52 protein-coding genes and 6 tRNA genes (1 of these 58 only partly in view) are annotated in these 55443 nt (G+C 61.3%); 33 read left to right on the top strand and 25 right to left on the bottom strand.

Annotated elements, in window-relative coordinates:
• Positions 1-459, top strand: partial view of a LysR family transcriptional regulator gene (locus tag HWW83_RS10805; protein WP_025303805.1) — the end only. 483 nt of this gene lie to the left of the window's left edge; only the last 459 of its 942 coding nucleotides appear in the window; the start codon falls outside the window, past its left edge; the stop codon is at positions 457-459.
• Between the two features lie 85 nt (positions 460-544).
• On the opposite strand, the gene chiB is transcribed toward HWW83_RS10805, so the two are convergent.
• Positions 545-2044, bottom strand: coding sequence for a chitinase ChiB (gene chiB / locus HWW83_RS10800; RefSeq protein ID WP_033643983.1), 1500 nt, complete (start codon positions 2042-2044; stop codon positions 545-547).
• A 293-nt stretch (positions 2045-2337) separates the two neighbouring features.
• On the opposite strand from chiB, the gene HWW83_RS10795 reads away from it, so the two are divergent.
• The 5 genes from HWW83_RS10795 (at position 2338) to maeB (ending at position 6081) form a co-directional block, all read left to right on the top strand.
• A complete protein-coding gene (locus tag HWW83_RS10795; RefSeq protein WP_033643982.1) occupies positions 2338-2664 on the top strand; it encodes a phage holin, lambda family in 327 nt (108 codons plus the stop codon).
• A 10-nt stretch (positions 2665-2674) separates the two neighbouring features.
• On the top strand, positions 2675-3055 hold the full coding sequence (gene chiX / locus HWW83_RS10790; RefSeq protein WP_459076040.1) for an L-Ala D-Glu endopeptidase ChiX: 381 nt from the start codon (positions 2675-2677) through the stop codon (positions 3053-3055).
• Positions 3052-3432 carry a DUF2570 family protein gene (locus tag HWW83_RS10785; RefSeq protein WP_170852935.1) on the top strand — a complete coding sequence of 127 codons (381 nt, stop codon included), beginning with the start codon at positions 3052-3054 and terminating at the stop codon, positions 3430-3432. Before chiX ends, HWW83_RS10785 begins: the two co-directional genes overlap by 4 nt.
• A complete protein-coding gene (gene lysC, locus HWW83_RS10780) occupies positions 3413-3586 on the top strand; it encodes an Rz1-like lysis system protein LysC (protein ID WP_004936544.1) in 174 nt (57 codons plus the stop codon). Before HWW83_RS10785 ends, lysC begins: the two co-directional genes overlap by 20 nt.
• Before the next feature lie 215 nt (positions 3587-3801).
• The gene (maeB, locus tag HWW83_RS10775; protein WP_016926766.1) at positions 3802-6081 is read left to right on the top strand and encodes an NADP-dependent oxaloacetate-decarboxylating malate dehydrogenase; all 2280 of its coding nucleotides are present in this window, start codon (positions 3802-3804) and stop codon (positions 6079-6081) included.
• Positions 6082-6129: 48 nt separating this feature from the next.
• Here the strand turns inward: maeB and mmuM are convergent, their stop codons facing one another.
• Positions 6130-7068, bottom strand: coding sequence for a homocysteine S-methyltransferase (gene mmuM / locus HWW83_RS10770; protein WP_176589286.1), 939 nt, complete (start codon positions 7066-7068; stop codon positions 6130-6132).
• Positions 7058-8467 carry an S-methylmethionine permease gene (gene mmuP / locus HWW83_RS10765; protein WP_176589285.1) on the bottom strand — a complete coding sequence of 470 codons (1410 nt, stop codon included), beginning with the start codon at positions 8465-8467 and terminating at the stop codon, positions 7058-7060. Before mmuP ends, mmuM begins: the two co-directional genes overlap by 11 nt.
• Positions 8468-8644: 177 nt before the next feature.
• Between mmuP and HWW83_RS10760 the strand changes: the two genes are divergently transcribed.
• From HWW83_RS10760 to HWW83_RS10745, 4 genes are all read left to right on the top strand, one after another.
• On the top strand, positions 8645-9484 hold the full coding sequence (locus tag HWW83_RS10760; protein ID WP_176589324.1) for a ChaN family lipoprotein: 840 nt from the start codon (positions 8645-8647) through the stop codon (positions 9482-9484).
• A 102-nt stretch (positions 9485-9586) separates the two neighbouring features.
• Positions 9587-10384, top strand: coding sequence for an energy transducer TonB family protein (locus HWW83_RS10755; protein ID WP_176589284.1), 798 nt, complete (start codon positions 9587-9589; stop codon positions 10382-10384).
• 54 nt (positions 10385-10438) lie between these two features.
• A complete protein-coding gene (locus tag HWW83_RS10750; protein ID WP_176589283.1) occupies positions 10439-12565 on the top strand; it encodes a S9 family peptidase in 2127 nt (708 codons plus the stop codon).
• A gap of 121 nt (positions 12566-12686) precedes the next feature.
• Positions 12687-14927 (top strand): TonB-dependent receptor domain-containing protein, encoded by a 2241-nt coding sequence (locus HWW83_RS10745; RefSeq protein ID WP_033643973.1) that lies wholly within the window; start codon positions 12687-12689, stop codon positions 14925-14927.
• Positions 14928-14949: 22 nt separating this feature from the next.
• Here the strand turns inward: HWW83_RS10745 and HWW83_RS10740 are convergent, their stop codons facing one another.
• From HWW83_RS10740 to amiA, 3 genes are all read right to left on the bottom strand, one after another.
• Positions 14950-15405, bottom strand: coding sequence for a YaiI/YqxD family protein (locus HWW83_RS10740; RefSeq protein ID WP_004936514.1), 456 nt, complete (start codon positions 15403-15405; stop codon positions 14950-14952).
• Entirely contained in the window at positions 15405-16325 is a 921-nt protein-coding gene (hemF, locus tag HWW83_RS10735) for an oxygen-dependent coproporphyrinogen oxidase (protein WP_069100654.1), read from the bottom strand. The genes HWW83_RS10740 and hemF overlap by 1 nt, the downstream gene beginning before the upstream one ends.
• Before the next feature lie 65 nt (positions 16326-16390).
• Positions 16391-17272: an N-acetylmuramoyl-L-alanine amidase AmiA gene (amiA, locus tag HWW83_RS10730; RefSeq protein WP_033652564.1), complete on the bottom strand. Its 882-nt coding sequence runs from the start codon at positions 17270-17272 to the stop codon at positions 16391-16393.
• Between the two features lie 204 nt (positions 17273-17476).
• On the opposite strand from amiA, the gene HWW83_RS10725 reads away from it, so the two are divergent.
• Entirely contained in the window at positions 17477-17902 is a 426-nt protein-coding gene (locus HWW83_RS10725; protein ID WP_004936504.1) for a GNAT family acetyltransferase, read from the top strand.
• A 42-nt stretch (positions 17903-17944) separates the two neighbouring features.
• Here the strand turns inward: HWW83_RS10725 and HWW83_RS10720 are convergent, their stop codons facing one another.
• Positions 17945-18343, bottom strand: a complete 399-nt coding sequence (locus tag HWW83_RS10720; protein ID WP_016926776.1) for a YgiW/YdeI family stress tolerance OB fold protein — start codon at positions 18341-18343, stop codon at positions 17945-17947.
• 181 nt (positions 18344-18524) lie between these two features.
• On the opposite strand from HWW83_RS10720, the gene HWW83_RS10715 reads away from it, so the two are divergent.
• From HWW83_RS10715 to HWW83_RS10670, 10 genes are all read left to right on the top strand, one after another.
• Positions 18525-18989 (top strand): DUF2919 domain-containing protein, encoded by a 465-nt coding sequence (locus tag HWW83_RS10715; RefSeq protein ID WP_176589282.1) that lies wholly within the window; start codon positions 18525-18527, stop codon positions 18987-18989.
• Between the two features lie 157 nt (positions 18990-19146).
• Positions 19147-19734 carry an RpoE-regulated lipoprotein gene (locus HWW83_RS10710; RefSeq protein ID WP_004936494.1) on the top strand — a complete coding sequence of 196 codons (588 nt, stop codon included), beginning with the start codon at positions 19147-19149 and terminating at the stop codon, positions 19732-19734.
• A gap of 182 nt (positions 19735-19916) precedes the next feature.
• The gene (locus tag HWW83_RS10705) at positions 19917-20816 is read left to right on the top strand and encodes a Dyp-type peroxidase (protein WP_004936493.1); all 900 of its coding nucleotides are present in this window, start codon (positions 19917-19919) and stop codon (positions 20814-20816) included.
• Positions 20817-21016: 200 nt separating this feature from the next.
• Positions 21017-22039 carry a sulfate ABC transporter substrate-binding protein gene (locus HWW83_RS10700; RefSeq protein ID WP_046687591.1) on the top strand — a complete coding sequence of 341 codons (1023 nt, stop codon included), beginning with the start codon at positions 21017-21019 and terminating at the stop codon, positions 22037-22039.
• Positions 22040-22879 carry a sulfate/thiosulfate ABC transporter permease CysT gene (gene cysT / locus HWW83_RS10695; protein ID WP_033652561.1) on the top strand — a complete coding sequence of 280 codons (840 nt, stop codon included), beginning with the start codon at positions 22040-22042 and terminating at the stop codon, positions 22877-22879. It begins immediately after the preceding gene.
• Positions 22879-23754 (top strand): sulfate/thiosulfate ABC transporter permease CysW, encoded by an 876-nt coding sequence (cysW, locus tag HWW83_RS10690; protein ID WP_079450335.1) that lies wholly within the window; start codon positions 22879-22881, stop codon positions 23752-23754. Before cysT ends, cysW begins: the two co-directional genes overlap by 1 nt.
• Entirely contained in the window at positions 23744-24832 is a 1089-nt protein-coding gene (cysA, locus tag HWW83_RS10685; protein ID WP_069100651.1) for a sulfate/thiosulfate ABC transporter ATP-binding protein CysA, read from the top strand. The genes cysW and cysA overlap by 11 nt, the downstream gene beginning before the upstream one ends.
• Before the next feature lie 78 nt (positions 24833-24910).
• Positions 24911-25792: a cysteine synthase CysM gene (gene cysM, locus HWW83_RS10680; RefSeq protein ID WP_176589281.1), complete on the top strand. Its 882-nt coding sequence runs from the start codon at positions 24911-24913 to the stop codon at positions 25790-25792.
• 250 nt (positions 25793-26042) lie between these two features.
• Positions 26043-26723 carry a response regulator transcription factor gene (locus HWW83_RS10675; RefSeq protein WP_089195041.1) on the top strand — a complete coding sequence of 227 codons (681 nt, stop codon included), beginning with the start codon at positions 26043-26045 and terminating at the stop codon, positions 26721-26723.
• A gap of 6 nt (positions 26724-26729) precedes the next feature.
• Complete coding sequence (locus tag HWW83_RS10670) at positions 26730-28055, top strand: ATP-binding protein (protein ID WP_042785155.1); 1326 nt, start codon at positions 26730-26732, stop codon at positions 28053-28055.
• 76 nt (positions 28056-28131) lie between these two features.
• Here HWW83_RS10670 and crr read toward each other — a convergent pair whose 3' ends face one another.
• The 5 genes from crr to cysZ form a co-directional block, all read right to left on the bottom strand.
• Positions 28132-28641, bottom strand: a complete 510-nt coding sequence (crr, locus tag HWW83_RS10665; RefSeq protein ID WP_004936467.1) for a PTS glucose transporter subunit IIA — start codon at positions 28639-28641, stop codon at positions 28132-28134.
• A gap of 49 nt (positions 28642-28690) precedes the next feature.
• Positions 28691-30418: a phosphoenolpyruvate-protein phosphotransferase PtsI gene (ptsI, locus tag HWW83_RS10660; protein ID WP_004936461.1), complete on the bottom strand. Its 1728-nt coding sequence runs from the start codon at positions 30416-30418 to the stop codon at positions 28691-28693.
• 46 nt (positions 30419-30464) lie between these two features.
• Positions 30465-30722, bottom strand: coding sequence for a phosphocarrier protein Hpr (gene ptsH, locus HWW83_RS10655; RefSeq protein WP_004936458.1), 258 nt, complete (start codon positions 30720-30722; stop codon positions 30465-30467).
• A gap of 399 nt (positions 30723-31121) precedes the next feature.
• Positions 31122-32090: a cysteine synthase A gene (cysK, locus tag HWW83_RS10650; protein WP_016926786.1), complete on the bottom strand. Its 969-nt coding sequence runs from the start codon at positions 32088-32090 to the stop codon at positions 31122-31124.
• 185 nt (positions 32091-32275) lie between these two features.
• Positions 32276-33034: a sulfate transporter CysZ gene (cysZ, locus tag HWW83_RS10645; RefSeq protein WP_033643961.1), complete on the bottom strand. Its 759-nt coding sequence runs from the start codon at positions 33032-33034 to the stop codon at positions 32276-32278.
• Between the two features lie 221 nt (positions 33035-33255).
• On the opposite strand from cysZ, the gene zipA reads away from it, so the two are divergent.
• The 3 genes from zipA to HWW83_RS10630 all read left to right on the top strand — a co-directional run bounded on the left by zipA (position 33256) and on the right by HWW83_RS10630 (position 36597).
• Entirely contained in the window at positions 33256-34281 is a 1026-nt protein-coding gene (gene zipA, locus HWW83_RS10640) for a cell division protein ZipA (protein WP_176589280.1), read from the top strand.
• A 79-nt stretch (positions 34282-34360) separates the two neighbouring features.
• On the top strand, positions 34361-36382 hold the full coding sequence (ligA, locus tag HWW83_RS10635; protein WP_033643959.1) for an NAD-dependent DNA ligase LigA: 2022 nt from the start codon (positions 34361-34363) through the stop codon (positions 36380-36382).
• Positions 36382-36597: a DUF3820 family protein gene (locus tag HWW83_RS10630; protein WP_047574156.1), complete on the top strand. Its 216-nt coding sequence runs from the start codon at positions 36382-36384 to the stop codon at positions 36595-36597. Before ligA ends, HWW83_RS10630 begins: the two co-directional genes overlap by 1 nt.
• Before the next feature lie 29 nt (positions 36598-36626).
• Here HWW83_RS10630 and HWW83_RS10625 read toward each other — a convergent pair whose 3' ends face one another.
• A complete protein-coding gene (locus HWW83_RS10625) occupies positions 36627-37619 on the bottom strand; it encodes a bile acid:sodium symporter family protein (protein ID WP_060660397.1) in 993 nt (330 codons plus the stop codon).
• A gap of 97 nt (positions 37620-37716) precedes the next feature.
• On the opposite strand from HWW83_RS10625, the gene HWW83_RS10620 reads away from it, so the two are divergent.
• Positions 37717-38637, top strand: a complete 921-nt coding sequence (locus HWW83_RS10620; RefSeq protein ID WP_069100648.1) for a LysR family transcriptional regulator — start codon at positions 37717-37719, stop codon at positions 38635-38637.
• Position 38638: 1 nt separating this feature from the next.
• Here HWW83_RS10620 and HWW83_RS10615 read toward each other — a convergent pair whose 3' ends face one another.
• The gene (locus HWW83_RS10615; RefSeq protein WP_021505617.1) at positions 38639-39106 is read right to left on the bottom strand and encodes a FlxA-like family protein; all 468 of its coding nucleotides are present in this window, start codon (positions 39104-39106) and stop codon (positions 38639-38641) included.
• Between the two features lie 52 nt (positions 39107-39158).
• Complete coding sequence (locus HWW83_RS10610) at positions 39159-39707, bottom strand: nucleotidyltransferase family protein (RefSeq protein WP_069100647.1); 549 nt, start codon at positions 39705-39707, stop codon at positions 39159-39161.
• A gap of 160 nt (positions 39708-39867) precedes the next feature.
• On the opposite strand from HWW83_RS10610, the gene HWW83_RS10605 reads away from it, so the two are divergent.
• On the top strand, positions 39868-41253 hold the full coding sequence (locus HWW83_RS10605; protein WP_060660400.1) for an ethanolamine ammonia-lyase subunit EutB: 1386 nt from the start codon (positions 39868-39870) through the stop codon (positions 41251-41253).
• Complete coding sequence (eutC, locus tag HWW83_RS10600; protein ID WP_047025269.1) at positions 41250-42041, top strand: ethanolamine ammonia-lyase subunit EutC; 792 nt, start codon at positions 41250-41252, stop codon at positions 42039-42041. Before HWW83_RS10605 ends, eutC begins: the two co-directional genes overlap by 4 nt.
• Here the strand turns inward: eutC and HWW83_RS10595 are convergent.
• The gene (locus HWW83_RS10595; RefSeq protein ID WP_033652550.1) at positions 42020-42922 is read right to left on the bottom strand and encodes a LysR family transcriptional regulator; all 903 of its coding nucleotides are present in this window, start codon (positions 42920-42922) and stop codon (positions 42020-42022) included. The two genes, eutC and HWW83_RS10595, sit on opposite strands and share 22 nt — an antisense overlap.
• A gap of 449 nt (positions 42923-43371) precedes the next feature.
• Between HWW83_RS10595 and budA the strand changes: the two genes are divergently transcribed.
• From budA to HWW83_RS10580, 3 genes are all read left to right on the top strand, one after another.
• The gene (gene budA, locus HWW83_RS10590; protein WP_033643951.1) at positions 43372-44151 is read left to right on the top strand and encodes an acetolactate decarboxylase; all 780 of its coding nucleotides are present in this window, start codon (positions 43372-43374) and stop codon (positions 44149-44151) included.
• Positions 44152-44183: 32 nt separating this feature from the next.
• Positions 44184-45869, top strand: coding sequence for an acetolactate synthase AlsS (gene alsS / locus HWW83_RS10585; RefSeq protein ID WP_033643950.1), 1686 nt, complete (start codon positions 44184-44186; stop codon positions 45867-45869).
• Between the two features lie 143 nt (positions 45870-46012).
• Positions 46013-47599, top strand: a complete 1587-nt coding sequence (locus HWW83_RS10580; protein ID WP_060660402.1) for an ABC transporter substrate-binding protein — start codon at positions 46013-46015, stop codon at positions 47597-47599.
• Between the two features lie 28 nt (positions 47600-47627).
• On the opposite strand, the gene HWW83_RS10575 is transcribed toward HWW83_RS10580, so the two are convergent.
• The 8 genes from HWW83_RS10575 to HWW83_RS10540 form a co-directional block, all read right to left on the bottom strand.
• Positions 47628-48434 carry an ABC transporter ATP-binding protein gene (locus tag HWW83_RS10575; RefSeq protein WP_176589323.1) on the bottom strand — a complete coding sequence of 269 codons (807 nt, stop codon included), beginning with the start codon at positions 48432-48434 and terminating at the stop codon, positions 47628-47630.
• 21 nt (positions 48435-48455) lie between these two features.
• On the bottom strand, positions 48456-49493 hold the full coding sequence (fepG, locus tag HWW83_RS10570) for an iron-enterobactin ABC transporter permease (RefSeq protein ID WP_033652548.1): 1038 nt from the start codon (positions 49491-49493) through the stop codon (positions 48456-48458).
• A complete protein-coding gene (fepD, locus tag HWW83_RS10565) occupies positions 49493-50548 on the bottom strand; it encodes a Fe(3+)-siderophore ABC transporter permease (protein WP_042785147.1) in 1056 nt (351 codons plus the stop codon). Before fepD ends, fepG begins: the two co-directional genes overlap by 1 nt.
• Positions 50549-50763: 215 nt before the next feature.
• Positions 50764-51771 (bottom strand): Fe2+-enterobactin ABC transporter substrate-binding protein, encoded by a 1008-nt coding sequence (gene fepB, locus HWW83_RS10560; RefSeq protein WP_142002754.1) that lies wholly within the window; start codon positions 51769-51771, stop codon positions 50764-50766.
• 194 nt (positions 51772-51965) lie between these two features.
• Positions 51966-52041 (bottom strand) — tRNA-Lys (locus HWW83_RS10555).
• Positions 52042-52048: 7 nt separating this feature from the next.
• Positions 52049-52124 (bottom strand) — tRNA-Val (locus HWW83_RS10550).
• A 38-nt stretch (positions 52125-52162) separates the two neighbouring features.
• Positions 52163-52238 (bottom strand) — tRNA-Val (locus tag HWW83_RS10545).
• A 28-nt stretch (positions 52239-52266) separates the two neighbouring features.
• A tRNA-Val gene (locus HWW83_RS10540) sits at positions 52267-52342 on the bottom strand.
• A 294-nt stretch (positions 52343-52636) separates the two neighbouring features.
• Between HWW83_RS10540 and gltX the strand changes: the two genes are divergently transcribed.
• Positions 52637-54052, top strand: a complete 1416-nt coding sequence (gene gltX, locus HWW83_RS10535; protein ID WP_033643946.1) for a glutamate--tRNA ligase — start codon at positions 52637-52639, stop codon at positions 54050-54052.
• Positions 54053-54118: 66 nt separating this feature from the next.
• Here gltX and HWW83_RS10530 read toward each other — a convergent pair whose 3' ends face one another.
• Positions 54119-54904: a formate/nitrite transporter family protein gene (locus HWW83_RS10530; RefSeq protein ID WP_042785144.1), complete on the bottom strand. Its 786-nt coding sequence runs from the start codon at positions 54902-54904 to the stop codon at positions 54119-54121.
• A gap of 308 nt (positions 54905-55212) precedes the next feature.
• On the opposite strand from HWW83_RS10530, the gene HWW83_RS10525 reads away from it, so the two are divergent.
• Together HWW83_RS10525 and HWW83_RS10520 are read left to right on the top strand one after the other, a co-directional pair.
• A tRNA-Ala gene (locus tag HWW83_RS10525) sits at positions 55213-55288 on the top strand.
• Between the two features lie 60 nt (positions 55289-55348).
• Positions 55349-55424, top strand: a tRNA-Ala gene (locus HWW83_RS10520).
• Positions 55425-55443 lie beyond the last annotated feature (19 nt).

Here is a 55443-nt window from a genome sequence, read left to right as displayed (position 1 = left end):
ATGCTCGGCAAGCTCAACTTTGTGCTGTGCGTGTCGCCTTCGCACCCGTTCGCGGCGCAGAGAAAGCCGGTGTGCAAGAAACAGCGGTTGAACGACATCGTGGTGGTGATCGCCGACAGCAGCCATGAGCTGCCCAAGCGTAATCACGGCACGCTGCCCTTGCAGCGTCAGTTGGTGGTATGCGACGTGGAAAGCAACCTGGCGCTGCTCAAACGCGGCATCGGCCACGCTTTTCTGCCGCCTGCTTTGATCGAAAAGGAATTGGCCAGCGGCGAACTGGTGACGGTGCCGGTAGAGATGCAAAAGGGCGACGAAATGATTTGGCTGGCGTGGCACCCGGCCAGCAAGGGCGCCGGGTTTAACTGGTGGCATGAGCGGCTGACGCGCAAAAGCGATGTCTACAGCCTGATGGGCCGCGAAGTGGTGCGGGATGGCGGTTATCCTTGGTGCCACAACTGAAGGAATAGAGACGAAGGGACGCGAAAATCAAACGGTTAACTCAATGAAAACCCCGCAGCATTCGGCTACGGGGTTTTTTTACGGCTTACGCCACGCGGCCCACCTTCAGCCAGGCGCCGTCAGAACCGGGCGCCGAGGTGATGTAACCCCATTTGGTCTGCCAGACGTAACCCTGGTAGGACACCAGCGCGCCCTGCGCGTAAGTGGTGCCCGGCACATAAGCCGGCGCGGTCATGATCGGCAGGTTGCCGGGGCCGACGCCGGTGTAGCGCAGCCCGGTGCCCATATCCAGCTGGCTGTCGTCGTAGTCCGCGGCGTTGAAATAGCGATCCAGCGAGGCCAGCAGATCGCCGTTGCGGTTGTCTTGCCCCAGATGCCAGAACATCACGCCGCCCAACTGCTGCTGCTTGATGTATTTCGCTTTGTATTTGAAGCTCTCGGCATCGTCATAGGTGACGAACAGCCCTTTCTGCGCATGATACAGGTAAGGCGTTTTGGTCTTGTCGTTCCACAGCCGCTGATAGCCGTAGTTGCCCAGCAGCATCTGCTCCAGTTGGCGATAGGAGGCGATGCGCGGATCCTTGTCGCGCACGCACTCTTCGCAGCCCACCAGCCAGTAATCGGTGTTCGGGTACGGATCTTCGCCCGGCGTGCTGTGGCTGCTGTATTGCCCGCCGTTGCCGCCGCTGACGCCCTTGAAGGCGCGGCCGTAGAAGGGCACGCCCATCACGATTTTGGCGCTCGGCACGCCTTCCATCATCAGGTGTTGCTGCACCGCGGCGTCGACCGTCAGGCTGAACGGGCTGGGGAAGGCGCGGGTCAGCTCTTCCCAGCTCCAGCCCAGGTTGGCTTCGCGCAGCGCATTGTAGAAGGTCGGCCCGGCCGCATCGCCGAACAGCGCCGCCTGGTGGTTGGTTACCTTCTCCCAGGGGCCGGCCAGATCGTAGGTCATGAGGTTGATGTAATCGAGCGGCGCGACGATCTGCGCCAGCTTGCTGTAATAGCGCGACAGGAAGAAGGCGCCGCCGGCGCCGGCGATGGTCAACTGGTACGGCAACGCCTGGCGGCCGTCGGCGACGGTTTGCTGGTTCAGCAGGGTGCGGATCTCCTGCAGCGCGGCGATGAAACCGTCCACTTCCGAGGCTTGCGGGTACTCCCAGTCGATGTCCACGCCGTCGAAGCCGTAATCCTTCATGATGCGCACGCAGGATTGGGCGAACTTGGCGCGCGACGCCGGGGTTTTCACCGCGTTGACGTAGTTGGCGTGCGACACCCCCAGATCGTTGGAGTAGTACCAGCCGCCGATGGAGAACATGATGCGCAGGCTGGGGTTGTGCGCTTTGAGCGCGGTCAGGCGGTTGACCACATCGCGCGCCTTGGCGTCGTTGGTGGCCGGATCCCAGGCGCATTCCAGATTGTCGTTGATATCCAGGAACGAGAAGTTAATGTGCGTCAGCTGTTTGGCTTTGGCCGGCGTGATGTTGGAAACCGGGAACGGCACGACAGACGTATCGGTCTCGGTGTAATTATTGATTTGGTTGGTCGGAATAAAATAATACCCAATAACGGCTTTACGTGTGGACATGGCATTTCTCCAGAGTGGATGTTTTTGGATGGGAAAATATTTCCCGTTGCCATTAATGTTTATTTTTCTCGGAAATAACAGTCGAAACAAATCACGATAAGAATGAATTTTTTATTCACTGCCGCCTGCCTTGGCGTTTATGTGTTGTGCCAGCATTCAGCATGAATGAATTCGACCATAGGGCCTGTATTTATTCATTTGCTTTGTAATAGCATCCTTAACTAGATTCTGAGTATCCGATGTCCCACCGGCCGTGATTGGCATTTAATTAAAAATAAAAAAGGAGATGAGCTATGTCCAGCATAGAGCCTGACGCTGTTGGCTTAATAGTCCAGCGAGTATGTGAATATCTTCAGCCGGTATTGAACGCCATTCTGGCCGGCGTGATGGCGCTATTACACGGTGCCTATCGCAACGTGGGTATTCGGCGACGTTTATTGAATGCGGCGATGTGCGCGTTATTGGCCTGGACGGTGCGCGATGCGCTGGCGTTGATGGGCCTGGAATTAAACTGGGCGAATTTGGCCAGCGTATTGATTGGCTTTATGGGGGCGGATTACATCAACGCCTTAATTAAAAAATTCATCGGCAAAAAAACGGGGTTTAAAAATGTTAAATGACATCGAAGAGATTCGCTTTACCGCCCGCAGCGAAGAGAACCTGCGCGGCGTGCATCCGGATCTGGTGCGCGTTATTCGTCTGGCGCTGCGCTATTCCCTGGTGCCGTTTTCCGTCAGCGAGGGGCTGCGCAGCATGGCGCGCCAGCGGGAAATGGTGCGCGCCGGCAACAGCCAAACGCTGCGCAGCCGCCATCTGACCGGACACGCGGTGGACGTGGTGGCGATGCCGGCGGGCGTGGTCTCCTGGGAGTGGGATTACTACGCGCAAATTGCGGTGGCGGTGCGGCGCGCGGCGCGTGAATGCGGCATCAACGTCGAATGGGGCGGCGAATGGAAGACCCTCAAGGACGGCCCGCACTTCCAGCTGCCGTTTCGGGACTATCCGGCATGAGCGGTTGGCTGCAAAAACTGATGCAGGGCGGGTTGCTGCTGCTGTTGCTGGCGGCTATCTGCCTCGGCGGCTACAGCTCGCTGTTGTCGCACCAGTTGGCGTCTGCGCGGCAACAGGCGGCGGAACTGCAAAAAAGCCTGGCGCAGCAGGCGGGGCTGATCGCCACCCTGCAGACCCAGGATGCGCAAAATCGTGCGCTGATGGCGGCGCAGCAGCGGCAGGAACAGCAGCTGCGCCAACAACACGAGGCTTATCAGAGGAAATACCGTGAAGCGATTAAAAACGATCCCTGCGCCGCTCAGCCTCTGCCTGGCGCTGTGCTTGAGCTCCTGCGCCCGGCCGCCGGCGCCGCAGGCCGTGCCGCTGTTGCCCCCTGAGTCGGTATTTGCTCCCTGTGAGCAGCCGCAGTTGCAGGGGGAGACCTGGGGCGATGCGGTAAGCTATGCACTGGCGTTACAAACCTCGTTACACATTTGCGCCGGCCAGGTGGAGACGCTCAACGCCTGGCGCGCCACGCTGCCGCCGCGCTGACGGCGGCGCTTGTCTGACTTGTCCCGCAGGCCTTCTTTTTTTACTTTTAAAACGGTCTTTCGACCAAGGTTATGGCGCGCTTCAAAGTTTGTGATGTTTCTCTCACTATACTTCAAGGCTGTGCCCTGTCATTGTACCTGGGCGCCATGGCCCACGGCAGGGCGCAGCCTCAAAGCCTTACCTCAACATAAAAGCAAAAAACAAAGGAATCCATAATGGACGAACAGCTCAAACAGAGTGCCCTTGATTTCCATCAGTTTCCTGTCCCAGGGAAGATCCAGGTTTCCCCAACCAAACCGTTGGCGACCCAGCGCGATCTGGCGCTGGCCTATTCGCCGGGCGTCGCCGCGCCTTGCCTCGAGATCGCCGAAGATCCGCTGGCGGCCTACAAATACACCGCGCGCGGCAACCTGGTGGCGGTGATTTCCAACGGCACGGCGGTACTGGGTCTGGGCAATATCGGCGCGTTGGCCGGTAAGCCGGTGATGGAAGGCAAGGGCGTTTTGTTCAAGAAGTTTTCCGGTATCGATGTATTTGATATCGAAGTGGATGAGCATAACCCTGACAAATTAATCGACATTATCGCCGCGCTGGAACCGACCTTCGGCGGCATCAACCTGGAAGACATCAAGGCGCCGGAGTGTTTCTACATCGAACAGAAACTGCGTGAGCGCATGAAGATCCCGGTGTTCCACGACGACCAGCACGGCACGGCGATCATTACCACTGCCGCGGTGCTCAACGGCCTGCGCGTGGTGAAGAAGAACATCTCCGATGTGCGGCTGGTGGTGTCCGGCGCCGGCGCGGCGTCCATCGCCTGCCTGAACTTGCTGGTGGCGCTGGGGCTGCGTCAACAGAACATCACCGTCTGCGATTCCAAGGGCGTCATCTATAAAGGCCGCGACGCCAATATGGAACAGACCAAAGCCGCCTACGCCATCGAGGATAACGGCCAGCGCACGCTGGGCGACGCCATCCCGAACGCCGACATCTTCCTCGGCTGCTCCGGCCCGGGTGTGCTGACGCAGGATATGGTGAAAACCATGGCGCGCGATCCGCTGATCATGGCGCTGGCCAACCCGGAACCGGAAATTCTGCCGCCGCTGGCCAAAGCGGTGCGCCCGGACGCCATCATCTGCACCGGCCGTTCCGACTACCCGAACCAGGTGAACAACGTCCTGTGCTTCCCGTTCATTTTCCGCGGCGCGCTGGACGTGGGCGCCACCACCATCAACGAAGAGATGAAGCTGGCCTGCGTGCATGCCATCGCCGATCTGGCGCTGGCGGAACAGAGCGACGTGGTGGCCTCCGCGTATGACGATCAGGATCTCTCCTTCGGGCCGGAATACATCATTCCGAAACCGTTCGATCCGCGTCTGATCGTCAAGATCGCACCGGCGGTGGCCAAGGCGGCGATGGACTCCGGCGTGGCGACGCGTCCGATCGAAGACTTCGACGCCTACGTGGAGAAGCTGGCGGAGTTCGTCTACAAAACCAATCTGTTCATGAAACCGATCTTCTCGCAGGCGCGCAAAGAGGTGAAGCGGGTGGTGCTGGCGGAAGGTGAGGAAGAGCGCGTGCTGCACGCCACGCAAGAGCTGGTGTCGCAGGGGCTGGCTTTCCCGATCCTTGTCGGCCGTCCGAGCGTGATCGAGATGCGCCTGAAAAAACTGGGCCTGCAACTGACGCCGGGCAAAGATTTCGAAGTGGTGAACAACGAGTCGGATCCGCGCTTCAACGAATACTGGGGAGAGTACTACCAGATCATGAAACGTCGTGGCGTTTCGCAAGAGCAGGCGCGCCGCGCGGTGATTGGCAACCCGACGCTGATCGCCGCCATCATGCTGCACCGCGGCGAAGCGGACGCGATGATCTGCGGCACCATCGGCAGCTACCACGAGCATTACGACGTGGTGAAGAACGTGTTCGGCTTCCGTGAAGGCGCGCACGTTGCCGGCGCGATGAACGCGCTGCTGCTGCCGAGCGGCAACACCTTCATCGCCGACACCTACGTCAACGACGATCCGACGCCGGAACAGCTGGCGGAGATCACCCTGATGGCGGCGGAAACCGTGCGCCGTTTCGGCATCGAGCCGAAGGTGGCGCTGCTGTCTCACTCCAGCTTCGGCTCGTCTGATTGCCCGGCGGCGCGCAAGATGCGTAAAACGCTGGAGCTGGTGAACGAGCTGGCGCCGGAGCTGGAGATCGACGGCGAAATGCACGGCGACGCCGCGCTGGTGGAAAGCATCCGTCACGATTTGATGCCGGACAGCCCGCTGAAAGGCTCGGCCAACCTGCTGATCATGCCGAACATGGAAGCGGCGCGCATCAGCTACAACCTGCTGCGCGTCTCCTGCTCGGAAGGGGTGACCGTCGGGCCGGTGCTGATGGGGGTGGCCAAACCGGTGCACATCCTGACGCCGATCGCCTCGGTGCGCCGCATCGTCAACATGGTGGCGCTGGCGGTGGTGGAAGCCCAGACCGAACCGCTGTAAGCCCGGGTTAATGACTGGCCCCCTGTGCCGTTGGCGCCGGGGGCTTTTTTATGCCTTGCAGCGCGCGACGATGGCGCGAATATCCTGCGGCGTAGTGCGGCAACAGCCGCCGATCAATTGTGCGCCGAGCGCGCGCCACGCCGTCGCCTGATCGGCCAGGCTGCCGTGCTCGCCGCCGCAGGCGCGCCAGGTTTTGCTCACCGCATCGTAGTGCTCGCCGGAGTTGGGGTAGACCAGCAGCGGTTTGTCGGCCAGCGCGCTCAGCTGACGCAGCGCCGGGGCGACCTTGTCCAGCGCGATGCAGTTGATGCCGATGGCCAGCACCTGCGGGTTACCGCGCAGCGCGGACAGGACCTCCGTCAGCGGCGTGCCGTCGCTGAGGTGTTGGCTGTCGCGCAGGGTGAAGGCGAACCAGGCGCCGAGCGTCGGGAACTCCTGCAGCAGCGTCAGCAGCGCCTGCAGTTCAGCAAACGACGGCAGCGTTTCGCAGGCCAGCAGATCGACGCCGGCGGCGGCCAGGGCTGCGAGGCGCGGGCGGTGGAAGGCAATGAAGTCATCCTGCGCCAGCCGGTAGTCGCCGCGGTATTCCGAGCCGTCGGCCAGATAGGCGCCGTACGGGCCCACCGAACCGGCGATCAACAGCGGCGCCGCCTGCGGGTGCGCGGTCAGATAATCGCGGCGTGCGCGCTGCGCCAGCTGCACGCTTTTGGCGATCAGCGCCAGCGACTGAGCCTGATCCAGGCCGCGGCGCAAGAAGCCCTGCGGCGTGGCCTGATAGCTGGCGGTGATAGCGCACTGGGCGCCGGCGTTGAAATAATCGAGGTGTACCTGATAGATAAGCTCGGGATTTTCAATCAGCACCTTGGCCGACCACAGCGGATCGGTCAGATCGCAGCCGCGCGCTTCCAGTTCGGTAGCCAGCGCACCGTCCAGGATCAGCGTGGGGTGTTCGGCCAGCAGGCGGGCGACGGGGTTATTAACCGACATGTTGTTCTCCCAAAGCGGTTTTTTGCCCGGCGCGCCGGGTCAGGAAATAGGTGAGGTAGCACAAGGCGACGAACGGCAGGCCGCAGTAGAGCGCAATGCGCTGCTCCGGATCGAACGCCAGCCCGATGCAGGCCAGCAGGCACAGCGCAAAGCCGAGGATCGGCGTCAATGGATAGCCGGGCGCACGGTATTTCAGGCCGCTTATCGGCTGGCCGCTGTGCAGATAGGCGCGGCGGAAAGCATAGTGGGCGGCGCAGATGCTCAGCCACACCGCCACTACCGCAAAACCGGAGATTGCCGACAGGGCGACAAACACCGTGTCCGGCGCGATCACGCTGGTCAGCAGCGCCAGCACGCCGCCGAGCATGCTGAAGGTCAGGGCGTTGATCGGAATGCCGCGCGCATTAACGCGCGCAAAGTAGGCCGGCAGGGTGCGCTGGTGGGCCAGCGACCACAGCATGCGCCCCGAAGCGTACAGGCCGGAGTTGGCCGCCGACAGGATGGCGGTCAGGATCACGAAGTTGAAAATATCGGCGGCGTAAGGCACACCGATGCGTTCAAACACCAGCACGAACGGGCTTTTGACGATCCCCGCCTGATCCATCGGGATCAACGCCGCCAGCACGAAGACCGTGCCGATAAAGAACAGCATCAGGCGGATCACCGTGGTGCGGATCGCCAGCGGCACGACTTTTTCCGGGTTCTCGGTTTCACCAGCGGCGATGCCGATCAGCTCCGTGCCGGAGAAGGCGAAGTTCACCGCCACCATGGTCATCAGGATCGGCAGCGTGCCGTGCGGCAGCCAGCCGGAAGCGGTCAGGTTATGCAGGAAAGGCGCCGGCGTGCCGTCTTTCATCGGCAGCAGGCCGAACATGGCGGCGCCGCCCAGAATGATAAACGCCAGAATGGTCACCACTTTGATCAGCGAAAACCAGAATTCGCTTTCGGCGAAAAAACGGGTGGTCACGACGTTGAGCAGGAAAATGGCCGCGCAGAAGATCAGGCACCACAGCCACACCGGCGACTGCGGGAACCAGTACTGCATGCAGAATCCGGCCGCGGTCAGGCTGGAGCCCAGCGCCACCGTCCAGGTGAGCCAATACAGCCAGGCGACGGCATAGCCGGTGGCCGGCCCCAGATAGCGCGAAGCATAGACGTGAAAGGCGCCGGTTTCCGGCATCGCCACCGACAGCTCGCCCAGGCACAGCATCACCAGATACACCACCAGCGCGCCGATCAGGTAGGCCAGCAGCGTGCCGAGCGCCCCGGTGGTGGAGATGATGTAGCCGGTATTGAAAAACAGCCCGGTGCCGATCACGCCGCCCAGCGACAGCATCACCAGATGCCGGGCCTTCATGCTGCGTTTGAACTGCCCTGCGGCGGGCGCCGATGAGTGCATAATAATCTATCCGTATAGACGTCTAAATATCTGAATGGCTATTGGTTATACCCGCAATGCCGTTTCAACGCAATGCGTCACCGGCGATCGCCGCGTAAAAAAATCGTCAGGCCAGATCTATATGCAAATGATAATTATTATCTATAATGTCGCCATTTTCGCTAATGGGGCAACATGATGAGATATCTGATTTTATTGGCGGCGTTGGCGCTCGGCGCCTGCAGCCAAACGCCGGTGAAGACGCCGGCCAGCGACGTCGCGAGCCTGGGGAATATCACCGATCTGCACAGCGGCGCGACCCTGACGCCCGAGCAGCTGTTGACGCGGTTGGCGCAGCAGCCGCGGGTGATCGTCGGGGAAAAGCATGACAATCCTTACCACCATCAGATTGAGCAATGGCTGGTGCAGCAGCTGCCGCAATTGCGGCCGCAGGGTAGCGTGCTGATGGAGATGATCAACCCGAACCAGCAGGCGCAGGTCGACAAGGTGAAGCAGTGGCTGCAGAGCGATCCCACGGTGCGTGATGGCCGCGTGGCGGAGCTGATCGCCTGGCAGCCGGGCTGGAAATGGGCGCTGTATGGCGGGGTGACGATGGCGGCGATGCGCGCGCCTTACCCGCTGTGGTCGGCCAACCTGGATCGCAGCGAGATCGCGGCGTTCTATCAGCAGCCGCAGTTCCCGGCGGGGCAGCTCTCGTCGCAGCCGGCGGTGCGCAAGGCGCTGGAAGAGACTATCCGCACTTCGCACGGCGGCCAGATTGAGGCCGCGCAGCTGCATGCGATGCTGGCGATCCAGCAGCAGCGCGATAGGCGCATGGCGGAGCGCCTGCTGGCGGCGCCGACGCCCGCGCTATTGATCGCCGGCGGTTATCACGCCGCCAAATCGGTGGGCGTGCCGCTGCACGTGCGGGATCTGCAACCGGCGGCGGCGCCGACGGTGCTGATGCTGGCGGAGCCGGGCGTACAGGTTGACGCGCACACGGCGGACTACCTGTGGATTACACCATCAGTGAAATGAATACGTTAAGGCAGTGAAAAGGGGTGTTAATTATAGTTGCAAATGATTATCATTAGTAAATGTGATCTGCAATCATTCGCAATTAAGTAAGCTAATGCCCCTATGTTAAGTCAGTCTTATCCCCCTCCGGCCTTTGCGCTGCCGCAGCCGCGCTGGGCGCGCGGCTTGCTGCTCGCCCTGGCGGCGCACGCGGCGTTAGCGTTGCTGTTTTACTGGCCGCAGACGGCGCTCGAGCCGGTCGAGCTGCCGCCGCCGGCGGTGATGATGAGCTGGGCGGCGCAGATTGAAGCGCCGGAAAGTAAGCCGCTGCCGCTGGGCGTGCAGCAGGCTGAATCTGCCGCGGCGCAGCCGGCGGAGCAGCAGCAACAGCCAGATCTGCCCAAGCTGGCGCGTGCCGATAAAGCAAAAATCGTGACGGCGCAGAAGAAGCGCGCCGAACACCGTCCCCCGCAAAAAGCGCAGCCGAAACCGCAGGAGCAGGCCAAAGAGACGCGCAACGCCGCCGCGTCCAGCGCTGCTGCGCCGCAGGCGCAGACGCTCTCCCACCAAACCGCCGCACCGATCAACAGCGACGCCAACAGCAACGCGCAGGCCAAACTGTCGTGGGAGAGCCTGGTGAAGGGCAAACTGAATCGCATCAAGGATTACCCTTTGGATGCCCGCAGCCGCCGGCGCAGCGGCATGCCGCAGGTCAGTTTCAGCGTTGACGCGCAGGGACGGGTCTCGAATGTCATGCTGCAGGTGCGTTCCGGCACCGCGTCGCTGGATCGGGAAGCGGTGGCGGTGGTGTCGCGCGCCCAGCCGTTGCCGCCGCCGCCGCCGGAGATGCTGCAGCAGGGAGCCGTCAGGGTAAGGATGCCGATCGATTTCAATCTGGCGGAGCTGAATGCCCGCCGTTAATGCTCGCAGGCGCCGCATCGCCGTCGTGCACCTCTTCAAACTTCGTGAGGGATTATGAATCCGCTGTTATTCACCCCGCGCCGTCGCATCGCGGCCGCGCTCTGGCTTTCTTTAGGCGTCGCCGGCGTCGCGCTGGCGCAACCGCAGCCGCCGTTGGCGGAACGCGCGCCGAAAGCGCTGACGGCGCACGGCGAGACGCGCACCGACGATTACTACTGGCTGCGCGACGATAGCCGAAAAGAGCCGAAGGTGCTGGACTACCTGAAGGCGGAGAACCGCTACACCGAGCAGATGATGGCGCCGTACCAGAAGCTGCGCGCCACGCTGTATCAGGAGATGCTGGGTCGCGTGAACCCTGACGATCGTTCGGTGCCGTATCAGCTCAACGGTTATCGCTATCAGGAAAGCTACGCTGCCGGTAAAGATTTCGCGCGGTATCAGCGCCAGGCGCTCACCGCCGACGCGCCGTGGCAAACCTTGCTGGACGCCAATCAGCGCGCGGCCGGCCATGCGTATTATCGTCTGGGGGCGATGGACGTCAGCCTGGACAACCGCCGCCTGGCAGTGGCCGAGGATCTGCAGGGCCGCCGCCAATACCGCATCTCCCTGCGCGAGATAGACAGCGAACGCTGGTCGCCGGAAACGCTGGAAAACACCTCCGGCAACATGGTGTGGGCCAACGACAACCAAACCCTGTTCTACGTGCGCAACCACCCGCAAACGCTGTTGCCATATCAGGTCTACCGCCATCGGTACGGTACGCCGACCGCGGAAGATAAGCTGGTGTACCAGGAAAACGATCCGGCGTTCTACCTCAGCCTCGGCCGCTCGTCCTCGCGCGATTACCTGATTCTGACCATCAGCGGCAACACCACCTCCGAAGTGCGCCTGATCGACGCCAACCAGCCGCAGCGCGAGCCGCAGCTGTTCGCCGCCCGGCAGAACGGCCGCGAGTATTACCTCGATCACTACCGGGGCGAGTTCTACCTGCGCTCCAACCATCAGGATCCGAACTTTGGCCTGTACCACACGGCGGCGGCGGGCAAACCGTGGCAGACGCTGATCGCACCGCAGGCGCAGCACGAGGTGGAAAGCTTCAGCCTGTTCCGCGATTGGCTGGTGGTGCAGGAGCGCGCCAACGGGCTGGTGCAGCTGCGGCAAATCAGCTGGGACGGCAAAACCGAGCGCGCCATCCCGTTCGATGATGCCAGCTACATGGCCTGGCTGGGCTATAACCCCGAGCCGGACAGCGATCGCTTGCGCTACGGCTATTCGGCGATGACCACGCCGACCCGCACCTATGAGTGGGACCTGAACAAGGGCGAGCGCACCCTGCTGAAACAGCAGGAGGTGAAAGGCGTCGATCCCAGCTTGTATCACAGCGAGCGCATCTGGGTCACGGCGCGCGACGGCGTGAAGGTGCCGGTCTCGCTGGTGTACCGCACATCGCTGTTCAAAAACGGGCATAACCCGCTGCTGGTATATGGCTATGGCGCTTACGGCATGAGCATGGATCCGGCGTTCAGCGCCAACCGCATCAGCCTGCTGGATCGCGGCTTCGTCTATGCGCTGATCCACGTGCGCGGCGGCGGCGAGCTGGGGCAGAGCTGGTACAAACAGGGCAAGCTGACGCACAAACCGAACAGCTTCAACGACTTCATCGACGCCACCCAGGCGCTGATCAAAGACGGCTACGGCCAACCGGGGCGCATCTACGCCATGGGCGGCAGCGCCGGCGGCTTGCTGATGGGGGCGGTGATCAATCAGGCGCCGCAGCTGTACAACGCGGTGGTGGCGCAGGTGCCGTTCGTCGACGTGGTGACCACCATGCTGGACGACAGCATTCCGCTCACCACCGGGGAATACGAGGAGTGGGGCAACCCGCACCAGCCGGCCGCCTATGCGCTGATGAAGTCCTACAGCCCGTACGACAACGTGCGTAAGCAACGTTACCCGAACCTGTTGGTCACCAGCGGTCTGTACGACTCGCAGGTGCAGTATTGGGAACCGGCCAAATGGGTGGCGAAGCTGCGGCGCTTCAAGCAGGGCGATTCGTTGCTGCTGCTCTCCACCGACATGACCGCCGGCCACGGCGGCAAATCGGGTCGCCTGGCGCGGCTGGAAAACGGCGCGCTGGAGTACGCCTTTATTTTGGCGGCGGACCGGCAGGCGCAGAAATAATCTTTAGCGCCGCAGCACGCTGCGGCGCAATAAAACAATAACAACCTTTTACCGCGCTTTCGGCGGGCTTTTTGCTGGGCATTGTCGGCCATCAAACCTTATTGGCTATTTCTGGGGATATATGAAAATCAAAATGATAGCGAGCCTGATCGGCGCGGGACTGGCGCTGTACGGGCAGGCTGCGGCCGCGCAGGAACAGGCGGAAAATAATAAAGGCAGCGTGGCGTTCAGCCCGCTCAACGTCTCGGCGGCCGACAGCGGCAAGAGCAGCGAAAAAGACGCGTTGGCGAGGCCAGGCGCGTTCAGCTCGCGCGATGAAAACAAGAATCTGGAGTCGGTGGACAGCATTCTGCGCAGCATGCCGGGCACCTATACCCAGATCGATCCCGGCCAGGGATCGGTCAGCGTCAATATCCGTGGCCTGAGCGGCTTTGGCCGGGTCAACACCATGGTCGACGGCATCACGCAAAACTACTACGGCAACTCGCCGAGCGACGCAGCGCACGGGGGATTGCCCACCAGCCAGTTCGGGGCGCTGATCGATCCTAACTTTATCGTCGGCGTCGACGTGGCGCGCGGCAACGCCACCGGATCCGCTGGGGTGAACGCCTTGGCGGGCAGCGCCAACTTCCGCACCATCGGCGTGGATGACGTGGTATTTTCCGACAACCCGTTCGGCGTGCGCACCAAATTCTCGGTGGGCAATAACGGCATCGGCCGCAGCGGCATGATCGCCGTGGGCGCCAAAACCGCCGCCTTTGCCGACGGCGGCAGCCTGGGGGCGATGGCGGCGATCAGCGGCAGTTCCATCACCTCCAACTACAAAAACGGCGCCGGTTTCGACAGCGAGATGTTCAACGTCGATAAGACCTACCGCCAGAATCCGAAATCCCAGCTGTTCAAGGTGGACATCAAGCCGGATGCCTTCAACAGCATCGAACTGTCGGCGCGCAGCTACCAGAATAAAATCACCCGCCGCCACATCGACAGCGACGATTTCTACCTTAAATACCACTATGCGCCGTTCTCGGAGCTGATCGATTTCAACCTGACCGCCAGCACCAGCCGCGGCAAGCAGCAGTTCATGTCCGACAACATGGCGGGATTCAGCGACAGCACGGCGAAAAACATCTCCGATGCGCTGGATATCAACAACACCAGCCGTTTCAGCCTGCAGGACGTCGATTTCGCTTTCAGCTACGGCGGCAAGCTGGTGCGCAACGAGTATAAGAAAAAGGCCTCTGGCTTGGTGACGGATGACAATCAGGCGGAAAGCATGCCGGTGGGAATGTCGGGCAAGCAGGATATCTCCAGCCTGTACAGCGGGTTGCAGGCCAACTACGGCATCTGGCAGGGGAATTTCGATCTGAACTACACCGCCTATCGCCTCTCCGGCTATAAGCCGGCCTGTGACGAGCGAGTAGAGTGCTTCCCGCAGGGCGCTGGCACTATTAGCCGTAACGAACACGGCTTCAACCCGTCGGTCATGCTGTCGGCGCAGGTGACGCCGTGGCTGCAGCCGTTCGTCAGCTACAGCAAGTCGATGCGCGGGCCGAATATCCAGGAGGTGTTCTTCGCCAACAGCGGCGGCCAGTCGATGAACCCGTTCCTCAAGGGCGAAAAAGCGGAGACCTGGCAGGGCGGGTTCAACGCCAATGCTCACGATCTGTTGTTCAAGCAGGACAGCTTCCAACTGAAAGCGGTCTATTTTGAAACCAGGATCAAAAACTACATTTCCAGCCAATCCTACCTGGTGTGTAAAAATCGCCAGAAGTGCAACCGTTCGCAGGCGACGCAGGAAGAGTGGGATGACGCGGACGTCAACGTCAGCATGACCATGTACAGCAACGCCCCCGAACCGGTCAAAATGCGCGGGGTGGAGCTTGAAGCGCTGTACGACGCCGGTTTCGCCTTCACCAAGCTGTCGTTAAGCAAGGAGCATACCTCCCAGCCGACCAACCAGGCCAGCAACGTATTCGGCGCGGGCGATATCAGCGAGCTGCCGGAGTTCTACTTCACGCTGGACAGCGGGGTGCGCCTGCTGGACGAGAAACTGACGCTGGGCGGGGTGGTGAAATATACCGGCAAATCGGTGCGCCTGTCGCCGGACTCTGATTACGATGAGAATGAGCAGTTGCTGAAAGAGCCGGCGCCGCATATTCCGACCATTATCGATCTGTACGGCACCTATCAGGTGAATCGCAATCTGCTGCTGAAGCTCAGCGTGCAAAACCTGATGGACAAGGACTACTCGGACGCGCTGAACAAGATGAACTCGCTGCCGTCTCAGTCGCAGTATGAGACGCCGACCAACACTGCCCGTGGACGCACCTATATCTTCGGCGGGGAGGTGCGCTTCTAAACCGCAGCGGAGCAGGGCGCAGTCACTGCGCCCGTTTCGCCTGCAGCAGCCATTTATCCAGCTCGTTGGCGAACTGCTGGCGGTCGCGCTGGTTCAGGGCGTTCGGGCCGCCGGTCTGAATGCCGCTGGCGCGCAGGGTATCCATAAAATCGCGCATGTTGAGGCGCTCGCGGATGGTGTCCGGCGTATAGCGTTCGCCGCGCGGGTTCAGCGCCACCGCGCCTTTCTCAATCACCTCCGCTGCCAGCGGAATGTCGGCGGTGATCACCAGATCGCCCGCTTCGCAGCGGCGCACGATCTCGTTATCGGCCACGTCGAAGCCGGCCGCCACCTGCAGCGAACGGATGTACTTCGACGGCGGCGTGCGCAGCGGTTGGTTCGCCACCAGCGTCACGGTGATGGCGGTGCGATCGGCGGCGCGGAACAGCACTTCCTTGATCACGTTCGGACAGGCGTCCGCATCGACCCAAATCTGCATCATTTCGTCTCCCGCAGCCAGTCGCGCACCGGCAGGAAATCGCGCGCCAGCGCCGCTTCCGGGCTGTCGGCGTCCGGCTGGTAGTTATATTCCCAACGCACCAACGGCGGCATCGACATCAGGATGGACTCGGTGCGCCCGCCGGTTTGTAGCCCGAACAGCGTGCCGCGATCCCACACCAGGTTGAACTCCACATAGCGGCCGCGGCGATACAGCTGGAACTGGCGCTCGCGCTCGCCCCAGGTCAAGGCCTTGCGTTTTTCGACGATCGGCAGGTAGGCGTCGAGGAAGCCCTGGCCCACCGCGCGGGTGAAGGCGAAACAATGGTCGAAATCCGGGGTGTTAAGATCGTCGTAGAACAGGCCGCCGATGCCGCGCGCTTCGTTGCGATGCTTGATGAAAAAGTAATCGTCGCACCACTGTTTATATTTGGGGTAGACCTCGTCGCCGAACGGCGCGCACAGCTCGGCCGCGGTGCGGTGCCAGTGCACGGCATCCTCTGCGAAACCGTAGAACGGCGTCAGGTCAAAACCGCCGCCGAACCACCACACCGGCGCTTCGCCCGGCTTTTCAGCGATGAAAAAGCGTACGTTGGCGTGGCTGGTGGGCACGTAGGGGCTGAGCGGATGGATAACCAGGGAGACGCCCATCGCCTGGAAGCTGCGCCCGGCCAGTTCCGGACGGTGCGCGGTCGCCGAGGCCGGCAGGGTGGCGCCGGAGACGTGCGAGAAGTTGACCCCCGCCTGTTCGAACACCGCGCCGTTGGTCAGCACGCGGCTGCGGCCACCGCCGCCTTCTTCACGCGTCCATTGGTCTTCGGTGAACACGGCGCCGCCATCGGCCTGGGCGAGCTGCGCGCAGATATGATCCTGCAGCGCCAGCAGGAAGGATTTTACTTCAGCGATGTTAGGTAAACTCATGCGGGGTCTTTATAGCGTCTGGCTGAACAAGGCGCTGAGTATACTCTTATTCGCCGCCCGCGGCATCAGCGGGGTTTGCGTTGGTGTGCGTCGAAGTAGTCGAAGAAGTTGACGATGCCGTCCGCGATGGCGCGGGCGATTTTCTCGCGAAACGCGGTGGTGCCCAGCAGCCGTTCTTCGTTCGGGTTGGTGATGAACGAGGTTTCTACCAGCACCGAGGGAATGGACGGGGATTTCAACACCGCGAACGCCGCCTGTTCGGTGCTGTCGCTGTGCAGATGGTGTACCGGACGAATTTGGCCGAGCACGTGGCGGCCGAGCGTCAGGCTGTTGTTGATGGTGTCGGTTTGCACCAGATCGAACAGCACCTGCTGCAGGTAGTTGTCCTGATCCTTGTATTTGCCACCCGCTACGTCGTCGGCGGCGTTTTCACGGTTGGACAGGTAGCGCGCCATGGCGCTGCTGGCGCCGCGGTTGGAGAGGGCGAATACCGAAGCGCCGGAGGCCGACGGGCTGGTAAAACCGTCGGCGTGAATGGAAATGAACAGATCGGCCTGGTGCTGGTGGGCGATCTCCACCCGCTGGAACAGCGGAATGAATTCGTCTTCTTCGCGCGTCAGGCGCGCCTCGATGTGATCGTGCTCATGCAGGAAACGGCGCACGTGGTTGGCGATTTCCAGCACGATGTGTTTTTCCTGCGAACCTTCGTGGCCGACCGCGCCGGAGTCGATGCCGCCGTGGCCGGGATCGATCATCACCCGCTTTTTGCCGCCGGCCGGTTTCGCCGCCGGTTTGCTGTGCTGATTGCGCAGCATGCCTTCCGCCTTGGCGCTTGGGTTTTTCACGCCGAACAGTGCTACTGCCAGGCCGGAAAGCAACAGTTGGCGTCGCGTCGGGGAAACGGCAAGCGGCTTAAAATTGAGGAATTGTTTACCCTGCTTTTTCATTACGCAACGCTCCATCGACGATTCTATTTCGCGACGTTATATCGTATTGATAATCATTAATCGACCCGATAACTATTTCCATTTATTACGCCTGTTACCGGCGATTTCGGGGCAAATAGCGCGGTAAATCGCAGTTTGATATTGCGTAAGTGAATAATCACGCGATAATCAGATAAACACCTTAATTAACAGCGGCCAACATCGATGGAAATTCGCGTATTTCGACAAGACGACTTTGAAGAAGTCATTACCCTGTGGGAGCGCTGCGATCTGCTGCGGCCCTGGAACGATCCGGAAATGGACATCGAGCGCAAGCTGAACCACGATCCTGAGCTGTTCCTGGTGGCGGAAGTCGGCGGCGAAGTGGTCGGTTCGGTGATGGGCGGCTATGACGGCCACCGCGGCTCGGCGTATTACCTCGGGGTGCATCCCGACTATCGTGGGCGCGGCATCGCCAATGCGTTGATCAACCGTCTGGAGAAGAAGCTGATCGCTCGCGGCTGCCCGAAGATCCAGATTATGGTGCGCGAAGACAACGACACGGTGGTCGAGATGTACGAGAAGCTCGGCTACGAGATCCAGGGCATCACCAGCCTGGGCAAGCGGCTGATCGAAGATCAGGAATATTGATCGAGCGGCGGGCGGCGGCGTTGCCCCGCCCGCCGCAACGCATTACGGCAGCTTTTTGACGGTTTTCACGTCCACTTCGACGCTGCTCCAGTCTTTATCCACTTTGCCTTCCAGCTGCACCTTGTCTTTCGGCGTGACGGTTTGGCCGTTCCAGCGTTTGCGATCGATCTCGACCGTCAGCGTGCCGGTGGCGTCGCGGAAGGTGTAGGTATCGTCGCCGATGCGCTGCTCGATGTTGCCTTGCAGCATCACCCAGGTGTCGTCGCTCAGCGATTTCACCTTGTCCACGGTGGTCAGCGCCGCGCTGGGGCCGGAGAAACCACCTTGTGCGGTGGTTTGCGTTTGAGCCTGCGGCGCGGCCGGATCGAGGAACCCGCCTTGTTGCGCCAGTACCGGTGCGCTGCACAGCGCGATCAGAGCGGCCAGAGTCAGTTTTTTCATGTTGCGCTTCCTTATCGTTATCGAAAATCACATCCCGCTGATATCGGGTGCTTGCTAAGTGATAAGGATTAAAACACACCGATCTTAAGAGCTTCTTAAGCCGACGCATTGAAATTCCCATCGCCGGCGCCCATCTGTAGCCATAGTCTTTAGTCTTTATTCTGTTGGCAAGGAACGAGCGTTGAAGCCATTCTCACCCCGGTTTTCCCCGGACGATTACGATCAGCACGGCGCGCTGCGGCTGCCGCTGGGATTTTGGGCCGTGCTGATTTTGCAGGCGCGCACCTGGCTGTTGTTCGTGATGGCCGGCGCTTCGCGCGAGCAGGGCGAAAGCTTGTTGGCGTTGTTTTATCCGGATACCCAACGCTTTTGGTACGGCATGCTGCTCGGTCTGCCGGCGGCGCTGGCGTTTTTGCTGAGCGGCCGTCGCCACCAATGGCCGCGGCTGTGGCGCGGTTGGCGCTGGGGGCTGGCTGTCTCGCTGCTGGCGTCGTTCGGCGGCTCGCTGTTCAGCCTGTGGCGCCAGGACGGCGATGCGCCGGGGCTGGAGCTGACGTTGGCGCTGCTCGACGCGCTGGCGCTGAGCTATCTGCTGCTGAACACGCGTCTGAAAGCCTGTTTCGCGCCGGCGGAGCGCGTCGACTAATTGCCGAGAAGTGCGGCACTTTTCGCATTTTCCGCACTCCAAGCTGGCAACCGTTGGCGTAGTGCGGGCCGTTGTGAGAGGCTGGCACGCAGCAAAACGCCGAGTGCGGCAGGAGCGGGTGACCCGCCCCGTGCCATTGATGTCTAAGGAGCTAGAGATGAATATTCGCCCCCTGTTGTTAGGGCTTCCGCTGTTACTGACCGGCTGTTCGAGCATGTCCAATTTCTCCTGGTCCAGCCTGTCGCCGTTCAACTGGTTCGGCAGCAGCCTGGAAGTCGGCGCCAAGGGCGTCGGCAAGCTCAACGCCGGCACGCCGATGTCGGAAAGCGCCATCAACGACGGGCTGGACGGCAACTACCGCCTGCGTGGCGGCATGGCGACCAACAACGGCCAGATCGTCTCTTATTATCAGGCGCTGTCCGGCGACGAGGTGAAGCTGGTGATCACCGGCGAACCGAAAGGGCGCCTGCAGCGGGTGGACGTGCTGGATCCGAAAGTGGCGACGGAGTGGGGCAACAAGCTCGGCACGCCGTTCGGCGACATGTACAGCAAGGCGTTCGGCTCCTGTAAGCCGGGCAGCGGCGAAGACGCCGGTAAAGTGGAGTGCGTGGCGGAGCAGAGCAAATACGTCACCTACATCTTCAGCGGCAAGTGGGCCGGCGCGCAGGATATCATCCCGCCGGACGACACCCTGAAAAGCTGGACGGTCAGCAAAATCATTTGGCACGCCAAGCCGCAGCAGTAACGCGTTCAACGGGCGCCGGTTCCCGGCGCCTGCTTGTCCAAATCATTACCCCTATTTTCTTTGCGCTGCTGCAAGGCAATCGCCTGTGCTTGCGGTATGATAGCGCGCGTTTGTAACAGGGACCCCGCGCGTCAACCGCCATACCTTACCTGTTGCCGGATTCTGGTATTGAGGATAACAACATGACACAGGTTCAGAGCGGCATTCTGCTGGAGCACTGCCGTTTCGCCATTTTTATGGAAGCCAGCGTACAGGGCGAATTCGCCGATTTGCGCCAGGGCTGCAAACAGTTTTGTCAGACGCTGAGCGAGCTGCAGCAGCAGTTCCCCGATGCGCGCCTCGGCGCGGTGATCGCTTTCGGTTACGACGTCTGGCACGATCTCTCCAGCGGCCAGGGCGCGAAAGAGCTGAAGCCGTTCACGCCGCTCGGCAAAGGGCTGGCGCCGGCCACCCAGCGCGATATGCTGATCCACATCCAGTCGCTGCGCCACGACGTCAACTTCACGCTGGCGCAGGCCGCGCTGGCGGCGTTCGGCAACGTCATCAAGATTGAGGAAGAAACCCACGGTTTCCGTTGGGTGGAAGAGCGCGATCTGAGCGGCTTCATCGACGGCACCGAAAACCCGCAGGGCGACCAACGCCCGGCAGTGGCGACGATCGCCGAAGGTGAAGAGGACGCTGGCGGCAGCTACGTGCTGGTGCAACGCTACGAGCACAACCTGCGCCAGTGGCAGCGCTTTACCACCGAGCAACAGGAGCAGATCATCGGCCGCACCAAGCACGACAGCGAAGAGCTGCCGGCGGATCAGCGCCCGGATACCTCTCACGTCAGCCGCGTCGATCTGAAAGAGAACGGCAAAGGCCTGAAAATTCTGCGCCAGAGCCTGCCTTACGGCACCGCCAGCGGCAAGCACGGCCTGTTCTTCATCGCCTATTGCGCGCGCCTGCACAATATCGAGCAGCAACTGTTGAGCATGTTCGGCGATCTGGACGGCAAACGCGACGCGATGCTGCGTTTCAGCCGTGCGGTCACCGGCAGCTACTACTTTGCGCCATCGCTGACGCGCTTGCTGTCACTTTGACGCCGTTGCCGAAGCCGGCGCGTCCGGCTTCGGTCTGTTTTCCCGCCCCAAAACGCCTCGCATTTCCTGCCTTATAGCGTTTGATGCTTGTAAATCACTAAACGGTATATAAAAGCGTTACAGCTCCGCACCGAGTTATAAATACACTGGTCGTCAATAAGGCGAAAGCCTGAAGGAATGACTCAGTGATAAGGTGCAGAATGAAACAAAACCGGGTTAAAAATCTCGTGCTGAAAGGTTGGCTGGCGGCTGCGCTGTTGGCGAGCGGCGCCGTGTCGGCGGCGGAATTGCTGAACAGCTCTTATGACGTTTCCCGTGAATTGTTCGTCGCGCTGAATCCCGGCTTTGAACAGCAGTGGAACCAGCAGCATCCGAATGACAAGCTGACCATCAAACAATCGCACGCCGGCTCGTCGAAGCAGGCGTTGGCGATCCTGCAGGGCCTGCGCGCCGACGTGGTGACCTACAACCAGGTCACCGACGTACAGATCCTGCACGATCGCGGGCAGCTGATCCCGGCGGACTGGCAGTCGCGTCTGCCGAACAACAGCTCGCCGTTCTATTCCACCATGGCGTTTCTGGTGCGCAAGGACAACCCGAAGGGTATCCACACCTGGAACGATCTGGTGCGTGACGACGTGAAGCTGGTGTTCCCGAACCCGAAAACCTCCGGCAACGGCCGTTACACCTATCTGGCCGCCTGGGGCGCCGCCAGCCAGGCCGACGGCAACGATGCGGCCAAGACCCGCGCCTTCATGACCCGTTTCCTGAAAAACGTGTTGGTGTTCGATACCGGCGGCCGCGGCGCGACCACCACCTTCGTCGAGCGCGGTTTGGGCGACGTGCTGATCAGCTTCGAGTCCGAAGTGAACAACATCCGCAAGCAATACGGTGAAGACAAGTACGAAGTGATCGTGCCGCCGGTCGATATTCTGGCGGAGTTCCCGGTGGCCTGGGTCGACAAAAACGTCGCGCGCAACGGCACCGAACAGGCGGCCAAAGCCTATCTGAACTATCTCTACAGCCCGGCGGCGCAGCAGGTGATCACCAGTTTCTACTACCGCGTGTATGACCAGAAAGCGATGGCGGCGGCCAAGGGGCAATTCCCGGACACCCAACTGTTCCGCGTGGAAGATCAATTCGGCGGCTGGCCGCAGGTGATGAAAACCCACTTCGCCACCGGCGGCGAGCTGGATCAGCTGTTAGCGGCAGGGCGCAAGTAAATGTTGGCGTTGTCGTCCAGTAAGCGGGTGCTGCCCGGATTTGGCCTCAGCCTCGGCAGCAGCTTGTTTTATACCTGTTTGATTCTGCTGCTGCCGCTCAGTGCGCTGGTGATGCAGCTGGCGCAGATGAGCCTGGCGCAATATTGGGAAGTGATTTCCAACCCGCAGGTGGTGGCGGCGTATAAAGTGACGCTGCTGGCGGCCGCTGTCGCCAGCCTGTTCAATGCGGTGTTCGGCATGCTGATGGCCTGGATCCTGACGCGCTACCGCTTTCCCGGCCGTTCGCTGCTGGATGGCCTGATCGACCTGCCGTTCGCGCTGCCGACGGCGGTAGCCGGCCTGACGCTGGCCGGTCTGTTTTCCACCACGGGCTGGTACGGGCAGTGGCTGGCGCACTTCGACATCAAGGTCACCTTCACCTGGCTTGGGATCGCGGTGGCGATGGCGTTCACCAGCCTGCCGTTTGTGGTGCGCACCGTGCAGCCGGTGCTGGAAGAGTTAGGGCCGGAGTACGAAGAGGCGGCCGAGACGCTGGGCGCCACGCGCTGGCAGAGTTTTCGCCGCGTCGTGCTGCCTGAAGTGGCGCCGGCGCTGCTGGCCGGCACCGCAATTTCCTTTACCCGCAGTCTGGGCGAGTTCGGGGCGGTGATTTTCATCGCCGGCAACATCGCCTGGAAGACGGAAGTGACCTCGCTGATGATTTTTGTGCGTTTGCAGGAGTTCGATTACCCGGCGGCCAGCGCCATCGCCTCGGTGATCCTGGCGGCGTCGCTGCTGCTGCTGTTCAGCATTAACGTATTGCAAAGCCGCTTCGGCAGACGTTTGGGAGGAGGGCACTGATGGCTGATATTTCCGCCTTCAACGGCGCCGAGCGCCCGCGCGTTAACTGGGGCAAGTGGACGCTGATCGCCATCGGCACGCTGTTCTCGGCGCTGCTGCTGGTGGTGCCGATGATATCGATTTTCGCCGAGGCCTTTTCCAAAGGGTTCGGCGCGATGTGGAGCAACTTGCTCGATCCGGACATGCTGCACGCCATTTGGCTGACGGTCTTGATCGCGCTGATCACCGTGCCGTTCAACCTGGTGTTCGGCACGTTGCTGGCGTGGCTGGTGACGCGCTTCACCTTCCCCGGCCGCCAGCTGTTGCTGACGCTGATCGATATCCCGTTCGCCGTTTCACCGGTGGTGGCGGGGCTGATTTACCTGCTGTTTTACGGCAGCAACGGCCTGCTGGGCGGCTGGCTGGATGCGCATAACATCCAGATCATGTTCTCCTGGCCGGGCATGGTGCTGGTGACCATTTTCGTCACCTGCCCCTTCGTGGTGCGCGAGCTGGTGCCGATGATGCTCAGCCAGGGCAGCCAGGAAGACGAGGCCGCGATTCTGCTGGGGGCGTCCGGCTGGCAGATGTTCCGCCGCGTGACGCTGCCCAACATTCGCTGGGCGCTGCTGTATGGCGTGGTGCTGACCAACGCGCGCGCCATCGGCGAGTTCGGCGCGGTGTCGGTGGTGTCTGGTTCGATTCGCGGCGAAACCTACAGCCTGCCGCTGCAGGTCGAGCTGTTGCAGCAGGATTACAACACCGTCGGCTCCTTTACCGCCGCCGCCCTGTTGACCCTGATGGCGATCGTTACCCTATTTTTGAAGAGCGCGCTGCAGTGGCGTCTGGAACGTCAAAACGCGCGTCTCGAGCGGGAGGAAAATCATGAGCATTGAGATTAACGGCATCAACAAGTACTTCGGTCGCACCAAGGTATTGAACGATATCTCGCTCGATATTGCTTCCGGCGAGATGGTGGCGCTGCTCGGGCCGTCCGGTTCCGGCAAGACCACGCTGCTGCGGATCATCGCCGGGCTGGAAAGCCAGAGCGGCGGCAAGCTGGGCTTCCACGGCACCGACGTCAGCCACATGCACGCGCGCGACAGGCGCGTGGGCTTCGTGTTTCAGCACTATGCGCTGTTCCGCCACATGACGGTGTTCGACAACATCGCCTTCGGCCTGACCGTGCTGCCGCGCCGCGAGCGCCCGAATGCCGCGGCGATCAAACAGAAAGTCACTCAGCTGCTGGAAATGGTGCAGCTGGGCCACCTGGCTACCCGTTATCCGTCTCAGCTGTCCGGCGGCCAGAAACAGCGCGTGGCGCTGGCGCGCGCCCTGGCGGTGGAACCGCAGATTCTGCTGCTGGATGAACCGTTCGGTGCGCTGGATGCGCAGGTGCGCAAAGAGCTGCGCCGCTGGCTGCGTCAGCTGCATGAAGAGCTGAAATTCACCAGCGTGTTCGTCACCCACGATCAGGAAGAGGCGATGGAAGTGGCCGACCGCATCGTGGTGATGAGCCAGGGCAATATCGAACAGGTCGGGTCGCCGGTCGACATCATGCGCGAACCGGCGAGCCGCTTTGTGCTGGAATTCATGGGGGAAGTGAACCGCCTGAACGGCGAAATTCGCGGCTCCCAGCTGTTCGTCGGCGCGCACCAGTGGCCGTTGTCGTTCCAGCCGATGCACCAGGGCAGCGTCGATCTGTTCCTGCGCCCGTGGGAAATGGAAGTGGCGACCGAAAGCAGCGAACGTTGCCCGCTGCCGGTTCAGGTGCTGGAAGTCAGTCCGCGTGGCCATTTCTGGCAGCTGACGGTGCAGCCGATCGGCTGGCACCAGGAACCGATCAGCGTGGTGCTGCCGGAAGGCAACGCCACGCCGGTGCGCGGCGGCCGTTATTACGTCGGCAGCCTCAATGCGCGGCTGTATGCCGGCGATCAACTGCTGCAACCTGTTGCGTTAGCCAAAAGCGCCTGATAGGTTTTAGCAGCCCTTTATTCAAGGCAACCCCAGGGTTGCCTTTTTACTTTACGCACACCAACACAGGCAAAGATCGTGACAACGCTCGAACAATGCATCGGGAATACCCCGCTGGTAAAACTGCAACGGCTGGCCGCCCAGGCGGGCAGCGAGGTATGGGTCAAACTGGAAGGCAATAACCCGGCGGGATCGGTGAAGGATCGCGCCGCGTTGGCGATGATTCAGCAGGCGGAGCTGCGCGGTGAGATCAAGCCCGGCGATGTGCTGATTGAGGCCACCAGCGGCAACACCGGCATTGCGTTGGCGATGATCGCTGCATTGAAAGGCTATACGCTGAAGCTGCTGATGCCGGAGAACATGAGCCTGGAGCGGCAGGCGGCGATGCGTGCCTACGGTGCGGAACTGATCCTGGTCAGCCGTGAGCAGGGAATGGAAGGGGCGCGCGATCTGGCGCTGGAGATGCAGCGCCAGGGGCAGGGTAAAGTGTTAGATCAGTTCAACAACCTGGACAATCCCTACGCCCATTTCACTACCACCGGCCCGGAGATTTGGCGCCAAACCGAAGGGCGCATCACGCATTTCGTTTCCAGCATGGGCACCACCGGCACCATTACCGGCGTGGGCGGTTACCTGAAAAGCCAGAATCCGCAGGTGCAGATCATCGGCCTGCAGCCGGCGGAGGGCAGCAGTATCCCCGGCATTCGCCGCTGGGCGCCCGCTTACCTGCCGGGTATTTTCCGCCCGGAGCTGGTGGATCAGGTGCTGGATATCGAACAGGGCGATGCCGAGCAGACCATGCGCCAGCTGGCGCAGCGTGAAGGCATCTTCTGCGGCGTCAGCTCCGGCGGCGCGGTGGTCGGCGCCTTGCGCGTCGCCGCGGCTCACCCCGGCAGCGTGGTGGTGGCGATCGTCTGCGATCGCGGCGATCGCTACCTTTCTACCGGCGTGTTCGGCTGAGCGCGCCCTCCCGGCGGTGTGTTCCGTCGGGAAAACCTTTCCTCCTTTCCTTTCGACAGACGGCAGCCCCGCTTGCGGCGGCTGCCGCTTGCCCGTGCGACAATGCCATGACTGAAGTAGAGAAATCGCGCGACAGCGGCCACAATAACGGTGACGAGACGCCAAGAGCGATGTGTAAGGATTGAGTAAAACCGGCTGCGGACCGGCGAAATTGGCGGGAAAATAACGAAAATCGGTGAAGGAGCAAGGCATGAAAATTTTACTGGTCGACGATGACCTGGAGCTTGGCACCATGCTGAGCGAATACCTGACGGGCGAAGGTTTCGACGCCACGCTGGTGCTGACCGGCAAGGCGGGGGTAGAGGGCGCGCTGTCGGGCGACTATACCGCGATGATCCTCGACATCATGCTGCCGGATATGAGCGGCATCGACGTGCTGCGCGACGTGCGCAAAAAGAGCCGGCTGCCGATCATCATGCTGACCGCCAAAGGTGACAACATCGATCGGGTGATTGGTTTGGAGATGGGCGCCGACGATTACATGCCCAAACCCTGCTATCCGCGCGAATTGGTGGCGCGTTTGCGCGCGGTGCTGCGCCGTTTCGAAGAACGGCCGCAAGAAGTGGACGACGAGGCCGCCATCAGCGTTGGCGAGCTGACGTTAAACCCTTCAACCCGCAGCAGCGAATGGCGCGGCAAGGCGTTCGATCTGACCGCTTCGGAATTCAATCTGTTGGAGCTGTTGCTGCGCGCGCCGGACCGCGTGGTGTCGAAGGACGAATTGTCCGAGAAGGGGCTGGGGCGCCCGCGTGAAGCCTATGACCGCAGCGTGGATGTGCATATCAGCAATATCCGCCAGAAGCTGAGCGCGTTGGCCGGCAATACGCTGAGCATCGAAACGGTGCGCAGTATCGGCTATCGCATCCGGTAACCTGACATGCGCGGAAGACTGTTCTGGAAAATTTTGCTCGGCTTTTGGCTGACCTTTCTCATCATGACGCAGGCCCTGTGGGTGGCGTTTTCTCTTTATGGCGATCGCTATGTGCCGCCGGAGAACGCCATGGCGCGGCGGGCGATCGGCCTGCAGCTGACCTCCGCCGCCACCCAATTGCGCAGCGGCGGCATGCCGGCGCTGGAAGCGCTGATGCGCGATTGGCCCGAGGACGACAGGCGTCTGCTGTCGGTAACGCCGATGACCCAACCGCCGCCGCCCGCGCCGGAAGAACCGCTGTTTGAAGGGCGGCGGATGCCGAAAGCGATTTCCGCCTGGGTGCAGACCGGGGAAGGGCAGGGATACTGGCTGAGTTATAACGTGCGCGGGCTGCGGGAAGAGTATCGGCCGGAGCGGCGTTCCCATTTCTTCAACATTCCTGCGCCGATGTTGTGGGTCGGCGGGCTGGGCGGTTTGCTGTTCAGCGCCGTATTGGCCTGGAACCTGACCCGGCCGATGCGTCAGCTGCGCGGCGGCCTGGATCGGGTGGCGCAGGGCGATCTGTCGGTGCGGCTGTTCCCGAAAATGCGGCGCCGTCATGACGAGCTGTCCGACGTGGCGCGCGATTTCGACACCATGGCCGAACGCTTGGAGCTGCTGGTCAGCGCCCGCGAACAGCTGTTGCACGATGTCTCGCACGAGCTGCGTTCACCGCTGGCGCGCCTGCAGCTGGCGATCGGCCTGGCGCGGCAAAACGCCGGCAACGTCGAAACCTCGCTCAAGCGCATCGAACATGAGTCGGGGCGGCTGGACAAAATGATCGGCGAGCTGCTGGCGCTGTCGCGCACCGAACACAGCAGCCTGCCGGACGAGGAGTACTTCGATCTGTACGGCCTGGTGGATGCGGTGGTGAGCGATGCGCGCTACGAGGCGCAGGTGCCCGGCGTGGAGATCGTGCTGCAGGCCGAGTCGGACGTGGAGTATACCGTCAAGGGCAATGCGGAGCTGATGCGGCGCGCGGTGGACAACATCGTGCGCAATGCGCTGCGCTTTTCCAGCCAGGGCCAGCGGGTGACGGTAGCGCTGTCGCGCATCGACAACCAGTTCCAGCTCGCCGTCAGCGATCAGGGGCCGGGCGTGGAGGAGTCGAAACTGTCGAGCATCTTCGATCCATTCGTGCGCGTGAAGTCGGCGCAGTCGGGCAAGGGCTACGGCCTGGGGCTGGCGATTACCCGCAAGGTGGTATTGGCGCACGGTGGCCAGGTTGAGGCGCGCAACGGCGACAGAGAGGGGCTGGTCATTACCCTGCGTATCCCGCGCTGGTCGTCATAACGTAGCGAGATTGGGATACGACGAAGGGGATAAAAAAAACGGCGCCGAGGGCGCCGTTTATCTTGCTCATTCGCGATTACTTCTTGATGCGGATGATCGGGGTTTCGCCAACGGTTACGCTGCCGGACAGTTTGATCAGCTCTTTGATCTCGTCCATGTTGGAGATAACGACCGGCGTCAGGGTAGACTTGGCTTTCTCTTCCAGCAGTGGCAGGTTGAACTCGATAACGACGTCACCTTTCTTGACGCGCTGACCTTCTTCGGCGATGCGTTTGAAGCCTTCGCCTTTCAGTTCTACGGTATCGATGCCGAAGTGGACGAACAGCTCAATGCCGCTGTCGGATTCGATAGAGAATGCATGGTTGGTTTCGAAAATCTTACCGATGGTGCCGTCAACCGGAGCAACCATTTTGTTGCCGGCCGGTTTGATGGCGATACCGTCGCCAACGATTTTTTCAGCGAACACTACGTCCGGCACATCTTCGATATTGACGATTTCGCCAGAAAGGGGAGCGACGATCTCGATAGTGCCCGTGTCTTTCTTGTCATCAGAAACCAGAGATTTCAGTTTATCGAACAAACCCATGATCTTCTCCTAAGCATTAAATTGGGCGGCGTTCCAGTGTCGTGGAAGTTTAGCAGAGCGTTTTTTCTTCGATGAATTTATTGACGCAATTCATCAGGTCTTGTGCCGTTGGCTGTGCCAAGGCTTGCGCTGCCAACGCCTTCACATCTTCGAAATTCGTGTTGCGAATAATTTTCTTGATGCGCGGGATTGAAATCGCACTCATGCTGAACTCATCCAGCCCCATGCCCAATAACAACAGTGTAGCACGCTCATCGCCAGCCAGTTCGCCGCACATGCCGGTCCACTTGCCTTCCGCGTGAGATGCATCAATAACCTGTTTAATCAGGCCAAGCACTGATGGGGACATCGGGTTATAGAGATGAGAAATCAGCTCGTTGCCGCGATCTACCGCCAGAGTATACTGGGTTAGATCGTTTGTCCCAATACTAAAGAAGTCGACTTCTTTCGCCAGGTGGTGAGCGATGACCGCCGCAGCCGGTGTTTCCACCATCACGCCCACTTCGATGCTCTCGTCAAACGCCTTGCCTTCTTCGCGCAGCTGCGCCTTCAGCGTCTCGATTTCGCCTTTCAGATCGCGCACTTCTTCCACGGAGATGATCATCGGGAACATGATGCGCAGTTTGCCGAACGCCGAGGCGCGCAGGATGGCGCGCAGCTGGGCGTGCAGGATTTCACGGCGGTCCATCGCGATGCGGATGGCGCGCCAGCCGAGGAACGGGTTCTCTTCCTTCGGCAGGTTCATGTACGGCAGGTCTTTGTCGCCGCCGATGTCCATGGTGCGGACGATCACGGCCTGCGAGCCCATGGCTTCCGCCACGGCTTTATAAGCCTGGAACTGCTCGTCTTCGGTTGGCAGCGAGTCGCGGTCCATGAACAGGAATTCGGTACGATACAGGCCGACGCCTTCCGCGCCGTTGCGCTCTGCACCCGCGACGTCGCGCACGGTGCCGATGTTGGCGCAGACTTCAACCTGATGGCCGTCCAGCGTAATCGCCGGCAGGTCCTTCAGCTTGGCCAGATCGTTTTTCTCGGTGATATATTGGTTCTGGGCGGCTTTCAGCTGATCGATCACATCAGCGGTCGGGTTAACGTAAATCTGGTTGTTAACCGCGTCCAGAATCAGATAGTCGTCGTTCTTCACCTGCTTGGTCACGTCGCTGGTGCCGACGATCGCCGGCAGCTCCAGGGAGCGCGCCATGATAGAGGTGTGGGAGGTGCGGCCGCCGAGATCGGTAATGAAGCCCAGCACTTTGTCCAGGTTCAGCTGCGCGGTCTCGGACGGGGTCAGATCGGTGGCCACCAGGATCACTTCGTCCTGAATGGAGCCCAGATCGACGATAGGCATGCCCAGAATGTTCTGCAGCAGGCGTTTGCCGATGTCGCGCACGTCGGCGGCGCGTTCTTTCAGGTATTCGTCGTCCAACTCTTCCAGCGCTTTCGCCTGACCTTCGATCACGGTGTAGGCGGCGGCGTCTGCGGAGGCCAGATCGTCTTTGATTAGGGCTATGATTTCCTGCTCAAGCTCTTCGTCTTCCAGCAACATGATGTGGCCTTCGAAGATAGCTTCCTTCTCTTCGCCGAAGGTTTCGCCAGCTTTGGTCTTGATCGCTTCCAGCTGTTCGGACGCTTTCGCGCGGCCGGCCAGAAAACGCGAGACTTCCTGCTCTACTTGATCAGCAGAGATTTTCTTCCGGTTGATGACGATGTCGTCTTCTTTCAGCAAGAGAGCCTTACCAAAAGCGATGCCCGGTGATACTAAAATGCCTGAAATCATAACCCTACCTTACTCTTGACTGGTGTTAACTAAAAAGACGGGCCGATTACTCAAGCTCTGCCATCAGTTTTACCAAGTGCTCAACGGCTTTCTGCTCGTCTTCACCTTCAGCTGAGATGGTCACTACGGTCCCTTGAGTCAGCCCCAGAGTTTGCAGTTTGAACAGGCTTTTAGCGCTGGCGCTTTTGCCGTTGGAGGTCACGGTGATGTCAGACGTGAAGCCTTTGGCTTCTTTAACGAACTGAGCGGCAGGGCGAGTATGCAGACCATTCGGAGCGGTAATAGTAACTTCTTGCTGGAACATTGATGTTTCCCCAACTTATTGGATTAATGTTGTGGAGTTAAAGTTTAGCCCAGGGGCCTGACTTTAACTTGTCTGGTTATAGCGCCTGACTATGGACAGGGGCGAACGTTGATGCAACAGAAAACGACGCGTTAGGCACTTCAGATCAAAAAACTCGGCTTTAGACGTCGTTCCAATCCGCTCCCCATTATGCCCGATTCGCCGCGTCGGCGACAGATGAGTAAATCGATTCAGCCTCGACCAGGCTCGGAGAGTGATTAATTTTGCGCATCGAAATAATGCACCGTTAAATACTAAAGGCGACGGGCAAAAGCAATCTTGGACTGCTATAAAGTTTGATCCAGTCCACAAAAAAGCACCCCACAGGGTGCTTTTTTAGCGATTTGTGCAGTGGCGGGATTACTGCTGCAATTCCTGCTCGGTGAACAGATCGGCGAACAGCGCGGTGCTGAGATAACGTTCGCCGGAAGAGGGCAGGATGACCACAATGGTCTTGTCGGCGAACGCCGGTTCTTCGGCCAGTTTCACCGCCGCTGCGACCGCTGCGCCGGAGGAGATGCCTGCCAGGATGCCTTCTTCGTCCATCAGGCGGCGCGCCATGCTGATGGCTTCGTCGTTGGAGATTTTTTCGACGCGATCCACCAGGTCAAGATCGAGGTTGCCTGGAATGAAGCCGGCGCCGATGCCCTGGATCTTGTGCGGGCCCGGTTTCAGCTCTTCACCGGCCAGCGCCTGGCTGATGACCGGCGAGTCGGTCGGCTCGACCGCCACGGTGGTGATGGCCTTGCCTTTGGTGTTCTTGATGTAGCGGCTGACGCCGGTCAATGTGCCGCCGGTGCCGACGCCGGAGATGAACACGTCGACTTCCCCATCGGTGTCTTCCCAGATTTCCGGGCCGGTGGTTTTTTCATGGATGGCCGGGTTGGCCGGGTTGCTGAACTGTTGCAGGATCAGGTAGCGGTTTGGATCGGTGGCGACGATCTCCTCCGCTTTGGCGATGGCGCCTTTCATGCCTTTCGCCCCTTCGGTCAGCACCAGATTGGCGCCCAGCGCCTTGAGCAGCTTGCGGCGCTCGATGCTCATGGTTTCCGGCATGGTCAGCGTCAGCTTGTAACCGCGCGCGGCGGCGACGAAGGCCAGCGCGATGCCGGTGTTGCCGCTGGTCGGCTCCACCAGTTCTTTGCCGGCGGTCAGCACGCCGCGTTGTTCCGCATCCCAAATCATATTGGCACCGATGCGGCATTTGACGCTGAAGCTCGGGTTGCGTGATTCAACCTTGGCCAGAATGCGTCCGTTGCCGATACGGTTCAGACGAACCAGCGGCGTATGGCCGATTGTTAATGAGTTGTCTTCATATATCTTGCTCATAGCCCGTCCTTTAACTCTATGAAAATGTGGGGAACATCGAAAGCATACGCTAACAGTACCGGCAGGGAAGTAAAGAATTGGTATATCTATATGTTATTAGGAAATAAGTTTTAAGCACAATGATAAGGGCGCGAAATGCGCGCCCTGTCGAAAATTTCCGCGCTGTCGGCGGCAAAAAACGGCGGTTATCGGACGAATTGCGAGCGGTAGCGATCGACCCACATCGCGGTGGCGCCGCAGACGGCGACCGGCAGGATCACCAGATTGAGGATCGGGATCATGGTGAACAGGCTGACCAGCGCGCCGAACTGCAGGTTGTCGGTTTTGTGCTGGCGCAAAGCGCGGCGCATGTCGGCAAAGCTCACCTTGTGGTTGTCGAACGGGTAGTCGCAATACTGGATCGCCAGCATCCAGGCGCTGAACAGGAACCACAGCACCGGCGCCACCGTTTGACCGATGCCGGGCACGAAGTACAGCGCCAGCAACAGCAGCGCGCGCGGCAGGTAATACATCAGCTTGCGCCATTCGCGCGCCATGATGCGCGGCAGGTCTTTGGCGATGCCGAGTAGGCCGGTGTCCGGCAGCGGTTTGCCGGTCAGGCTGCCTTCGAGCTGTTCGGCCAGCAGGCCGCAGAACGGGGCGGCGATCAGGTTGGTGAGGGTGCTGAACAGATAGCTGAACACCAGCAGCACCGAAATGACTGCCAGCGGCCACAGCAGGTAGCTCAACCATTGCAGCCAATCGGGAACGTGGCTCATCATCGCCGGGATCCAGTCGCCGAGGCGGCTGAACAGCCACCAGAAAGCGGAGCCCATCAGCAGCACGTTGACCAGCAACGGCAGGACCACATAGCGTTTAATCCCCGGGCGCGAAATCAGGCGCCAGCCTTCGGCGAAATAATGAATGCCGCTGGTGGAACGGGAAGGGGGCTGCGTATAGGACATATCTTAAGTTATCTCGTTGTCTGAACAGGCATCATTATCATATAGGGATGATTTTCCACTGGCTAGGGTAGGGTTGGCTGAAAAACCAGCAGAAAAAGGCAGTATAATCATCTTTATTGGCATAAAGTTCAGCACGGACTTGCACTTGTGTGCGCGGGCAAATAGAGTTAAAGAGTGAATGTTTGCCGCGGTGGCAATGTATTGGAACAACAGAGATAGCAATGATGCAGGATTTGCGTCTGATATTAATCGTTGTTGGCGCGATCGCCATAATAGCGCTGTTATTGCACGGTCTGTGGACCAGTCGCAAAGAACGGTCAGCGCTCTTCCGCGATCGCCCAGCCAAACGTTCCCAAAAGGAACGTGAACAAACTCCGATCGACGATCTCGAAGAAGGCGTCGGTGAGGTGCGCGTACGCGCCGCTCACCCGCAAGACGAGCCGTCATTCGGCCATTTCGATGCCGCACGCGAAGAACCCGTGGTCGCGCCGAAGCCCGCTCCGGCGGCTGCGCCTGCGCCCCGCGCCGTTCAGCCGGCTGCTCATCAGACGCCGCCTCCGCTGTCTCAGCGGCCGGAGTACGATGACATCCTGCTGAACAACTACGCGCCGGACGAAGAACCGGCCGAGCCGCAGCAACCGCAACCGGCCGTGCGCCGCGAGCCGCGCGTTGACGATCTGCCGCATGAACATGAGGCGCCGCTGGCGGCGGAACCGGCATTCCACGCCGAACCCGCCCCGGTGCAGCAAGCGCCGGAAGTGAAGCCTGCGTCGGAACCTGCACCGCAGCCGCAACAGCCGGCCGCTGCGCCAGTACAGGCTAAACTGAAAGAGACCGTGCTGGTGCTGCACGTCGCGGCCCATCAGGGCGGCGTGATCGGCGGCGAAGTGCTGCTGCAGAGCGTGTTGCAGGCGGGCTTCCAGTTTGGCGAGATGGGCATCTTCCACCGCCATATCAGCCCGGCCGGCAGTGGCCCGGTGCTGTTCAGCCTGGCGAACATGGTCAAGCCGGGGTCGTTCGATCCTGACATGATGTCCGATTTCTCCACGCCAGGCGTGTCGATGTTCATGATGGTGCCGTCTTACGGCGACGCCAATCAGAACTTCAAGCTGATGCTGCAGTCGGCGCAGCGCATCGCCGACGACGTGGGCGGTGTGGTGCTGGACGACGAGCGCCGCATGATGACGCCGCAGAAGCTGGAAACCTACAAAGCGCGTATCCGTGAAGTGTTGGAAAACAACGCCTGACCGGGTTGCCGCGCGCACTGAACATCCGTAACAACAAAGCCCCCGCTAGCCGGGGGTTTTTTATCTTTGATGGTGAGCCATGGAATCGATAATCCAACAAATCAATCAACTACGAGCCACATTGCGCCATCATGAATACCAGTATCATGTGCTGGATGCGCCCGAAGTGCCGGATGCGGAATATGACCGCCTGATGCGCGAGCTGCGCGAGCTCGAGAGCGCGCATCCGGAGCTGATCACCGCCGATTCGCCGACCCAGCGCGTGGGCGCGGCGCCGCTGGCGGCGTTTGATCAGGTGCGTCACGAAGTGCCGATGCTGTCGCTGGACAACGTGTTCGACGAAGAGAGCTTCCTGGCGTTTTACAAGCGCGTGCAGGACAGGCTCAAGAGCAGCGATCCGCTGACCTTCTGCTGCGAGTTGAAGCTGGACGGCCTGGCGGTCAGCCTGCTGTACGAAGACGGCGAGCTGGTGCGTGCGGCGACGCGCGGCGACGGCACCACCGGCGAGAACATCACCTCCAACGTGCGCACCATTCGCGCCATCCCGCTGCGCCTGACCGGCGACAACATCCCGCGCCGGCTGGAAGTGCGCGGCGAAGTGTTCATGCCGCAGGCCGGGTTTGAACAGATGAACGAAGAGGCGCGGCGCAAAGACGGCAAGGTGTTCGCCAATCCGCGCAACGCCGCCGCCGGTTCGCTGCGCCAGCTCGATCCGCGCATTACCGCCAAACGCCCGCTGACCTTCTTCTGCTATGGCGTCGGGCTGCTGGAAGGCGGCGAGCTGCCGCGCAGCCACTTTGAACGCCTGATGCAGTTCAAGGCCTGGGGCCTGCCGGTCAGCGATCGCGCCCAGCGCCGCACCGGCAGCGAGGAAGTGCTGGCGTTCTATCGCCAGGTCGAGCGGGACCGCGCACAGCTCGGTTTCGATATCGACGGCGTGGTGATCAAGATTGACGACATCGATCTGCAGGAAACGCTGGGCTTCGTGGCGCGTGCGCCGCGCTGGGCGACGGCGTTCAAATTCCCGGCGCAGGAGCAGATCACCGTGGTGCGCGAAGTGGAGTTTCAGGTTGGCCGCACCGGCGCGATTACGCCGGTGGCGCGCCTTGAGCCGGTGCTGGTGGCCGGGGTGACCGTCAGCAACGCCACCTTGCACAACGCCGATGAAATTGAGCGGTTGGGGCTGCGCATCGGCGATACGGTGATCGTGCGCCGCGCCGGCGACGTGATCCCGCAGGTGGTGGGCGTGCTGGAAGACCGTCGGCCGCAGGATGCGCGCGAAGTGGTGTTCCCGCTGCACTGCCCGGTGTGCGGTTCCGACGTTGAGCGCGTGGAAGGCGAGGCCGTGGCGCGTTGCACCGGCGGTCTTATCTGCGGCGCGCAGCGCAAAGAGGCGTTGAAGCATTTCGTTTCCCGCCGCGCGCTGGACGTTGAAGGCATGGGTGACAAGATCATCGAGCAGCTGGTGGACAAGGAGTACGTGAAGAACCCGGCCGATCTGTTCCGGCTGTCCGCCGGCATTCTGACCGGCCTGGATCGCATGGGGCCGAAATCGGCGCAGAATCTGGTTAATGCGCTGGAGAAATCCAAGCAGACCACCTTCGCTCGCTTCCTGTATGCGCTCGGCATTCGCGAGGTCGGCGAAGCGACCGCCGCCAACCTCGCGGCGCATTTCGGATCGCTCGAGAAGCTGTTCGCCGCCGACATCGAGGCGCTGAAAGAGGTGCCGGACGTCGGCGAAGTGGTGGCCAAACACACCCGCAACTTCCTCGATGAAGCGCTCAATCAGCAGGTGATCAACGAGTTGGTGGGCGCCGAGATCGGCATCCACTGGCCGGCGCCGGTGGTGGTGGCGGCGGAAGAGATAGACAGCCCGTTCGCCGGCAAAACCGTGGTGCTGACCGGCTCGCTGAGCCAGCTGTCGCGCGACGAGGCCAAAGATCGCCTGACGGCGCTGGGCGCCAAGGTCAGCGGCAGCGTGTCGAAGAAAACCGATCTGGTGATCGCCGGCGAGGCGGCCGGCTCCAAGCTGGCGAAGGCTCAGGAGCTGGGTATCGCCGTGATCGACGAAGCGGAGATGATCCGCTTGCTGGGTGAGTGATGGAAAAAGAAAACCTGCTGGAGATCGCCAATACCGTGATGCCGTTCGGCAAGTACCAGGGGCGGGTGCTGATCGATCTGCCCGAAGAGTACCTGCTGTGGTTCGCCCGCAAGGGTGAATTCCCCAAAGGCAAGCTCGGCATACTGATGGAGATGACGCTGGCGATTAAAATCGAAGGGCTTGACCACCTGGTCAAGCCGCTGAAGAAAAGCTGAACTGACGGGCCTTGGCCCGTCTTTTTTTTTTACCCGCGCGACGCCTGCGCGTTGGGCACCGCCTGTTGCGCCTGCTGCTTGCGCTGATACCTTTTCGCCAATACCGCACAGGTCATCAGCTGCACCTGATGGAACACCATCAGCGGCAGCACCATGATCCCCACCGTCGCCGCCGGGAACAGGATATTGGCCATCGGAATGCCGTTCGCCAGGCTCTTCTTCGAACCGCAGAATACGATGGTGATCTCGTCCGCTTTGCTGAACCCCAGCCAGCGCGCCATGTAAGTGTTCACCACCAGCACGATCGCCAGCAGCACGATGCTGCCGCCGACGATAAACGCCAGTGAGCCCATCCCTACCTGATGCCAGATGCCGTGCGTCACCGCCTCGCTGAAGGCGGCGTACACCACCAGCAGAATTGAAGTCTGATCGGTTTTACCGATAAGCGGCCGATGGTGTTCGATCCAGCCGCCGATCAGCGGCCGCAGCAGGTGACCGGCGACGAACGGCACCAGCAGCTGCAGCACGATCGAACCGACCTGCCGCAGGCCGCCGGTATCGCCGTGCACGTTCATCAGCAGGCCGACCAACAGCGGCGACACGAAGATCCCCAGCAGGCTGGATGCAGAGGCGCTGCACACCGCTGCCGCCACGTTGCCGCCCGCCAGCGAGGTGAAGGCGATGGCCGACTGCACGGTGGCGGGCAGGATGCACAGGTAAATGAAACCGGCGTACAGCTCGGGGCTGACGTCGATCGGCGCCCACCAGGCGAACAGCATCCCCAGCGCCGGAAAAATGATGAAGGTGCTGAACATTACCCACAGATGCAGCCGCCAGTTATTGCTGCCGGCCAGGATGGCCTCGCGTGACAGCTTGGCGCCGTGCATGAAGAACAGCAGGGCGATGGCGGCGATGGTCAGGGCGTTGAGCCAGCCGACGAACTCGCCGCGCGCCGGCAGGAACGACGCCAGCAGCACGGTGGCGATCAGCGTCAGGGTAAAACGATCGGGCAGGAATCTCATGGCGATGCGCTCAGGGTCGAAAATCGATAGGGCTATTCTCCCGCGTGGGCATATAATAATTAAATTGATTTATTTAATTCATCTATGAATAAAATACATGAATTACTCACTCAAACAGCTGCGGGTGTTCGTCGTTGTCGCCCGCCACGGCAGCTTCAGCCGCGCCGGCGAGGCGATCGGCCTGACGCAATCGGCGGTCAGCCACAGCGTGAAAGAGCTGGAAACGGAGGTCGGCGTGCGGCTGCTGGATCGCACCACGCGTGAAGTGGTGTTGACCGACGCCGGTCTGCGGTTGGCCAACCGGGTCGAGCGGCTGCTGGACGAACTGCAGGCCGCGTTGCTGGATGCGCGCAGCTTTGGCGTACAGCGCAGCGGCACGGTGCGGGTGGCGACGAGCCAGACCATTTCCGCCCATCTGATGCCGCAGTGCATCGCCGCCGGCGAACGCGAATACCCGGAGATCCGCATCATGCTGCGCGATCAGGCGCAGCAGCAGGTGCTGCACAGCGTGCGTAACGCCGAGGTGGATTTCGGCATCGTGGTCGATCCGGTGCAGGCGGTGGATCTGGAGTGCGAAGCGGTGTTGCACGAACCGTTTCTGCTGCTGTGCCGCGACGATCACCCGTTTGCTGAGCAGCAAGAGGTGCGTTGGTCGGCGTTAAACGGCTGCCGCCTGGTGTTGCAGGATTATGCGTCGGGCAGCCGGCCGCTGATCGACAGCGCGCTGAGGCAGCAGGGCGTCGAGGCGCAGGTGGTGCAGGAAATCGGCCATCCGGCGACGCTGTTCCCGATGGTGGCGGCGGGGATCGGCATCAGCATTTTCCCAGCGTTGGCGCTGCCGTTGCCGGAAGGGGGGCGGCTTCGGGTACGGCGGCTGGTACCGGAAATTAACCGTGCGCTGATGTTGGTGCGACGCAAGAACCGCTCGCTGACGCCGGCGGCGGAGGCCATCTGGCTGGTGGCGCGTCAGCAGGCGGCGCTGCTGCAACAGCGCCGGCAGGAAAACGCGGAATATTGAGTCAGATATAGACGTCCACTGCGTTGAGCGGCGTTGGGCGGTTTACGCCGTCGCCGGATTTCGCCGCGGCTTTTTCCATTTGCTCCTGCTGCTGCTTTTCCATTTCTTCTTTCTGGATGCGCGCGATCTCGGCCTGCAACATCTTGATCTGCGCTTCGATCAGCTGTTTCTGCTTTTCGATCTCTTTGGGATCGGCGTCGGAATCCTTCAGTTCCACCAGCTTTTGCTGCAGCGCCTGAATCTGCCGGTTCAGCGCCTTGATACGCGCCGAAGCGCGGCTTTCATTGAGGTTAACCGGTTCGTCATTGCCGTTGGCGCGTTCGTTTTTCTCCATCTTGCCGCCTTGCGGCTGGTTGTTGACCGGTTTGGCCATCAGTAATTCGCCCTGATGGCCCGGCGCGCTGAAGACGTTGCTGACGCCGGGGACGGTATTCTTGATCGGTACGATCATGGTGATGGTGGTCGACATGGTTGCTCTCCCTGAGTCTGGATCTCGCTGTTCAGGGTATCGGCAGCGGCGGCTAAATCTTTACCTGCTGCAGACGCGGCCAGCGCAGCAGCCAGCCTTTGTCGACCACGCGCTGGGCATAGGCCGTGCGATCGCCATTTTTCACGTTGAAGGTAATGGTGTCGTTGAACAGCGCCGCGAGCCCGAAAGGGGCGACCAGCGTGATGCTGTCGTCGGCGTTCAGGCGCGCGCCGATCGCCGTTTCCACTTCGGTCCAGAAGCTGATGGCCTCTTCGCTGTTGCGGTAGGGCGCGCGGCCGTTGCGCAGGTGCATGCGCGCCTGGTTCTTGACCGACCACGGCTGCGGCAGCCACTGCTGCAGCCGCGCCTCCAGCATGCGATCGCGTTCGGCGTCCGCCCGCTCCGCATCGAAGTGGATCACGTCGATATCGTTGAGCGGCGTGGGCTCCGCATAGCCGTGGCGCCGATCCCACACCAGGTTGCGCACAAAGCCGGCGCCGAGGCACCAGTCATTCAGGCCGAGCCGGCGCACGGTGCGCAGGGCGGCCATGCGCGCGCTATCTTGTTGCAGCCAGTCGATAATTTGCCGTTGCGGATCCATCACCCCTCCTGTTTTCGCGGCTACTGTAACCCGAAGCGGCGGCGGGTGAAATGGGGGGATGCGCGATGGCGGCGATAGCAGGCAAATTAATTTTCTTGCTTCACTGACTACACTTGGTGCAGGGCTTTTATCTCGTCACTCAGGGCAAGGGAGGGGGGCTATGTATCAGGCAACGTTGGGCCAACGCGGCTATCGCTTCGGCGGCCTGCGCCAGCTGATGGCGAAAGCTTCGCCGGCGCGTTCCGGCGATTATCTGGCGGAGGTGGCGGCGGAAAGCGCCGAAGAGCGCATGGCGGCGCGCATCGCGCTGGCGGATGTGCCGCTCAAGACTTTCCTGCAGCAGCCGCTGGTGCCGTACGAGCAGGACGAGGTGACGCGCCTGATCATCGATAGCCACGACGCCGCCGCCTTTGAGCCCATCTCGCACCTCACGATCGGCGATTTTCGCGACTGGTTGCTGAGCGAGCAGGCGGACAGTGCCATGCTGGCGCAGGTGGCCGCCGGCATTATGCCGGAGATGGCGGCGGCGGTAAGCAAGATCATGCGCAATCAGGATCTGATCCTGGTGGCGAAGAAATGCCGGGTGGTGACGCGCTTTCGCAATACGATTGGCCTGCCGGGCCACCTCAGCGTGCGGCTGCAGCCCAATCACCCGACCGACAGCCTGCAAGGCATCGCCGCCAGCATGCTGGACGGTTTGCTGTACGGCAGCGGCGACGCGGTGGTCGGCATCAATCCGGCCAGCGACAGCCTGCCGCTGCTGGAAAAACTCAACTACATGCTGGACGACGTGATCCAGCGCTTCGCCATACCCACCCAATCCTGCGTGCTGACCCACGTGACCAACACGCTGCGGCTGATGGAGCGCGGCGCGCCGGTGGATCTGGTGTTTCAGTCGATCGCCGGTACCGAAGCGGCCAATCGCGGTTTCGGCATCAGTCTGGCGCTGCTGGCGGAAGCGCAGCAGGCGGCGCTGAGCCTCAAGCGCGGCACGTTGGGCGATAACGTGATGTACTTCGAAACCGGGCAGGGCAGTTGCCTGTCGGCTAACGCGCATCACGGCGTCGATCAGCAGACCTGCGAGGCGCGCGCCTATGCGGTGGCGCGGCATTTCTCACCGCTGCTGATCAACACCGTGGTGGGGTTTATCGGCCCTGAATACCTGTATGACGGCAAACAAATTATCCGCGCCGGGCTGGAGGATCACTTCTGCGGCAAGCTGCTCGGCCTGCCGCTGGGCTGCGATGTTTGTTACACCAACCATGCCGAGGCCGATCAGGATGATATGGACACGCTGCTGACGCTGTTGGCCGCCGCCGGGCTGACGTTCCTGATCGGCGTGCCGGGCGCGGACGACATCATGCTCAATTACCAAAGCACCTCGTTCCACGACGCGCTCTATATCCGTGAACTGCTGGGGCTGAAGCACGCGCCGGAGTTCGCCGCCTGGCTGGCGGCGATGAACATCACCGATGAACGCGGACGGCTGCGCGACGCCGCCGCCAATCACCCGCTGTTGCTGGCGCTGCAGGGAGAACGGACATGAGCAAACCGGTTCACGTCAACAGTTGGGACGCGCTGCGCGCCTTTACCGATGCGCGCATCGCGCTGGGGCGCACCGGCGCCAGTCTGCCGACCGACGAGCTGCTGCGCTTCGGCCTGGCCCATGCCCAGGCGCGCGACGCGGTGCATCAGCCATTCGAGAGCGAACGGCTGGCGGCGGATCTGCACGATGCCGGTTGGCCCACGCTGGCGGTGCACAGCCAGGCCGTTGACCGCGCCGCCTATCTGCGCCGTCCGGATCTGGGGCGGCGATTGGCGCTGGACAGCCGCCGCCTGCTGCTCGGCGTGCCGCCGCGCCGGACCGATCTGCTGCTGGTGGTGGCGGATGGCCTCTCCTCCAAGGCGGTGCACCGCCAGGCATTGCCGCTGCTGCAGGCGCTGCGGCCCTATCTCGATACGTTGGGGCTGGCGATCGCGCCGGTGGTGTTGGCGCATCAGGCGCGAGTGGCGCTGGGGGATGAGATCGGCGAGTGCCTGCAGGCCCGGGCGGTGGCGGTGCTGATCGGCGAACGGCCGGGGCTGTCGTCGCCGGACAGCCTGGGGATTTATCTGACCTGGGAGCCGAACGCGCGCAGAAGGGACTCAGAGCGCAACTGCATCTCCAATGTGCGGCCGGAGGGGCTGGATTATCCGCAGGCGGCGTTCAAATTGGCCTGGTTGCTGGAACAGGCGTGCCGGCGAGGGCTGACCGGCGTCGAACTGAAAGACGAGAGCGACAACCCGGCGCTGCGCGGCCGCGTCACCCCGCTTTACGCCCAGTTGGGCGGTTGACCGATGGTTTGCTGCAGCAGGGCGGTGAAGGCCGCCAGGCGGGCGGACACTTTCGCCACCGGCCGCAGCAGATAGATGCCTTGCTGTTCATGGCGCGGATCTTCCAGCATCTGCACCAGCCGCCCATGCTGCACGTCCGGCCCCACCACCCAGTTGGGCAGAAAGGCGATGCCGAGGCCGAGCAGCGCCGCCTGACGCTGCGCGGTGAAGTCATCGCAACGCAGCGCCATGGTGCAGCGGTTCATCAACGCCGCGTCGAGGATCTGCGCCCAGCAGGCCGGCTGTTGTTTGTGGTAGCGGGCGATCAGCCGGTGCTGCGGCAGCGCCTCCAGATCGCTCGGCAGGCCATAGCGGGCGACGTAGCCGGGGCTGGCGCACATCACCCAGCGTTGGGTGGCGATGCGGCTGGCGTACAGCGCGCTGTCCTTCTGCTCGCCGATGCGGATGGCGGCGTCCAGCCGTTCCTGGGTCGGATCGGTCTGGCGTTCGGTCAGATCGAGATCGACCCACAGCTGAGGGTAGCGTTCCGCCAGCGTCGGCAGCAGCGGCAGCACATAGGTTTTGCCGAAGGTCGGCAGGCAGCTGATGCGCAGCGTGCCCTGCGGCGTTTCGTTCAGCGCGTTCAGCTCGGCGCGAATGCCGGTAATGTCCGTCATCAGCGCGGCGGCGCGTGCCAGCAGCAGCTCGCCGGCGTCGGTCAGCAACAGGCCGCGGGTGGAGCGTACGAACAGCGTCGCGCCGAGCGCGCTTTCCAGCGCATCGATATGGCGCACCAGCGAAGAAGGCACCATACCCAGCTGGCGTGCGGCGGCGGAAAAGCTGCCCAGGCGGGCCACGTCGAGAAAGATTGGCAGATGTTCTACATAGCGGGCGTCATTCATTTTTGCATTATATGCAAAAGCGTTTCTTATGAATACCCGCTTCTCTGTTGGCGATGCTGCGGCTACTCTGATTGCGGGTTGACGACGGGCTTCAGCGCCGCCGCATCCCGGCCGCATAGAGAGAAAACGCATAAACCTAGCGGCGTTTAGCACCAAATAGCAGATGTTTTTCCCAGGCTGCGTCAGCCGCCTGTGGCGTTGATTGTCGCTCCAACACCAGATTAACCGTTCAATTTGATATCCGACTCAACCTCAATGATTAGTGAGTCTTTACTTTCACTTATCTTCCTGTTGTTTCTGGATATCGGCCGGCCAGCCGTGCCGGTTTTTTTGTCGCCTCAGGCTGAATCGTTCCAACTGATGAACGCGCCTGAGGGGCATCTTGGCTCGCCGTCGGCGGGTCTTTTGAACGCGTGGAACCGCAGTTCCGCGCTGGTGGAGGAGTCAGCATGAACGAAAAACACGGGTGTTCCTGTGCGCGCCATTTGGCGCAGGGTTTCGCCAGGCAGTCGATCAACGCCGGGGAGGGCGAAATCTATCAAATCTCGCTGATGAGCGCGCTCATCGACGGGGTTTATGAAGGGGAGACCACCATCGCCGAATTGCTGAAACACGGCGATTTCGGCCTCGGCACCTTCAATCATCTGGATGGCGAACTGATCGCGTTCGATCAGGAAATACACCAGCTGCGCGCCGACGGCAGCGCCCGCCCGGCCGGTTTGCAACAGAAAACCCCTTTCGCCGTCGTCACCTTTTTCCAGCCCAGCGTCAGCCAGCAATTCGATCGGCCGATCACCAAGGCGCAACTGCACCAATGCATCGATGAACAGGTCGCCTCGCCGAACCTGTTCTGCGCGGTGCGGGTCGACGGTGAGTTCAGCCATGTCGAAACCCGCACCGTGCCGCGTCAGGAACGGCCTTACCGCCCAATGCTGGAAGCGATAGAAGAGCAGCCGACCTTCTCGTTCCATCAGCGGCGCGGCACGCTGGTCGGCTTCCGCTCGCCCGATTACATGCAGGGCATCGGCGTGGCCGGCTATCACGAACACTTCGTTACCGACGACCGCAGCGGCGGCGGCCACGTGCTGGATTACCAGCTCGATCATGGCCGCCTGCAGTTCGGCGTCATCACCCGTCTCAATCTTCAGTTGCCGCATGATGCGGATTTCTTGCGCGCCAACCTCTGTCCAGAGGATTTGGATCGCGCGATTCGTTCCGCCGAGGGCTAATCCCGGCGATCGTTTTCTTAGGAGGTGGAACCATGGCACAGGAAAAAACAGGCAATGACTGGCAATGCGGCGCCGACTTGGTGGTGAAAAACCTGGAAGCGCAGGGCGTCAAACACGTTTTCGGCATTCCGGGCGCCAAGATCGACCGGGTGTTCGATTCGCTGGAAGATGCGCCGTCGATCGAAACGGTAGTGGTGCGCCATGAGGCCAACGCGGCCTTTATGGCGGCGGCGGTCGGCCGCCTGACCGGCAAGGCGGGGGTGGCGCTGGTCACCTCCGGGCCGGGCAGCTCCAACCTGATCACCGGGCTGGCGACCGCCACCTCGGAAGGGGATGCGGTGGTGGCCTTCGGCGGCGCGGTGAAGCGCGCCGACAGCCTGAAGCAGACGCACCAGAGCATGGATACCGTCAGCATGTTCCGGCCGGTGACCAAGTACTGCGCCGAAGTGCATGCCGGTTCGGCGATTTCCGAGGTGATCGCCAACGCCTTCCGCCGCGCCGAGTTCGGCCGGCCGGGGGCGTCGTTCGTCAGCCTGCCGATGGATATCGTCAATGAGCCGGTCACGGCGCCGGTGCTGGCGGGCTGCCGCTTGCCGCGCATGGGGGCCGCGGCGGCGGACGACATTCAGGCGGCGGTGAAACTGATCCGCCAGGCCAAATGCCCGGTGCTGCTGCTGGGCTTGCAGGCCAGCCGGCCGGAGAACAGCGAGGCGGTGCGCCATCTGCTGTACCGCACCCATATGCCGGTGGTCGGCACCTATCAGGCGGCGGGGGTGATTGACGTCAATCACTTTGCCCGCTTCGCCGGCCGCGTCGGCCTGTTCAACAACCAGCCGGCCGATCAGCTGTTGCAAAAGGCCGATCTGGTGGTCAGCGTCGGCTACGATCCGATCGAATACGATCCGTGCATGTGGAACAGCCACGGGCGGCTGAAGCTGGTGCATATCGACGTGCTGCCGGCGGACATCGATACCTGCTATCGGCCGGACGTCGAGCTGGTGGGCAACATCAGCGCCACGCTGAACATGATGACCGAAGCGTTCAATGAGGCGGTCTGCGTCCCGGCGGAGGTGGAACTGATCCTGACCGATCTCGGCCGCCAGCGCGCCGAATTGGCGGAACGCGCCGCGCGCCGCGGCGGCATGCCGATCCATCCGTTGCGTATCGTCAAGGAGCTGCAGGACATCGTCAGCGACGACGTGACGCTGTGCGTGGACATGGGCAGTTTCCACATCTGGATAGCCCGCTATCTTTACAGCTTCCGCGCTCGCCAGCTGTTGATCTCCAACGGCCAGCAAACCATGGGGGTAGCGCTGCCGTGGGCCATTGGCGCGGCGCTGGTGCGCCCCGGCGATAAGGTGGTGTCAATCTCCGGCGACGGCGGCTTCATGCAGTCGAGCATGGAGCTGGAGACCGCGGTGCGGCTGAAAAACAACATCGTGCACGTGATCTGGGTCGATAACGCTTACAACATGGTGGAAATGCAGGAAGTGAACAAATACCAGCGCAAATCCGGCGTGGAGTTCGGGCCGATCGACTTCAAGGCCTACGCGGAATCCTGCGGCGCGGTCGGTTTCGCCGTGCAGTCGGTGGAAGATCTGCGGCCGATGCTGCGCAAGGCGATGGAGATCCAGGGGCCGGTGGTGGTGGCCATTCCGGTCGACTACGCCGATAACTATAAGCTGATGGCGCAGATGAACTTCAGCCAGATGATTTAATTTCATCATCCTCGCGCCGTTTCACCGGGGCAGGCCGCTTGCGCGCCTGCCCGTTTTTATGCGCGGAATTTGTCCTTTACATCGCTAACTGCATGATTTATTGCTATCCGTTCGGCTGTTTTTTCACCACTGGGGATAGCGCAATGAAAAGAAAAGCAATAACGATCGGGCTGCTGGCGTTGGCGATTGCCGGCGGCGCGCGGGCCAATACGCTGGTCTACTGTTCCGAAGGCTCGCCGGAAGGCTTCAACCCGCAGCTGTTCACCTCCGGCACCACGGTAGACGCCAGTTCGGCGGCGATCTACAACCGGCTGGTGGATTTCAAACCCGGCACCGTCGAGCTGCAACCCAGCCTGGCGGAAAGCTGGGAGGTGAGCGAAGACGGCAAGCGCTATACCTTCCATCTGCGCAAGGGCGTGGCATTCCAGAGCAATAAATATTTCACGCCCACCCGCGATTTCAACGCCGATGACGTCATCTTCTCGTTTATGCGCCAGAAGGACGCCAACAACCCGTATCACAAGGTCTCCAATGGCGCCTACACCAACTTCGAGTCGATGGAGTTCGGCACGCTGATTGACCGGATCGTCAAGGTGGATGAGCACACCGTGCGCTTTGAGCTCTCCCGCGCCGAGGCGCCGTTCGTCGCCGATCTGGGCATGTATTTCGCCACCATTTTATCGGCGGAATATGCCGACGCGATGCTGAAGGCCGGCACGCCGCAGCGGGTGGACAACGATCCGATCGGCACCGGGCCGTTCCAGCTGGTGCAGTACCAGAAGGACGCGAAAATCCTCTACAAGGCGTTCGACCGCTACTGGGAAGGCAAGCCGAAGCTTGATCGGCTGGTATTCTCGATCACGCCGGATGCGGCGGTGCGTTACGCCAAGCTGCAAAAGAACGAATGCCAGGTGATGCCGTTCCCCAATCCGGCGGATCTGGCACGCATGCGGCAGGACGGCAACATTCAGGTAATGGAAAAATCCGGCTTGAATATCGGTTTCCTGGCGTTCAACACCCAGAAGAAACCGTTGGATAACGTTAAGGTGCGCCAGGCGTTGGCGCTGGCGGTCAACAAGCCGGCGATCATCGACGCGGTGTTCCACGGCGCCGGTCAGCCGGCCAAAAATCTTCTGCCGCCGGCCCAATGGGGCAGCAACGCGCAGCTTGAAGACTACCCGTATTCACCGGAGCGGGCGAAGCAGCTGTTGCAGGAGGCCGGGCTGGGGCAGGGCTTCGACATCGATCTGTGGGCGATGCCGGTGCAGCGGCCCTATAACCCCAACGCCAAGCGCATGGCGGAGATGATCCAGGCCGACTGGGCTAAAATCGGCGTGCGCGCCAAAATCGTCACCTTCGAGTGGGGCGAGTATTTACAGCGGATTAAAAACGGCGAACACCAGACCGCGCTGATGGGCTGGACCACCGCCAACGGCGATCCGGACAACTTCTTCGGCCCGCTGTTCACCTGCGCTTCGCTCGGCGGTTCGAACTCGGCGAAATGGTGCTATAAACCGTTCGACCAGCTGATCCTGCAGGCGCGCGAGGAGAACGATCACGCCAAACGGGTGGCGATGTATCAGCAGGCGCAGGTGATAATGCACGATCAGATGCCGGCGTTGATGATTGCGCACTCGACCATCTTCGAACCGGTGCGCAAGGAAGTGAAAGGCTACGAGATAGACCCGTTCGGCAAACACATTTTCAAGCAGGTGTCGCTGGAGAAGTAACGACAAGGCCGGGGTAACCCGGCCTTTTTCATGCCTGCGGCGCGTCGCAGTGGTAGCGGCCGCGCGGGATCACCAGCGGCGTGTGGGACAGCGGATCGTCGATGATCATGCACGGCATGCCGAACACCCGCTCCACCAGTTCGGCGGTAATGATCTCCGCCGGTTTCCCTTCCGCCACGATCTTGCCGTCGCGCATGGCGATGATGTGATCGGCATAGCGGCAGGCGTGGTTGAGATCGTGCAGCACCGCGATCAGGGTTTGACCGCGCTCGCGGTTGAGCTGGCGGAACAGATCCAGCAGCTCGATCTGGTGCGCGATGTCCAGATACGTCGTCGGTTCATCCAGCAGCAGCAGCGGCGTTTGCTGCGCCAACGCCATCGCTACCCAGACGCGCTGACGCTGCCCGCCGGACAGCTCGTCGACGCTGCGATCCGCCAGTTGGCTGACGTTGGTGGCCGCCATGGCGGCTTCCACCGCCTGTTTGTCGGCCTGTGTCCACTGTTTCAGCAGGCTCTGGTGCGGATAGCGGCCGCGCGACACCAGGTCCGCCACGGTGATGCTGTCCGGTGCGATCGAGGTTTGCGGCAGCAGGCCAAGCTCGCGCGCCAGCGCCTTGGTGGCGAAACTGCTGATGTTCTTGCCGTCCAGCATCACCTCGCCGGCGCTGGATTTCAGCAGGCGGCACAGGGCGCGCAACAGCGTCGATTTGCCGCAGGCGTTCGGCCCGACGATCACCGTAAAGGCGCCGTCGGGGATCGCCACGCTCAGATCGTCAGCGATGATTTTATTGTCGTAGCCCAGCTTCAGGTGCGAGGCGTGCAGGCGGTGGCTCATGGCATTATCACTCTTCATTATCTATCTGCGGGCCTCACGGATGAGCAGCCAAATCAGGTACAGGCCGCCGATGCAGACGGTCACGATCCCGACCGGCAGTTGGATCGGCGCGAAAAGATGTTGGGACACCACGTCGGCGCCGAGCAGCAGCGCCGCGCCCATCAGCGCCGAGGACGTCAGGGTGACCGAGGATTGCCCGGCCAAGCGGCGGGCGATTTGCGGCGCCGCCAGCGCGATAAAGGAAATCGGCCCGGCGGTGGCGGTGACGGCGGCGGTGAGGGTGACGCCGAACAGCATCAGCCACAGCCGGCTGCCTTCGGCGTTCACGCCCAGCGCGCGCGCCGTGTCGTCGCCCATTTCCAGCAGCTGCAGCCGTTTGCCCATCAACAGCGCGGCCGCGGCCGCCAGCAGGATGAACGCCGTGGCGGGCTGGGCTTTCTGCCAGGTCATGCCGTTGAGCGAGCCGGCCTGCCACATGGCGGCGTCCATGGCGCGCTCGAGCGAGGCGGTGATGATCAGCCAGGTATTGGTGGAGACCAGCACCGCGCTGATGGCGATGCCGACGATGATCAGCCGGAAGCCGGCGATGCCTTGCCGCCAGGCCAGCAGGTAGATGGCCAGCGCGGCGAGAATGCCGCCGGCCAACGCACCGCCGGCGATGTAGTAATAGCCGCCGTTGAACAGGGTGATGGCGATCAGCGCGCCGGTGTAAGCCCCCATGTTAAAGCCAATCACGTCCGGGCTGCCGAGCGGGTTGCGGATAATCGACTGGAAGATGGCGCCGCTCATGCCGAGCGCTGCGCCTAACAGCAGCGCCATGGCGATGCGCGGCAAGCGCCATTGGGTGACCACGGTGACCAGGTTTTTCGGCGCCTCGCCGGTCAGCGCGGCAAAAACCTGCTCCAGCGAAAGTTGCAGCGTGCCGTAGCACAGGGCGGCGACGGCCATCGCCAGACACAGCGCCAACAGTGAAAGGTTGACCAGCAGCAGGCGCAGCGGCAGGCGCCCGTTGATGACGCCGTCCGGGCGGCCGATATGCAGCGTGTGCGGCAGACTCATCACAGACCCCCCAGCGTTTTCTTGCGGCGCACCAGCCAGATCAGCACCGGCGCGCCGATGAAGGCCGCCACGATGGAAACCCGCAGCTCACCGGCCGCAAGCAAGCGGCCGACCACGTCGGCGCACAGCAGTAAAATCGGCGCCAGCAGCATGGAGTAGGGCAGGATCCAGCGTTGGTCGGGGCCGACCCACCAGCGGGCGATATGCGGCACCATCAGGCCGATGAAACTGATCGGGCCGACGGTGGCGGTCGCCGCGCCGCACAGCAGCGTAATGGCGATCACTGCGATCGCCTGAGTCAGCACTACGCGCGCGCCGAGCGCGATAGCCAGATCTTCCCCCATGCCGATGGTATTCAGCGGCCGGGCGATGAGTAGCGTCAGCAGGCAGCCGAGCAAAATGGCGGGGGCGGTCACCGGCAGGGTGGCCAGCGTGCGGATATCCAGCGTGCCGGCCTGCCAGAAGCGCAGTTGGTCGAAGGTTTGCGGATCGATCAGCGACAGCCCGGTGGTGATGCCGAGCAACACCGCGCCGATCGCCACGCCGGCCAGCGTCAGCCGCACCGGGTTGATGCGCCCGCCCGCCAGCGTGCCGATCAGGTAGACCAGCAGGGTGGTGAGGGCCGCGCCGACAAAGGCATAGGCCATATAGCTTTCGGTGGTGGCGGCGCCGAAAAACATGATGCCGATCACCACGGCGAAGCTGGCGCCGGCGTTGATGCCGAGCACGCCGGGATCGGCCAGCGGGTTGCGCGTCAGCGCCTGAATCAGCGCGCCGGCGGCGCCGAGCGCCATACCGGCCAAAATGCCCGCCAGCGTACGGGGCACCCGGGCGTTGAGAATGATGGTGCTGTCGGAGCCGCTCGCGGCGCCCTGTAGGCTGAGCCAGACGGTATGGAAGGGGATGGCTTTGGAACCCAGCATCAGGCTGGCAATGATGCACAGCAACAACAACGCCAAGCCGATACCGAACCCGGCGATGCGTTTGAAGCCACTGGCGTAAGCTGCGTGCGGTGCGGACGAAAGCGTCCGCTCAGTCGGAGTGGGTACGTTCACACCGGTAACTCCTTTATGATTTTTATTCTCATTGTTATTTGCGTTCGTGAAGGGCGCCAATAGTAACACGAGTTTACGCCCGCATGCACCCGCCGGTTGGTGGCGAAGGCGCGTGGACGATGTTAATAACTATTGATATTTCAATTGATTGAATGTGAATTGTTGCCCCGTTTGCGAAAAGCGTCGGCAGGGGACTGGCCTGCCGACGGCGTGATTCAGGGCTTTTTGAACAACCGTTCGATTTGATTCAGCATGTTGGTGGCGCTGTAGTAATCGAGGCGGAAGGTATCGTTGCCGACGGCGTAGACGTGCCGCTGTTCCACCGGCTCCAGATGTTTGAGGAACGGGTTGGCCAGCACCTCTTGCACTTTGCGCTCATTGGTGGCGAACAGGATCAGGGTTTTGCCGTTCAGGCCTTCGGCCATTTTTTCGCCGGAGATCTGGATGATGTCATGGCGTTTACCCATGCTGGCGTTGCCTTTGGCGCTTTCCGGCGGGGTAGCCAGCTGGAAACCGAGCTGGGTCAGCAGCTTGCCTTGGGCGGAGCCCGGCGTCCACAGCATGGCTTCGCGGCCGTTGTCGGCATACACCAGCGGCGTGGTCGGCTGCGGCGGCAGGGTAATCGCCTGCTTCACTTGTTCCACGCGCTGCTCGAAACGATCTTCCGCCTGTTTGGCGCCGGCTTCGTGACCGGTGATCTCACCGAGCTCGCTGGCCAGCTGCTGCCAGCTTTTGTCGCCGTAATCGAGCACCAGCGTCGGCGCAATGGCGGACAGCTGATCGTACAGTTTCAGCGCCGAATCACCGCCGGTCGCGGCGACGACGATCAAATCCGGCGCGGCGGCGGCGACGGCTTCGGCATTGGGTTCCACCTGATACAGCCGTTCGACGTGGCGCTGTTTGGCCACTTCGCTCCATTGGGTAAAGAAGCCTTGCTGATCGGCCACCAGGGGATTTGGACTGGTGGCGGCGCTGGCGACCACCGGGGCATCGATAGCCAGTAACGTGCCGGTGATGGTGACGCTGGTGGATACGATGCGCTGCGGCGGTTTTTCCAGCGTGAACTTCCCTTTGGCGCTATCGATGGTGCGCGGCCAACTGCTGTCGGCAGAGGGGGCGGACGGTTTCTGCCCGTCGCTCTTGTCGTCCGGGCCGCAACCGCTGAGCAGCAGGCTGGAAGTGGCGATAAATGCAATGAACAGCTGGCGTAAGGATAGGGTCATGAGCGGGCTCTTTCTTTCCTTGAACTAAGGCGTATCAATCCGGCGGCGGATTGGCTGCGTGGTGTATGCCCGCTAATTTACCATCCAAGCCGTCAAAATGATAACCATTCGTATCTCAGCGAGTGGCGAATAATGAAGAAAGGGAGGCGAACGGCAGAAACGAAAAAAGCGCCAAAAGGCGCTTTTTTCTGAATTGGTGGGTCGTGCAGGATTCGAACCTGCGACCAATTGATTAAAAGTCAACTGCTCTACCAACTGAGCTAACGACCCGCAGAAGTGGTGGGTGATGACGGGCTCGAACCGCCGACCCCCTCCGTGTAAAGGAGATGCTCTACCAACTGAGCTAATCACCCACTTCAGGACTTCCAGGCACTGCTAAACGAGAGAATGATGGTGGGTGATGACGGGCTCGAACCGCCGACCCCCTCCGTGTAAAGGAGATGCTCTACCAACTGAGCTAATCACCCTCATTCGTTCTCATTTTTCTCAACAAGATGGTGGGCGATGACGGGCTCGAACCGCCGACCCCCTCCGTGTAAAGGAGATGCTCTACCAACTGAGCTAATCGCCCCGTCTTGTTGGAGTCGCATTATAGGGATAGTTCAAAGTGAGTCAACGGTTTTTAAAATGATTTCAATCGTTCGCCGCAAATTTAGGCAGGGCGCGATAATTATCGCCAACGGCGCCGATTCTTTGCGCAACGCTCTGCGAAACTCGCCGCAAAACGCGCGAAATCGACCGGCGCAATATCGTGTCGGCGTTGAGGAATTAGCGCGTGGTGATACAATGTCGTCCACTCTTTTTTCAATTCCGAGCAATCGTCGGCCATCGCCGACACGCGTTGCGTAATAAGGCAGTGAACCCAATGAAAATCAAAACCCGTTTTGCACCGAGCCCGACCGGCTATCTCCACGTCGGCGGCGCGCGTACCGCACTTTACTCCTGGCTGTTCAGCCGCCATGCGGGCGGTGAGTTCGTTCTGCGTATCGAAGATACCGATCTGGAACGTTCTACCCAGGACGCGATCGACGCAATTATGGATGGCATGAACTGGTTGAATCTGGATTGGGATGAAGGCCCGTACTTCCAGACCAAGCGTTTCGATCGCTACAACGCGGTCATCGACGAAATGCTGGAGCAGGGCACGGCCTATAAATGCTATTGCTCCAAGGAACGCCTGGAAGCGCTGCGCGAGAAGCAGATGGAAAACGGCGAGAAGCCGCGTTACGACGGCCACTGCCGCGACAGCCAGTGCAGCCACACCGACGACGAGCCGCACGTGGTGCGCTTCCGCAACCCGCAGGAAGGGTCGGTGATCTTCGACGATAAAATTCGCGGCCCGATCGAATTCAGCAACCAGGAGCTGGACGATCTGATCATCCGCCGCACCGACGGTTCGCCAACCTATAACTTCTGCGTCGTCGTCGATGACTGGGACATGGAAATCACCCACGTGATCCGTGGCGAAGACCACATCAACAACACCCCGCGCCAGATCAACATTCTGAAAGCGCTGGGCGCGCCGGTGCCGGAATACGCGCACGTGTCGATGATCCTTGGCGACGACGGTAAAAAGCTGTCCAAGCGTCACGGCGCCGTGGGCGTGATGCAGTACCGCGACGACGGCTATCTGCCGCAGGCGCTGCTGAACTACCTGGTGCGTCTGGGCTGGTCCCACGGCGATCAGGAGATCTTCTCCATCGACGAGATGAAAGAGTTCTTCACGCTGGAAGCGATCAACAAATCCGCCAGCGCGTTCAACACCGAGAAGCTGCAGTGGCTGAACCACCACTACATCAACCATATGCCGGCGGAAGAAGTGGCGGTGCATCTGGCATGGCACGTTGAGCAACTGGGCATTGAAACCCGCAACGGACCGGAACTGAAGGACATCGTCAAGCTGCTGGGCGAGCGCTGCAAGACGCTGAAAGAGATGGCGGAGTCTTGCCGTTACTTCTACGAAGACTTCAGCGAGTTCGACGCCGACGCCGCCAAGAAGCACCTGCGTCCGGTCGCGCGTCAGCCGCTGGAAGCGGTGCGCGCCAAGCTGGCCGCCATCACCGTCTGGACGCCGGAAAACGTGCACGACGCCATTCAGGGCACGGCGGATGAGCTGGGCGTCGGCATGGGTAAAGTCGGCATGCCGCTGCGTGTCGCGGTGACCGGCGCCGGCCAGTCGCCGGGCATGGACGTGACCGTGCATGCGATCGGCCAGAAGCGTTCGCTGCAGCGTATCGATATGGCGCTGGCTTACATCGCCGAGCGTGAAGCTCAAGCCTGATTAGGCTGATACGCCTTAAAGAAAAAGCCCCGTGGAGCGATCCCGGGGCTTTTTTATTGCGCTTTGTCAGGCTTGTTCGCTAGCCGGCAAACCCGGACGGTAGGCGAGGAAATACATCAACCCGACAAAGCCGGCGCCGCCCAGCGCATTGCCGAGAAATACCGCGACGAAATTAGGCAGATACTGCTCCCAGCCCATGCCGCCGGCAAAGATGGCCGCCGGGATGATGAACATATTCGCCACCACGTGCTGGAAGCCGATGGCGACAAAAGCCATGACCGGGAACCACATGCCGATCACTTTGCCCGGCACATCTTTGCTGGCGAAGGCTAACCACACCGCCAGGCATACCAACCAGTTGCAGCCGACGCCGGAAATGAAGGCGTGCAGGAAGTCCGCATCCACTTTGGCCTGCGCGATCGCCAGCGTCTTATGTAAAAACGCGCCTTCGGTCAGGCCCAGCAGGTGGCCGAAGAAGTAGGCGACGGCCACGCTGCCGGCGAAGTTGGCCAGGGTGACCCAAAACCAGTTGCGCAGCACGGCGATGGCGGGAATTTCACGGGCGAACCAGGCCATTGGCAAGGTCATCATGTTGCCGGTCAGCAGTTCGCCGCCGGCCAGAATGGTCAGGATCAAACCGATAGGGAAGACCGCGGCGCCCAACAGCGCGCCGAAAGAGCCCCATTCGGCCGGCAGGGTGCCGATGACGTGAATATCCAGCAGGAAGCCGGTGGCGATAAAGGCGCCGGCGAGAAAGCCCAGAATCAGCAGATTAGCGAGAGGGGCGCGGCTTTTGTTTACCCCGGCCTGAACGGCGAGGGCGGCGATTTCTTTTGGTGAATGCAAAGACATGACGGACTCGGTTTATAGTAATAAAGTTTATGGCGCGGGCAGTCTATGCCGCTCGGGAGCCCGACTCAAGCGCATTTCGCTAACATTCCGTTAATTAAAAATCAACGTGATATGCAGGGTCTTTTGCCATTTTGAGAAGTAGCGCGCAAAATGGATGAACTCTGCGCAAAGTGATGATTTTTTGGCGCCAAAGATGCTGATTTGGCGGCTTTTTCAACGCTTGATTCAGTAATTCAATTTAGCCGTTGACAGCTTTGAGCGGGTTTCATATTATGCGCCCCGTTCACAGCACAAAGTGATTGTGGAACGGGGCTATAGCTCAGCTGGGAGAGCGCTTGCATGGCATGCAAGAGGTCGACGGTTCGATCCCGTCTAGCTCCACCAACCTTCTTCTCAGAGAGGTTGGGGAATACCGTAACGCCGGTCAACGCGTACCACTTTTGTGGGGCTATAGCTCAGCTGGGAGAGCGCTTGCATGGCATGCAAGAGGTCGACGGTTCGATCCCGTCTAGCTCCACCACCATTTGAAAAGCCGACCT

The organism is Serratia ureilytica (assembly GCF_013375155.1).
GTDB classification, from domain to species: Bacteria; Pseudomonadota; Gammaproteobacteria; order Enterobacterales; family Enterobacteriaceae; genus Serratia; species Serratia ureilytica.
Note: the sequence above shows the minus strand (reverse complement) of the source record. Positions and strands in the feature narration are given on the sequence as shown.

What these genes read in the sequence shown, in the direction of transcription:
- cysK (WP_016926786.1), bottom strand. Translation starts at nt 32,090, where the DNA reads ATGAGCAAGATATATGAAGACAACTCATTAACAATCGGCCATACGCCG.
- HWW83_RS10710 (WP_004936494.1), top strand. Translation starts at nt 19,147, where the DNA reads ATGAATATTCGCCCCCTGTTGTTAGGGCTTCCGCTGTTACTGACCGGC.
- mmuP (WP_176589285.1), bottom strand. Translation starts at nt 8,467, where the DNA reads ATGCACTCATCGGCGCCCGCCGCAGGGCAGTTCAAACGCAGCATGAAG.
- HWW83_RS10530 (WP_042785144.1), bottom strand. Translation starts at nt 54,904, where the DNA reads ATGTCTTTGCATTCACCAAAAGAAATCGCCGCCCTCGCCGTTCAGGCC.
- HWW83_RS10580 (WP_060660402.1), top strand. Translation starts at nt 46,013, where the DNA reads ATGAAAAGAAAAGCAATAACGATCGGGCTGCTGGCGTTGGCGATTGCC.
- cysT (WP_033652561.1), top strand. Translation starts at nt 22,040, where the DNA reads ATGTTGGCGTTGTCGTCCAGTAAGCGGGTGCTGCCCGGATTTGGCCTC.
- ligA (WP_033643959.1), top strand. Translation starts at nt 34,361, where the DNA reads ATGGAATCGATAATCCAACAAATCAATCAACTACGAGCCACATTGCGC.
- HWW83_RS10750 (WP_176589283.1), top strand. Translation starts at nt 10,439, where the DNA reads ATGAATCCGCTGTTATTCACCCCGCGCCGTCGCATCGCGGCCGCGCTC.
- HWW83_RS10720 (WP_016926776.1), bottom strand. Translation starts at nt 18,343, where the DNA reads ATGAAAAAACTGACTCTGGCCGCTCTGATCGCGCTGTGCAGCGCACCG.
- HWW83_RS10700 (WP_046687591.1), top strand. Translation starts at nt 21,017, where the DNA reads ATGAAACAAAACCGGGTTAAAAATCTCGTGCTGAAAGGTTGGCTGGCG.
- HWW83_RS10620 (WP_069100648.1), top strand. Translation starts at nt 37,717, where the DNA reads ATGAATTACTCACTCAAACAGCTGCGGGTGTTCGTCGTTGTCGCCCGC.
- maeB (WP_016926766.1), top strand. Translation starts at nt 3,802, where the DNA reads ATGGACGAACAGCTCAAACAGAGTGCCCTTGATTTCCATCAGTTTCCT.
- ptsH (WP_004936458.1), bottom strand. Translation starts at nt 30,722, where the DNA reads ATGTTCCAGCAAGAAGTTACTATTACCGCTCCGAATGGTCTGCATACT.
- HWW83_RS10670 (WP_042785155.1), top strand. Translation starts at nt 26,730, where the DNA reads ATGCGCGGAAGACTGTTCTGGAAAATTTTGCTCGGCTTTTGGCTGACC.
- HWW83_RS10725 (WP_004936504.1), top strand. Translation starts at nt 17,477, where the DNA reads ATGGAAATTCGCGTATTTCGACAAGACGACTTTGAAGAAGTCATTACC.
- cysW (WP_079450335.1), top strand. Translation starts at nt 22,879, where the DNA reads ATGGCTGATATTTCCGCCTTCAACGGCGCCGAGCGCCCGCGCGTTAAC.
- cysA (WP_069100651.1), top strand. Translation starts at nt 23,744, where the DNA reads ATGAGCATTGAGATTAACGGCATCAACAAGTACTTCGGTCGCACCAAG.
- mmuM (WP_176589286.1), bottom strand. Translation starts at nt 7,068, where the DNA reads ATGTCGGTTAATAACCCCGTCGCCCGCCTGCTGGCCGAACACCCCACG.
- HWW83_RS10785 (WP_170852935.1), top strand. Translation starts at nt 3,052, where the DNA reads ATGAGCGGTTGGCTGCAAAAACTGATGCAGGGCGGGTTGCTGCTGCTG.
- HWW83_RS10675 (WP_089195041.1), top strand. Translation starts at nt 26,043, where the DNA reads ATGAAAATTTTACTGGTCGACGATGACCTGGAGCTTGGCACCATGCTG.
- zipA (WP_176589280.1), top strand. Translation starts at nt 33,256, where the DNA reads ATGATGCAGGATTTGCGTCTGATATTAATCGTTGTTGGCGCGATCGCC.
- amiA (WP_033652564.1), bottom strand. Translation starts at nt 17,272, where the DNA reads ATGAAAAAGCAGGGTAAACAATTCCTCAATTTTAAGCCGCTTGCCGTT.
- HWW83_RS10605 (WP_060660400.1), top strand. Translation starts at nt 39,868, where the DNA reads ATGTATCAGGCAACGTTGGGCCAACGCGGCTATCGCTTCGGCGGCCTG.
- budA (WP_033643951.1), top strand. Translation starts at nt 43,372, where the DNA reads ATGAACGAAAAACACGGGTGTTCCTGTGCGCGCCATTTGGCGCAGGGT.
- gltX (WP_033643946.1), top strand. Translation starts at nt 52,637, where the DNA reads ATGAAAATCAAAACCCGTTTTGCACCGAGCCCGACCGGCTATCTCCAC.
- cysZ (WP_033643961.1), bottom strand. Translation starts at nt 33,034, where the DNA reads ATGTCCTATACGCAGCCCCCTTCCCGTTCCACCAGCGGCATTCATTAT.
- crr (WP_004936467.1), bottom strand. Translation starts at nt 28,641, where the DNA reads ATGGGTTTGTTCGATAAACTGAAATCTCTGGTTTCTGATGACAAGAAA.
- HWW83_RS10795 (WP_033643982.1), top strand. Translation starts at nt 2,338, where the DNA reads ATGTCCAGCATAGAGCCTGACGCTGTTGGCTTAATAGTCCAGCGAGTA.
- HWW83_RS10615 (WP_021505617.1), bottom strand. Translation starts at nt 39,106, where the DNA reads ATGTCGACCACCATCACCATGATCGTACCGATCAAGAATACCGTCCCC.
- hemF (WP_069100654.1), bottom strand. Translation starts at nt 16,325, where the DNA reads ATGAGTTTACCTAACATCGCTGAAGTAAAATCCTTCCTGCTGGCGCTG.
- HWW83_RS10630 (WP_047574156.1), top strand. Translation starts at nt 36,382, where the DNA reads ATGGAAAAAGAAAACCTGCTGGAGATCGCCAATACCGTGATGCCGTTC.
- HWW83_RS10575 (WP_176589323.1), bottom strand. Translation starts at nt 48,434, where the DNA reads ATGAGCCACCGCCTGCACGCCTCGCACCTGAAGCTGGGCTACGACAAT.
- HWW83_RS10705 (WP_004936493.1), top strand. Translation starts at nt 19,917, where the DNA reads ATGACACAGGTTCAGAGCGGCATTCTGCTGGAGCACTGCCGTTTCGCC.
- ptsI (WP_004936461.1), bottom strand. Translation starts at nt 30,418, where the DNA reads ATGATTTCAGGCATTTTAGTATCACCGGGCATCGCTTTTGGTAAGGCT.
- alsS (WP_033643950.1), top strand. Translation starts at nt 44,184, where the DNA reads ATGGCACAGGAAAAAACAGGCAATGACTGGCAATGCGGCGCCGACTTG.
- HWW83_RS10625 (WP_060660397.1), bottom strand. Translation starts at nt 37,619, where the DNA reads ATGAGATTCCTGCCCGATCGTTTTACCCTGACGCTGATCGCCACCGTG.
- HWW83_RS10610 (WP_069100647.1), bottom strand. Translation starts at nt 39,707, where the DNA reads ATGGATCCGCAACGGCAAATTATCGACTGGCTGCAACAAGATAGCGCG.
- eutC (WP_047025269.1), top strand. Translation starts at nt 41,250, where the DNA reads ATGAGCAAACCGGTTCACGTCAACAGTTGGGACGCGCTGCGCGCCTTT.
- HWW83_RS10595 (WP_033652550.1), bottom strand. Translation starts at nt 42,922, where the DNA reads ATGAATGACGCCCGCTATGTAGAACATCTGCCAATCTTTCTCGACGTG.
- HWW83_RS10740 (WP_004936514.1), bottom strand. Translation starts at nt 15,405, where the DNA reads ATGCAGATTTGGGTCGATGCGGACGCCTGTCCGAACGTGATCAAGGAA.
- chiB (WP_033643983.1), bottom strand. Translation starts at nt 2,044, where the DNA reads ATGTCCACACGTAAAGCCGTTATTGGGTATTATTTTATTCCGACCAAC.
- HWW83_RS10745 (WP_033643973.1), top strand. Translation starts at nt 12,687, where the DNA reads ATGAAAATCAAAATGATAGCGAGCCTGATCGGCGCGGGACTGGCGCTG.
- fepG (WP_033652548.1), bottom strand. Translation starts at nt 49,493, where the DNA reads ATGAGTCTGCCGCACACGCTGCATATCGGCCGCCCGGACGGCGTCATC.
- HWW83_RS10760 (WP_176589324.1), top strand. Translation starts at nt 8,645, where the DNA reads ATGAGATATCTGATTTTATTGGCGGCGTTGGCGCTCGGCGCCTGCAGC.
- fepB (WP_142002754.1), bottom strand. Translation starts at nt 51,771, where the DNA reads ATGACCCTATCCTTACGCCAGCTGTTCATTGCATTTATCGCCACTTCC.
- HWW83_RS10755 (WP_176589284.1), top strand. Translation starts at nt 9,587, where the DNA reads ATGTTAAGTCAGTCTTATCCCCCTCCGGCCTTTGCGCTGCCGCAGCCG.